Below are 56,550 nucleotides of genomic sequence, written 5' to 3' on the forward strand. Positions count from 1 at the left end.
CAGGAATAACAGATCTCAGTGTATAATTAATTCAGGATTTATTTATTAACCTGTATAGCTATATCAGGATAAGACATCCCTGCCATTCCTTCGACAGTTGTTCGACCAGTGTTCGGCTGCGCTTCGGCAATCCTTCGACACTCGTTCGACAATCCTTCGGGAGACGTTCGGCCGGGCTCCGGCAATCCTTCGGCCGGGCTTCGGGAAGAAACCGAACCCCAGCCGAACCCGGGCCGGACGGCGGCCGGAGCAACGCAAAGCCAGCTGCGGACCAGTCTCGGGCCAGCCCCGAGACGGTCACAACCTGTCACCGGGCGGATGCCGGATAACCGTCAGATCCTTCCGCGCCGCCTGCTCTCCCGGCGCTCTTCCTCCAGGTCGCTGCGGTAGAAGAAGTCCGGCCCTTCCCACTTGCGCGGGATCAGCCGGCCTTCGGCCACCTTGCGGTAGTAGGTACGCTCGCTGATGCCAAGGTAGCGCAGCACATCAGGCATAAACAGCTTGGGTTCCTCCCGGGGGAAGGTACGGCGGATGAAGGCCATCATTTCCGGGAGGTGCTCGGCCAGGTTTTCCAGAAAGCCGCTTTCGATCATGAAGCGGGCTACCTGGGCGATGGGAGTAAGCTGAAAATCAATGTTGCTTAAGTTGTTATCTAGTTTTTCGAAAAGGTCTTTCATGAGGCTTGGTGTTTAAGCACCATCTTCATGACAGGGACCCCATTAGGCAGTTGGCGGTACGCTTTGCCCACCTGACCGCGATATGCTGCTGGTAGATGGTTTGGTCAACAGTTGTTGTTATTGCAAACATAGCTATTCTTTGGCTATCTGCCATCATACGGCTGTGGTTCACGCACGTTGTAGATGATCAATTCCGTGTAGAACCACCCACGTTCCTCTCGTACAGTCAAGCGGTGCCTGCCGGGGTAGGCATAGCCGAGCCGTTCTTCCAGGTTGGATAGCCCCGTGCCGCTACCTTGCCGCCCCTTTGTTATGCGTATGCGGTTTTCGGTGGTGATGACCAAGTTGTCATCCATTGCGCGTATCCCTATTACCGCCGGAGCATCCAACCGGTCCACTTCGGCATAGCGCATGATGTTTTCGGCGAGCGGCATCAGCATCATCGGGGCCACGCTGATGCCCGCTACGTTGCCTTCGGTTTCCAGCCGCCAGTTGAGCGCATCGCCGTACCGGATGCGCTGTATTTCGATCAGGTGCTGTACGCAGGCGATTTCATCTTCCAGCTGTATCGGCGCTGCCGGATCATTGTCCCCGATGTAAAATTGGATTACTTTGATCGTATGGTCCAGTGCCAGCTGTGCTTTGTGCCGCGATTCGCGGGTGATCACGCTCAGCACCACCAAATGCGTATCCAGCAGGTGAGGATCCAGCTGGGCGCGCCGCCACGCCTGCCGTGCCTGCTGGATTTTCCGCTCGGTGTCCTTGCGGTTGGCGAAGGGCAGGTAAATCCACTCCACGAGGAAGGCTACCAGACCGGTCAGCAGGCTGAATAGGTTGGGGATGGCATACGGAAACAGGTTGCGTATGGATCCACCGAATATCGATAGGATATCCATGGGCCGCAAACCTTCCAAGTCTATCTGCAGATTGCCGAATGCAGTGCTGACCGCCAAGGACGCCGCAGCCATCACCAGTACATTGGTGGCAAGGATAAGCAACACCCAGCCCCAGCGGAGGCGGCCGCTGATCACTGCGAGCGGCCACACCCACAGGAAATTCAGATAGAAGATCGCGATGTTAATCCCCGATGACACCCAGGCGTCATTGCGATGGCTGGGATGGGCGTCGCGCACCACCCCAAACCAATATAGTGAAAAGCCCAATAAGGCGATCAGGCATACACCGATGTGGTATTTCCAGCCAAACCGATACCGCTGTGATCCATGCAATGCCATATCATCCCAGCCCATACCGATTCATGAATGCCCTGAAAGCCGCCTGGTAGGTGCGCGTGACGGCCTCATACCCGCCCCACTTGAAATAGATCACCAGGTTCTTGTCTATATGGTCTATCGCGTGGGCCGATATGATGCAGTTCTGGCTGATGCGGACGAACCACCCTGCAGCCTTCAGCTTGCGCGCTATAGCCACGGATGTACCGTATACGAGCATCTTTTTTTCTTGGTCCGCAATGGTCACCTCGCCGTATTTGTCGTTTACCGAAATCATCAGGATATCCAGCACCGGCACAAACACCCTGTTGCCGGACAAGCGGTCGTACAAAAACACGAAATTCTTAGAATGGCCCGTTTCGGCTATTACCTTATCCGCCTCATCCAGCTGAGCGAGCAGCAGCGATACCGTGGCGGCATCGATCGGCTTTCGGAGATAATGCACCATGGACTTCGTTCCGTAGACCTCCGCCCCATGGCTTTTCTTTTGGGTGAGGAAGACAAACAGGCGGCAGTAACCAGCCAGCAATTTATTGGCCTCATAACCATCTTTGCCGGGCATCATGATGTCACAGAAGATGACGTCTACCTCGCCCTGTTTTTCAAGGTAGTCAAGTGCCTCATCGACACTTGAGCACGTGGCAGCGATCGTCAGCTGGGGGAGTCCTTTTAACCGGTGTTTGACATCCTGGTGTACCAATGCGTCATCATCTATCAGCAGGGCTGTTCTTTTCATGGCAGATTAGTTAGTTGTAAACCGAGAACGGTAAAAATAAGAAATGTCGAAAAAACACGGAAATATACCGGATACGGCGCTAATCCTACCACTTCGGGAAAACAGCAACCATCTGTGGTCCTAACTGCTCAATTTTATGCCAAACAAAACACTAACAACATGAAAAAGAAACCATTGACATTGATTTCGTTTGGCACCGCCGCTTGTATGGCGATTGGGTTCCACATCATTTCGGCCCTGCCCAATCCCACGCAGGCCTTTGCCGGCGCGCCAACCGCAACGCTAACTCCGCACGTGGCATTGGGATCGGCCATTTTCAAGTATGACCTCTATTTTGGTGACGATGGCGATCAGCCGGATAAGCCCACCGTGAGAGACGAGCAGTTGTTGGCTTACTACGGCAGCTAGGCGATGTACCGGGGCCTGTATTACTTCTTTGCCGTCTGGCATCTCGGATGCATGCTGGTGTACAACACCAGCAGTACCCTGCAGGGCTATCATCTGCTGACAGAAGGGGCAGGCCCCGGTTATCTCCCTGGCGCCCGGCACGCCTTGGCAGCGCTCACCTCGTGGCCTGCGGCCCGCAGCTTTGCATGCTATGCGGGCACCGCTGCCGGTTATGGTTTTTTCGCGCCGCAGGTAGGCAGTTCATTCCAGCTGGAAGTTGCCGCCATGGATGCTTGCGGCGCCGCGCACTCAACCGCACAGGTGCCCATACTGAAACAAGCCCATTCCCATTTGCGCTACCACAGCCTGCTCAATCGCCTGCAGCACCTGCTCGGCGACAGCACTGGCCACCGGGATACAGCCACCCTACGGTACCGACAGGCGCAGGCGATCACCCATTGCCTTGCCCAGCACATTGCCCGGCAACGGTGGGGAGGCACCCGCCGCATCCGATGTGAGGTGCTGGTGTATCACCATCCCGTATTGGGGTCGCATGGCGCGATGCAACAGGGCTATCGCATACCCATCTACCAGAAGACCATCAACCAACCGCCCAACCGATGATCCACCGTTTTTTCTTTGCCACCTCGCTCCGGCCGAGCTGGCTGCCCGTGTTCCGCTGCGGTACGGGCCTGCTTCTGCTGCTGACCGGCTTGCAACTATGGCCCGATTTCGATACCCTCTATGGGCCGGGGAGCGTCATCGACCACCGCTTGCTCCGGCTCGGCGAAGAGGCCCCTGCGGGGCTGCCCGCTGCTTGGGCTATCGGCCACGGGCACCTGGTGGCCTATGTGGTCGCCTGCGCATTTCTGGCGGCAGGCATCTTCGCGCGGGCAGCGGCCATCCTGCTTTGCGTGCTGCACCAGGGCTTGTACATGGCCCATCCCGCATTCAGCTATGGGTTTGACCATGTGGCCGCCAGTGCCCTTTTCTATTGCGCGTGGTTTCCGCGGGGCCAAGGTCAACACCGGTGGGCCACCCCCTGCCTCCGCATCCTGCAGCTGCACCTGTGTGTCATCTATTTTTTCGGCGGCCTGGACAAGGTGCTTGGCCCCACCTGGCGCAATGGGGAGGCCCTGTGGAAAGCGCTCCATCTGCCTGACCTCATGGGCGCCCTGCGGCCCGATATTGCCTTTCTCGGCAGGTATCCCCTGCTTGTGGCAGCACTGGGCTGGTCCGTCATCCTGCTGGAGCTGGCCTATCCTGTGGGCATCTGGCTGCGGCATACCCGGCGATGGTGGCTCTGGGGCATCCTGGCTATGCATGCAGGCATCGCCCTGTTCATGGGGCTCTATCATTTCAGCGCCATCATGATGCTCCTCAACCTATGCGCTTTCTATTTCCCTTACCAAAAAGCGGGAGCAACAAGCGAGCAGATCGCTACTCCATATCCTCACCGCGCTGCACGGCCCTTCCGGCGGGCGGACCCCTCGCAGGGAGCGCGCCGTGCAGCCCCCAAACCTAACGCCCAGCATACATGATCCAATCATTTATCCGCTGCGGCGGGCTTATCCGGCCTCCACCGCAACGCGGTATTTATCGCCATCAGCCATAGACCACCATGCAAAAACCCATCTATTTCCATCCCGAGCAGTACCACCGCGCCGCCAACGAACCGGGGCGACTACCCGCGGGCGTACGGTACCGCATGGCCCATGCGGCTATGCAGCGCTGGGTAGGCCGGCATTTCTGGCTGGCCGAGCAGTACCACGATGCACGCCATGCATTTGCCGGGGTGGTAGAGGCCCGGTGCGCGCGGCCCATCCGTATTGCCGTCCATTGCCCCCATGGGGATGTCATCTGGGCTTACCTGCTGGATGGGCAGGTAGAAGCGCGCAGCCAGCACCCTCAGCATGGGCAGCCGCCCATTCGCCTATCCGGCGGGCAGTACCTGCCCGTGTATGCGGCTGCCGGGCAGTATACCCTTAGGCTGGCCCCGGGCCGGCATTTCCTGTTTTACTTCGTGGTGCAGCTTTCCTGGCTGCGGCGCTACCAGCAGGATGGGCTGGCCGCCTTAGGCCCCTTGCTACAGGGTGTGCAGTGGGGTTACCTGCCCGGGCAAGCCCTGCCTGTGCGCTACCGCCACCGCCGCTTGTTGCTGCACCTGCGCCACCTGGAGCAACAGGGCCATACCATCGGGCAGGATGTAGCACTGTATCCCCCATTGGCCCAGCTCGTGCTCCATTATGTGAGCGAGCTGGTACCTAGCGATGGCCCGGCAGAAACATCACCTGGGGCCAAGGTGGGCGAGATCACGGCATACCTGCACCAAGAGGTGCCCCAGGGCAACATCCCCACCCTTGCAGACCTCAGCCACGGATTTGGCCTGTCAGAGCGGGGGCTGTACAGCCTGTTTATGCAGGTGCTGCATACGACACCCGGCCGGTACATCCAGCGGGTACGGATGGAAGAGGCCCACCGGCTGCTCACCCGGGAGCGGCTGACACCCACCGCGGTGGCCTACCAGCTGGGGTATGACCACCTGCGCACCTTTGAGCGCGCCTTCAAGAAGTATTTCGGCAAAACACCGCGCGAGGCGAGGGGTAGCTAGCTGGGTAACCCGCAAGGGGCTACCGGAAATGTCGCATTACCCGTGCAGCATGTGTCGCATCGGGGTGGGTGGCGTGAGCTAGTTTTGTTTGTTGCGCCGGCAATGCAGCCGGGCATCACGAAAGGAGGCAAACCATGGATCCCTGAAAACATAATGATGCATGTCCTAGCCAAGGGCCGATGACATGTCGCATCAATCGGTGAATGAATCAATGGTATCACTAACCAATGGATAAAAAATGCAACGCATCATCAGCAACATACCCATGCCGCGCTTCCGGCTCGGTAATGCCGCCAAGGAAATGCTAGTCTACGGATTGTCTTTACTCTTTGTTATTCTCTTTCTCTATACGGTCTATCACAAGGTCGTTGCATTCGAAGCCTTTAAAAACGGCATCAGGCAAATACCCTATGTGGGTACATCTTCCGTAGAGCTGGCATGGGGCGTATTGGGCGCGGAGGCGGTGGTAGCCCTGTTGCTGATCTGGCCGGATACCAACCGGCTGGGGCTTTGGGGAGCCTTGGCGCTGATGGTGGCTTTCACAGGCTACATCGGCGCTATGTTGCTCTTTGCCGAACGGCTTCCCTGCCATTGCGGCGGTGCCATCGAAAAACTCACCTGGGGGCAGCACCTCTTATTCAATTGCGGTTTCATCGCCTTGGCCGCGGGGTTGCTGCTGTATCATTACAAGGTAAATCTCAAATACAAAATTCTTAATATTATGGCAACTATTAGTTCCAAAATAAAGAAAGCCATCTTCGGGATGATGATGGCTGCATTAACAATAGGGTTCAGTGCATTTACTGCTAAGGAAAGTCAGCACTTGCAACGCCGTTATTGGGTCAACAACGGCACGCAATACGAACAAAGTCTTGGTGCTGTGGATCCCACTGCTGATTGCGAGTTTGATGAAACCGAACCCGCATGTGTGTTGATTTCGGATAATGACTCCGAGATGATACCCACTCCACTCGATTATGAGGATGTGTCGTTGTATAGTTCACTTGAAGAGCATGAAGACGCGTCATCGGGTATATACGATCCCAATCCGTAATTGATGTTAATCATTAGACGCCTATTCAAGGTGATTGAGCGGCCGTTCGCTCAATCACCTTTTCCTTAATTGTTAAGCATTTCCCAAAGTTGTTTGCTTGACTCTTTGTTTCTGGGAAGAGGGCCGTCAATTGAAATGATTTTTCCGGTTTCGTCAAAAATAACCAGTCTTGGGAAGGAGGTTATATTGTACGCCTTGATGAAGTCATTAGCCATATCCCCGGTGCTTAGATTCAGATATTTTTTTGATGTATATTTTTCGTCTTCAATCGATTTTATCCATGAGCGTTTCGATCTTTCGATATTGACACTCACCAATACAATGTCATCACGTTCCTCAAAATGTTCCATAAACTCTTTCAGCTTCGGCGCGACCATTTGGCAGGGAATGCAACCCGTAAACCAGAAATCCAACATGACAGTTTTTCCAAGAAAGTCAGCCGGCGTATACAATCGGCCGGCGGTGTCATGAAACTCAAATGGGAAAATCTGGGTTCCTGCCATGTTTGTGTTTTTATACGCTTGCAATTTTTTAGCATAGATATCGGGAGCCGCCGATGATAAAAGGCTATCAATCAAAGCAGATTTTTCCTGTATATTTCCGGAATCGTCAAAGGCTGTATAAATCAGTTTGGATTCCAAAAGCCCCCCGTGCTTTTGGCTTATCCTCGCGAGCAGCTCATTGAACTGAAATTTGTACTTTACCGAGTCAATCTGCTTAAAGGATAGGTCAATGATTTCCTTTTTTAGCACATATGCCGTATGGTAGGGAGAGAAAAGAGCGCGTACGGTATCTATTTTTGGTATTTCACGATGTAGCAAGGTGTTATAAAAGAATCTTTTTAAGGCAATTTTACCTTTTGGTTTCATCGCGTGAAACGAGATCCAACAAGTGTTTAAAAAATCCAATTCCTGTTTCGCAGACCAGTCGAGGTACAGCTGATCGTATGCATACGGGCTGAGGGAATTTCGGCATTTTTCCAATACCGCCATAATTTCGCGAATATATCCCTCCATTAGTTTGCCATAGATGGCGAAATAGCCGTCATAAGCACCCTTGTCGTATAGATCGCTTGCGCTTTTGGTTGAAAACGAGTGGAAACTCCACAGCCTGTATTGGCAGTCAAACAACTCTTTCCCTGTGCCCCTCGTCACTACTGTATCTTTCGTTATGGTTATATCCAGGCAATCGCCTTTGGCTACTAAGAACAACTTCCCCCGGTTGATTTTATAATCAGTTTGCCGGTTTTGATTAGGATGGAAAATTCCGAACGAAACGTAGAAGAAGGGTTCGGTTGTTGGTATTTCGGCATGGAAAATTCCATTGGACAGCTTGCAGGGGATTTGCTGGGAACTTGCATAAGGGTTGGTACCTTTCACGTAATTGTTATACAGCAAGATTTCCATGGTTGCTCCTTCAGGCAACCCTTTGATTGTCCCTTCGACAATGGTAGAATTAAAATTATTTTTGCACAAGGCAGAAGACGAGGTTACGACAAGGATGAGCGCGTAAACTATACTGTATTTCATAACTATATTGTATTTCATCTTTGCTGTTATCTTTCATTTTGTTGAATACCGCTTCTTGATATTTCATCGTCGGGAATTGGAAAAACAAACCGAGGATCATTGGGAGGAAGTGTATACCGTTCAGACATGACGACCCTGTTTAAGGATATGTTGGCACCCTCCCCATTCAACCTTTTGATATCCCACCATCTGAACCCCCTCCACACCAATTCTTTTCGGCGTTCATTGAGGATGAGCGATAATGCTTCTTGGCTGTCAGCGGCCGTTTCGGGCTCGAAATATTCCGGTGCATACCGCTTGGATAGCAACGTGTTTAATATGTCGAGCGCGTTTTTAGTATCGTTTGCCCGCGCCCTGCACTCGGCCTTGTTGAGGTATAGTTCCTCTACTGAAAATCCAGCGAAGGGATACAAATTTCGCGTATACCCCCTTTTGAAATATTTATTTCCGTTTGGCTGCGAAGCAAAGAAAAGTTTCGGCCTCAAATCTCCAGCTTTATATAGATCGAGTAATTCATTGCTCACTTTGACGCGATTGCCGTTTCCCATTACCAAGGTGGAATAGGACGGCGAATATTGCGCATAAAAGACGATCTGTTTGCTGTTGTTCGAGAAAGGGGTGGTAGACGATGTATCCAATGCATTATAGTCCAGTAGATGGTCGGGTAGCAGGGCCAGGGCACTATCGGCGTATGACTCGGATAATGCATAATTGCCCATATATAGGAATACCCGGGAGAGCAAACCAAAGCATGCCTCTTTTGAAGGTCTATTCCGCTCGCGCGGAGGGACTCCGGACGGCAGTAATTCGGCAGCTGCGCGGAGATCTTTTACGATAAGGTCATAGCAGTCTGCAAGTGAGTTTCTATCCGCTATATAATTAATGTCGGACGATAGCCTCAAAGGTACGCCCAGGTCATGGCTTGCTGAAGCCTCGCTATAAGTTTTGGAAAATGTCAGTACCAACTGGAGATATGCATTTGAGCGTATGAATAACGCCCATCCTCTTAGATAATCAACTTGGTTATCCGTGAACTTTACCGAGGCGGTATGCAGGCGATCAAGCACAGCATTCGCGTAAAATATGCTTGCATAGGGATTGTCCCAATCGGCACGCTCTGTTTGCCCTTCGAACAGGTCCCGCGCCCAGATATAAGCATTCCTCTCCGTTGCCGAACTTAGTGAAGTCCATGCGTTGTCGTCAAGGAGCTCGTATTCGTCGCCCGATATTATAGGCAGAGAAGGTGCTAAATTCAGGATCGTATTATCCAGCATGGATACAAAATCCTCATATTTCGAAGGTGTCAGAATATCGCTGGAGGGTTTTACGTCCAGGTAGCTGGCTGTGCATCGTACCAAAAGAGCAAAGGAGATTAAAAGAAAGATATGTGTCGTTGTCTTCATTGTTGTTTTTTTAGAAAGTGATGTTCATACCCAAAGCATATTGTTCAGTTGCCGGTGTTCCTACAACCGCATCGGGGTCTATCCACGAATCGGATGATTTCCAGAGGATACCCAAATTGGAAGCATATACAAAAACATCAACGGTTGGCATGATGGCTTGGAAAAACTTGGGCCGGACGCTGTAGCTGAATCTTACATCCTGCAACCTGATGTGGTCACCCTTTTGGATATGGATGTCAGAAAGACCGTATAAGACATCGTGGCTCGCGTTGGCGGGATAAACGAGGCTTGGTACCGTGGTGCGTAGCTCATCGCCCGGTGCTTTCCATCTGTCGCTATATCCTACTTGATTCCGATACGTACCATTGAATAGCGTCGTGTTGTTCAGGTAATAGGGAGAGCGGTAGAAGTAACCATATTTATATTGAATGTTGAAAGACAGGGTCAGGTTTTTGAACATGAATGTATTCCGTATGCTACCGAAAACGGTTGGGCTGGCGGGGCCGATATACGTGATGTTTGACGTATTTGCGGAATTTCTAATATTTACGTAATCGGTAGACGGGTCGCCGTCCAACATGCCGATCAGCCGTCCACTTTCGTTGAGGCCGACGAAAGGGAACGCAAACAGCGAGAAATACGGGTACCCCACCATGGGGTTTTGATAGTTAGCGTTGACGATCTCGTAATTTGAACCAGATTTAGCTTGGTACTCCGTAATCCTGTCTTGTACGAAATTGAAAAGAACAGCTGTCTGCCATTTAAATGTCCTATCGATATTCCGTGAGTATAACGCGACGTCAATGCCTTTTGTAAGCAGCGACGCGGAGTTGCCACGGAATACATTTTGCCCGGTTTGGGGTGCGATGGGGCTATCGCCGATCAAATCAAGGCCATTCTTGATATAGTATTCAATGCTACCTGAAAGCAAATTGCCTTTAAGCCCAAAATCAATACCGATGTTGGTGTTCTTTACCCGCTCCCATCGCAATGACGGATTTGGGGGGTTAGTGATACGGGCTATCGGAGACCCGAACGTATTTGTACTGCCGGAATTGGCGGCCGTAAGATATGCGGTTGTCGATTTATCTATATTGCCATTATAGCCATAAGTTGCCCTTAGTTTTAGCAACTGTAGCCAATCCACGTCGAAAAAATCTTCGTCAGTTATGGACCACAAAATGCCGACCGACCATAGCGGCACGCCTCTTTGGTTAGCTTCCACGCCAAAGAGATTGGATTCATCCCTGCGGAAACTGCTGCTTATGGTGTAGCGGGATTTGTAACGGTAGGTTGCTGCCAGGTAATAGGATACGTTTACATCCCTGACTGCACCGTTGCCCACGCCCACTGGAATCCTTGATGATCGGTTGCCATAGATTATGGGATATGGTTCCAAAAAATTTAAGGAGGAGTTGACGTTGGTAAGTAGATCTTCATCAAAGCCATATAACGCTACGCTGGCACTATTGGTGCTGTTGTCCCTGAATTCAGCACCTCCAAGCACATCGATATCGTGGATACTCCCAAAGCGTTTGTTGTAGGTGAACTGTATTCTCCCGTTGCTGGCAGAGGTTTGCGATTCGTTATTGTTGGCAATCCCACCTTCGGCGAGCGGCCTGTATAGGGCACCGGACTCGTCAATTTGGGTAAACTGATTGACGAGGTTGCGGGCATAGTAAGAATTTGGTCCATCATATGTCGAGTTATGCCCGTTTGTCCTTTGATACATATAGTGTATGGATAAGCCGAGGCCTTGCCATGGCGTAAAGTTTAGGGACGTGTTGAAGCGGTAGTCATTTACCTGTCTTGTTTGGTTGCTGGCGTTCTCGGACAGGGGTCTATAATGCCAATCCAGCAATCCCAGCTCTTCCATTTGTTTCACATAGCTCAATCGCAGCGTGCCGTCCGACACCGCGAGGTGATTCCCGTTTTCATCGATGAGCTTTTCATAGGGATATCTGGGCAACAGGTAAGAACGGGTGTTGGATTGGTAGTTTGCGTTGGAAAAGTCAATTCCCGTATAAAAAGTGAGCTTGTCGGCTATGATGTCATAGGTGTTCTTTGAGCTAAAGGTAATCCGGCCGTATCCGTTTCCCACGGTATTTCCCCTATTGCGGTCTATGCCAGATGAAAGGAAATACTTATACCCATTGTTTCCCCCCTGGAAATTGACCTGGTGTTGGTGGTTGATCGTATTGCGGTACATAAAACGTTTCAGATCGTTTCTGATATCGCTATTTTCTAATCGATCAATTAACTCGGTTACTTCTGTTTGGTTTATCAATCCATCTTTTTGATGTTGCAATGCTTCCACAATCGGGGATATTTCGGTGTAGTCGGTATTCAGTGCAGCGCCATATCGCCCGTTTTCGAAGAGGTATTTCTCTATCTCTATATATTCTCCACTGGAAAGCTGCGGGGCGTAGAACAGATCGGGCACGCTGCCGATTGTTAGGTTGCTGTTCAAAGCCACCTGCTTTCTTTGATTGAAAGCCCCCTTTTTTGTAGTGATTACGATTACACCATTACCCGCTCGTGTACCCCAAATAGACGCGGCTGATGCGTCTTTCAACACCGTGATATTGTCTATATCATTTGGGTTTATATTGTTGATGTCTCCCTCATATGGAAAGTTGTCCACTACTATCAATGGAGAGAGATTTCCATTAATCGTACTTCTACCCCTTATGCTAAGTTGGCTCCTATTACCCATTAAATGGCCGTCTTTGTTGAATAGCAAGCTATTCGTTATTCCGTCCAATCTATCCAATATATTGGTGCTTACTCTTCTATTGAGCAACTCATTGTCAATATGTACGAAACTCCCTGTGGCGCGTTCCTTCGGTATGGTTTGGTATCCGGTGGATACCTCCACTTCTTCGAGCATGTTTTCATTGGGGATGAGGGCGAATCGAAAAGGACCAACATTATCCGCGCTTATCTTTGTGCTGATTGTTTGGTAGCCCAAGTGGGCTACTTGCAGTATAGTACCATGTGGGGTGGCGCGCAGCGAAAAATATCCATCTTCGTTAGTCTGGGTTTTGGCAGATGTGCCCTTGATTCCCACGGTGGCCCCCTCGATAGGATTGCCCGCTGTATCAGACACAATACCCGACAGCACAGGCCCCGAGGGCTCGGGGCGCTGTGCGCGGGCTTCTGCACACATGAAAGAACTGTATATAGGCCAAAGCATGGCCATTAAGCGTAATTTTTGCTTCATTAGTTAGTAGTTTTGGTCAAACTCTTAGCGGCAGTGACGAGATCGCTGTTGCTAAGTTTATTTGATTTTAGTGTTCGGTAAAATGATGGGTTTATTGGCCTACTGCCAATTGAGTGAGTGGGAAAGATTAGATTGGGTTTTTCGGCTTAACCGGATAAAGCCTTTCCTGTGCACTAAGTGTATAATAACAGAATGATTTGCTTTTGCAAGCAACTCGGTTTGGTTGTATATACTGAGACGTTCTTTTCATCGACTCTTATTTAGGTATAAGAGCCCCTTTTCTTCAGTATTGCCAAAATGCCATAAGGCCGGGGGTTACTGAAAGCCCGAACTCCCGGTGGTAAACGGGGGCCGACCTACGGTCGACCAGGACGCGATCAGTAAGTACCCCGGCCTAATGACTAATGTCTTAGTACCGGGGTGTTCACCTACTCCTCGCGTCCATTCAATTACCACATTGTTCGGACGAGGCTCTTAGCGAACACCCTCATTTCTTCTAATGAAGATGTTCAAAAATATGTGTTATTCTATCTCCATTTGCTACAATATGCAAAACACTTAGTAATAACTAAGGACAAATATATGCAAAAAATACTCAATTGCAAGAGAAATCAATCATTTTTTTAATGAACCAAAAGTCCAAGTTAGAACTAGAAATTGTGGCCAATATTGTTGCTGAACGAATTCTTAGGAAAAAGCCACAATCATATATTGCCATGCTTTTGGATGTTACAGATGGATATATTGGACAGGTTGAAAGCCATAAAAGCCCAAGCATGCTGTCTCATGATCAAATTAATGAAATAGCGAAGGACTTCGAATGTTCCCCGAGAATATTTTACCCAGACAAGCCTATTGATCAAGAATTGCCAAAGAGGAAAAAGATAACTTCAGAAAAGCGAGAAAAGCAGAAGCTGATAATCAAAAGGGTATATAAATTGTTTGCATCCAATTTCTTTAAACAAGAAAAGTCTGTTGAAGATATAATATCCAAGCTTAAGTCATATGCTGAGTTTAGCAAACTTGATCTAACCAATAAAGATGTGACCGATTGCCTTAGATCCTTTAAAAGGGAGAATTTCATAGACAGCAGAAAAGAAGGTAATAAGAATTATTATTCTATACCACTTGCACGCTAAATTGGACACGACCAACGAAATGTTAACTGATGGCGGTTGTAAAAGCGCTTATGCAGAAAAGCACAGTACGTTTCTCGCTATAAAGACTTCTAATAGATCCAAAGCATTTGGATGTTATCGGCAAACTGTCTATCTTTATCAAAATCAATGTGACTTGGACCTGAAGTAAGCGAAGATTTTGGTGGATGAAGGTCGTGTTGTCTATCTGGTTTGAGGGCCAATATGTTGCCTCATGATGATCGCCAAAGTCAAGAGGATATTAGTGAGATTTTGGAGTAACTGTTGGGTATATTGGCCAAATTGAAAGCAATAAATCAAAAAGTATGTACTCTTATGAACAGCTGAACCGTATTGCAAAAGAATTTGGCTGTAGTCTTAAGGATTTCATGCCTGAAAAACCAATGTAGACATCAACAAAATAGTTAAATAAAAGACCTTAAACCAGCTATGTAAATCGCAGTAAATTCCAAATGTCAGACCTAATATTACAAATATGGAGCTACTATTCTTAAACCTTGGAACCCCTGAACTGGTTTTTCTATTCCTAGCGATACCTGTATTTCTCGCCTGTGTCTTCGGGCTGATCCACTGTATTGCAAATGATAATATCCCTGGAGCTAACCGAGTGCTTTGGTGCCTTGTAATATTGGCGTTGCCGCTGATAGGAACGATTGCGTATTGGGTGGTGGGAAGAAAACCGACAGGGCGTGTGGCCGGGTGAATAGTGTAAACATAAAGTGATTTTATGGGACAAAAGAAAGTCTATTTAGTGCATAACTATGAAGACGGGGCGCCGCCCAGAGCTGTATTTGATAGTAAAGAGGAGTATATCGATCTCGCATTGAAAAACGGCTACGACTTTAATCGTTCGGAATTGTATTGTTATGCCCTGGCGAAAGACGAGGGGGAAGCGCTCATGGCGGCCCTAAAGACGAGAGATAAACTGATCGCTAAAGGTGAGTGGGCGTATTATGATGAAAAACCGACATTTGAGTGATTGGCGGGGCACCAATTTGCGAACTTAAATGATAAAGCAACGTTGCGAATAAGATAATAGGTGTGAAATGAGATCGTAAACGACAGAAAACAACCTAACTATAAGCCTAAATGGGAAATCCGAGATGGCATAGAGACGAATTGATACTTATTGAAAAGGTTAATTAAAAAAACTATAAACCCTTAAAATTATGAACTCATTCTTCATTTTCATCCCCATTCTACTCTACGTCGGCATTATTGTCGCGTTCGTTTACGCCATCTATCGCATGGTTGACGGATGGGTCGAAAAAAGTGTGTCCGTACGCCGCGAACAGAACGCGTTGTTGGCTAAGCTCATCAATAATTTAGAGAAGAAGGACGGTGATTGATTCTTGTAATTTCCTATAAATACAGTTGACGTAACGATATGAAACCCGTTTATTTTGCCTTATTGGTATTTCTGTTGGCCATTGAACGATTAGCTAAATTACAAATTGTGAAATTAACTGAATAGTATGAATAAACAGTTACGAAGGCAAAAGGATTTAGGTGATATTAAGGATATAAATAGACACATGCCATGAAATTGCTTGTAACATTCGGCCGGAAAACAGCCATCCAATAATTTGGATGCTTGCACTCACCCGGAACCTCATGAATCCCTTGTCAATGTACCGCAGTATATAAAAATATGAAGAAGGTGTACCGGGATGGGAGCCGATTGAATTAATGACGTTAACTAATAAAGTACTGAAATGGATTCAACAACAGAGAAATCTAAAGTAACCGAATTGATAAACAAGGGAGTCGATAAAAACGGTAAAGGAAGGTTTAACTTTAAGCGGTTGGCTAAAGAGTTGGGTCTTGACGATGAAACACTCGACACAGTTTTAAATGAGCTTGAGAAAGAACGAGTAATAAATCAATATGTATTAGACAGGCATGACAATTTTACAATAGAACTAATAAAGTAGTTTTTAAAAAATGACACGTTCTTTTGGGATTGTTGAATCAAAAATGCCGAATCGGAGTTTTTCTTAAATAAGCTTTTTGAAACTTCAAACGGGCAGCCATTTTTTGAAAAGAAGCGAAATCCTTTATTACGGTGTAGACCATATACTTATTAAATGCTTAGACAGGGATTGGTGTGGGGAGGTTAATGGAAAATAATTAAACGATTACTCCTTTTTAACTCATATAACTAAAGAAATAGAGAATAATTATAGTTGCAACCAAATCGCGTTGATTCATATACTAAAATCCTTTAGTTCCCACCCCACCTTCTCAACCACTCATATTCATCGAGCCCAACGCGAGATAAAGTTGCCGCATACTTATTCGCTATACGCTGGGCATGTGAATCTTTTAAATCCAGAACCCAATGATAACATTCGCTTTTTGCTTTGTTTGCTCTATAATAAATAGGATAAAATACATAGCGCTTAGACTGTCCGCTTTTCTTTGCATACACCACCCCATCTCTATTCGCTTTAAATCGGATTGTTTTTAAGTCATAGCTAGCTATTGTGATTTTTAGCTTGGTGAAAGTCCGGCTGTCATCAAAGTCATTTATTACAACATTAAAATTACCATCGCCCACTACGGGTACTAAGGGGATAAACAAAAAACGTCGATTATCACTGTCTATACGTACACTGTCACATTTTTGCTGAATGCACAACCAGTATTCATTTGAAATTTTTCCTTTTACTATAGATCCTAGCGTAAGCTTAGGTCTATAAGTTGGGCTTGAATAATTGCTTTTGTGATGGGTGAGTATCGAAAATTGTTCATCAATGTTGGATGTGGTGGTATCATGGGGTTTAAAATACTTTACGATCTCGGATTTATGTAATTCCCGATGATAAATACCCTCCAACTTTTTCAACGGAAACTCTTCGCTTGGATAACTAGTAGGCCACGCATCTTCCATTGACTTTAAAAAGCCATCACGCAACCAAGAATGTCTTACGGCATTCTTGATGACTATACTCTTTTTCCCAAAAGTTAGTGTTTCGTCATTAATTGCATTTGATTTTAGCCATTTACCAATTGTATTGAAATCACAATATTTCTCTAATTCGGAATAATCTATTATGGAATCAAAGCTATCAACTATGGAGTCTTTAAGAAGTTCAGCTGCGTCCTCAGGAACAGGTAACATTGCTCGATGAGCTAAAAAAGCAGCATCAAGGTCCTTATTATATATCTTTAAAATTTTATCAACATTTGACCGGAGACATGAAATAGCTTTTAGGGCTACATTGGAAACTAAGCCAGACGTCATTTTTGTGAATTCTGTCAATAAATAATCGGGAACATCCTCATATTTAAGAACCCAACTGTTCAGTTCAGGAGTGTGGGTGAAAGTTCCCTCCAAAGAGGGCTTTCCGGCAATTCTAATCCTGCAACTTGAATTACCTAAAGTATTCTCAGAAATTCTCAGAATTCCCTTATTTTCAAATTTATTAAATACTTCGTCAACAATATTCTGCAAACCTGTTTCACCGGTATAGATTAATACTAACTTTAGTTCATTTCTATCTTCGGCAATAAGTTTTTCTATGAGCTGTAGTGTGTATGTGCCTCTGGGATCTATTTCCGCCACATCTTCCTCATCATTATCAGCATTGGTATTCTGATCAAGATTTAGTTTCCAGTCTAGAATTGTTATGTCCGATTTTAAAGCGACATGGATAACATCCTCAAATTCTTCTACTGTTTTAGGGCTATTTAGCGCACACAATTTCTTGGCTTTTGCAAATGCTTTAACCAGTGCTTGGGAGTCTAGGGCATGCGTGCTACCCTCATGATTTCCATATATTTCATCGTCAACGAATAAAGCGCTTTGGATAAAGTCGTTAGCGATTTCCTTGGATTTATTAAAAAATGGAGTGCTCATTTACTATGGTTTATTGATTGATTCTATTTTAAACGTGACATTGCTCCCTTCCCTAGACGTGTCGAGAAATATCCGATAATCTTCTGCTGAAAGAACTTCGCGACTAATGTGAAGTCCCATTCCTCGCCCTTGGACCTTTTTCGTATATCCAAGTTCAAAGATTCTTTCGGAGTCATTTGCAGCGATTTCAGGGCCATTATTTGAAATGTACAAACCCGTATCATCCGCATGAAGCCTGATGATTTTCTCCTCAACGTTCGCTTGGTTAAGCCAATGTATCGCATTGTCTATAATATTGACGAAAACAGGGTAAAATGTTGATCTGTACCCGTGTATTTTTCTTTTTTGAAAGCCTTTTGTATGTATAAGTCGTATATTATGCCTTTTTAATCTAGCGCCAAACAAATCGACCAAAAATATTTTAATTTCATTAGTAGGAATGTTTTCCTTACTTCTATATAATCGCCTATTTAATGGCGTAAATAACGTTAAATACCCATCTAAATGCTCAAAATTGACTCTGATGTTGTTGTAAACCCCGTCCAATTTTTCATTAACATCAGCCCACGCTTTCAAATCCTTTAGGCTATTTCTGATTGAGTTAACGGTGCTATTAAATTCATGATGTATAACACTTACGGCAAGACCTAACTGGCTTAACTCAATATCAGCATGAACCCTCTCCCTCAATTCTTCTAGTTCTTCTGAAATCGCATCATTAATCTGGTCACTCGTGATGATTTCTTCTGGATTGTCTTTATCCCAATAAATGCCATGAAGCTGCTTGATTATACTCTCCAACACGAATGAAGCTTTGTCTCTTTCTTTGATAATCTCATCTTCGATTCGCTGTCTTTCTTTAACAAGATCAAAATCTAGGGAATTATTAATTTCTAATCTTGTGAATCCTTCTTTGATTTCACGGATTTTATTCTCAAGATCAATCATGAGCTCCCTAGCCAGCTCAGATACATTTTTTGTCACTTCAGCTAAAGCATCTTTTGCTTCCCTTTGTTTCTGCCGGGTTGCTTTTTCAGCTTGTTGCGAGATAAAGTCAACTGCTTGTTCTAGCCTTTTACGTTTACTGATTTCAATTTGGAGGCGATTGGAATAGTCTTCAACAATAGTATCAATTTTGTCATAGGCACCTTTCAGAATATTATTCTGTAATTTGTCGAATTCTGTAAGGTACGCCTCATAATCTTTCCGGGAATCTTTTGAAATAGTAAACCCTTTCGGCTGATTAATTTTAATCTTCTGGATGAAATCTCCTAATAACTCCCTTGAGCCCAATTCATGGTCTATCAATGCCTGACTCGCTTCTTCTGGATCCTCTATTTGAGCAATGGATTCAAATCTTTTCTCAATATCAATTAATAAGCTACCCAAATTCGACTCATAGGTGTTATTATTTATGCTGTCAAAAAAGTGGTTTAATGAACTATGAAATTTTTCTTTCCTAGCCGACGCTTGCTTGTCCCTTCTTTCAAGCGCTCGGTAATATGCCTGTCTTTCTTCCCTCTTCTTTACCCATATTTCCGATTTAGGACCGGCAGCACTGCCCTCTCTAAAGAAGTCTCCAGCCAATTGTATAAAGAAATTTTTCAGGATATCCCGAAATTGGCGGTACGCTTTATTTTCAATAAAGCCCTCCCGGCCTGCCTTCTCCGTTAAATTGTTGTTAAATTCTTTAGAAATGTCGATTACTCCAAACATCCTTCTAAAGGAAAAAAAATAGTAAGATGCACTTTTCGTGCGGTTCTTTTCTATGTCTAGCCAGTCATAATCAGAGTTGCCATAAGGCAATATCCGGATATTATCTTTGTAAAGATACAAGCCTCCGTGTCTATCGCTTTTTGCCAATAGGCGCGTATGTTCTTCTCTTTCAATTATGGATTGAGTTAGCTTTCCTTGCAGGTAAGCTACGTTAATCTTGAATGAACCACACTCTGTTTTTTTAAAATGGTTGCCTGACCAAGGAATTTTATGTTCAAATTCTTTTGTCTGATACACACCTACTCTTCCCGAAAACTGGCCGTATTCGTCAAAAGTGCCACTAAAGTGATGGTCAGCTAAGGAAAAGTCTTCTGGAGTGAAAAAATTATCCTTGTTAAAGATATCGATGTAGGTGCCCCCTAAACTACTATGATCTCTGAATGCAGGGGTGATGTTCGGAGCGGGGTGGTCGGGAGTCATTGTATTGGTGAAACCCAACAACATCTTTTCGATTTTAGTTGAAGTTGATTTATCTTTTTCTCCATCAATATCTGAGTTAAGGGACTCGTCTGTTGGGGATATATAAAAATGAGTGCCAGAAAACCCTTCACTTAATGTAAAATTCCCCAATAATTTTTCATTTAAGTCATGAGGGGAAACCGAAAAATCCTTTATTGTAGCAAGTAGCTTTTCAATGTCGACCAATGAAACCTTTCCAATAGTTACTAATTCATCAAGGGAGTTCATTAACGTTTCCTTCATCTCGTCAACCTCATGATTAGAAGGAAGGTTGTCAAATTCCTTGATGGGGATAACGATATCCTCCAAATCGAGTCCGGGTAGTTCGAAGATATTCCAATTAATCAAGGCGGCAACTATTTTGTTTTCTGAATCCCTTTGATTCTTTGCTCTTGTTAACAGTAATAGCTGACTGCCAATTGATGCAATAGCTAATCTCCCTATGCCCTTTTCCCCCATTATTGGTCGTAAGGCTTTTGATGAATCAATGGAGGGCATAGGAGTTTTTCCTCCTTGAAATTTGCTGTCGGTACCTAATGTTAACCAACGGGACTCGAAATCGCTTCTAGTCATTCCGAGACCGTTGTCTCTCAAAATCAACAACTTTTCTTTTCGCAAATAATCGACATCAACGTTGTCTGCATAGGCATCGTGAGCATTTTTGAACAACTCATTAATAGCCGTGGGAATCCCAGCAATTTGTTGACGCCCCAGTAAATCTAAAGCTCTTGCGCTTGTTTTAAATTTAGCCATTTGCCAATACTATTGCTTGAGCCACTCTTTTTGCCATTTCAGGAGGCACAGCGTTGCCGATTTGCTTTGCAACGCTTACTAGTCCCCCAATGAATTTATAGTCCTTTGGAAACGTTTGTAATGTTGCGCCCTCCTTCAGGGAAAGCCCTCTATCTTCCTCTGGATGACCAAATCTTCCACACGAAGTGGCGATAAATCTGGTGGTAATCGTCGTCGATGGCTTATCCCACCAAAGGCGGCCATAAACGCTTCGATAATAGTGGTCTTTTCCCTCGTATGCGGGTATTTGGAGGCGTGGATTGTCTTTCCATGCCATACGATCTCCGCCATCTTTTGGAGTAAGTTTAATACGAAGTTTATTTAGAGGGCTAAGAGCAGAAGTACTATTCATAATATCGTTCGGATCGGTGTGGCCATCTCGTAATATCGGAAATCCATTATGAGGTCCGATAAATGCCCTCACTGTCATATCATCCCGGATTTCCGGTTCAGGAAAGCATGTTGCTTCTTCCACTCGGGACGCGATAAGGACAAACCGATTTCTTTTTTGGGGTACACCATAATGATTGGTCTGTATGATTCTGTACTCGTATTTATAGCCGTGAAAGATCAAGAAATCCAAAAAGTCCAGTAGTACGTGATTGTTTTTGTTTTTTAAAATGCCTGGAACGTTTTCCACTACCACATACGCGGGCATAAAGTACTTGATGAACCGCTGGAAATCGTAAATCAAATTGTTTGAATACGAGGACTTATGCCTGAGGTTATTTATTCTGCTCCAGTACTGGCAAGGGCTGCAACCGATAAAGATTAACTTGTCATCGAATTTAGTAATCCCGATGTCTTCCTGAAGTTCCTCAGGTTGATACTTTATAATGTTTTTATTAATGAATTTTGCTTCCTGGTGATTGGTAAGATATGTGTCCCTGAATTGTTTTTCAATATCAATACCGGCAAGAATCTTAACGCCCGCCTGGGAAAATCCGCACGACATACCCCCTGCACCACAAAAGAAATCCACTGCCTTTAGCATCGACTTCGTTGCCATCGTAATTAGATTAATTTGAAAAGGTTGACGTATTAAAAAAGTCCTTAATGGAAACTCCCAATGCTTTAATGATTTTTTCAAGGTTCACGATAGATATATTCCGCTTACCGTTTTCCACTTCGTTGACATAAGTTTTGTCAACAGTGGATTCAAAAGCAAGCTTCTCCTGAGTTAACCCTGCTTCCTTGCGTAACTCTTTGATTCTATATCCAATGCGCACACGAATATCCATTCGGCAAGATACGGGGTTAGTTATGCATGGTCAATCGGATATAAGTGAACTTTTTGTATGTTTGCAGCACATTATTATTCATCGAAAACCTTTTATAATCATTATGACTAAACTTCTTGACCAATCATTCAATCAATACGTTGCAATCGAGTTACTTGTTTTCGACCTCGATAACCAACGCTTCGCATCGTGGGGAAGCAAGCATCTCGATGTGCCCTTTGATCCGTTTACCGCGCTATGTGAGGTATATGGTGTGAAGGGATTGATAGCAGCCATCCTCTCCGGCGGATATTTTGAAGCAGAACCCATGTTGGTCACTCCCGTTGGCTCGCGCTATGTTGTGTTCGATGGAAATCGTCGGCTGGCTGCGGTGCACATTATTTTAAACAGTGAGCAGTATGCGCGGTATTATCCGAATTGGTTGCCTAAGCCTACATCCGAATTGTTGGATAGTCTTACGGAGATTCCCGTGATCATAGTGCCTGACCGCCAATCGGCGTGGCCACTTTTAGCCCACCGGCACGGTATGGGCGCCGTGGGGTGGGATGGGTATGCAAAGGCTTCCTTTTTCCACCGATTGACGGATGACTACTTGGTGTCGGATTATCAGGTAGCAAATTACTTGGGAATAGGGAGGCGGGAGCTTCGTGGGTTCATGACACCCTATCGCCTCATCCTCACAGCAGAGGAAGCGGGTGTGTGGGATCGGAAGCTGATTGAAGGAAACAGAATTTATTATTCATATGTGGCAAGAGCACTGCACGACAATCGCATCCAGCGCTTTGTGGGTGTGGAAAGCTTGAGCGGTTATAATCCGGCGGACCTGAAACTGGATAATATAGCTCGCCTCCTTAATTGGTTGTTGGGCAACACGGAAAAGGGAATACGTCCGATATTATCAGATTTGGACGTAGATATCCCGAAGCTCGGCAGGGTGGTGGAATGCGAAGAGGCTGTAAGGTGTCTGGACGAGCGCGGTTGGTTGGATAAGGCTTATCAGATAGCGATTGACAGGAAATTTCCGATCAACGATCAGCTGCATGCGATACATAATAAACTTTGGGATATGTTGGCATCGGTGCCGGAGCATGAAGTACCTTATGAAGCGGAAGGGTTGGCAAAACGGGTGAAACGCGTGGCGGATGATTTATACGAACGGGTGATTAAGAAAGATAGAAAACGACGGAATTGATTTTGCTTCAATAATCCACAGGATAAGGCACCCGCCCCTCTCCGGCCGTCTCGAGATAGAGTTGTATCTGATTGACACACTGCTGCAGATTCTTCCGCACATCCTTCCCCCAGAACCTGAACACTGTATATCCCGGGGCAATAAGTGCGGCGTTGCTTTCCTTGTCGCGCTGGATGTTGCGCTCGATTTTCGGTATCCAAAAGTCGCGATTGCTCTTGATGATGCCCTTGGCCTTTTCCCACTGATGGCCATGCCAAAACTCCCCATCCACAAAAATGGCCAGTCGATACTTGCGGATGACGATATCCGGCCTGCCGGGCAGGTTTTTAGCATGCGTACGGTAGCGGATGCCCTTTGCCCAAAGTGCCTTGCGCAGCAGCAGCTCGGGTTTGGTATCCTTAGCCCGGATACGGCTCATGTTATACGAGCGCTGCGGCGTGGTGAGGAGGTGCGGCATGAAAGCAAAGGTAGGGGTTTTTCTTGGCTTGGCCGTGGCAACGGCCAAGCCAAGAAAAATTCGCTTATTGGATGAAAAAAATAGAATTGATTGTGATCCTAGCATGCAGTGATGCATTAACATATGCCCCTCAAACTTGTGATAAATGTGTGGATTTCTGCAACAGTAGTTGACAAATAATCAGTTTCGATGCTGTTTTCTATGTCTAGCTTCATTGCTTCCCAGATAGGTTGGACTTTGTTTGGGATATATCTGGTCAATTCAATATGTTCCATGGCTCTTAAAATAAATCGTTGGACCTTTTTCAGTTGTGAAGCATAACTAATCCCAGCATGACTGTAGCCGTTTTCAATATGATATAGTAAATGAAATTCGGAGCTGCAAATTCCTCTACGCTTGTCACGTTGAAAATAACGATAGGCTGTTTTCATGAAACGCTCATACGCCATGGCGTCTTGATAATTTTGGACACTTGTAGTTGTTTCCATTGCTAAATTATTTTATTGAGCAAGAGTATGCTGAGAATCCCTAAACAGAAAGGACAAATAGGGAAGTATTTGATAATGAGTTGATTGTTTTTGTGAGGATACCATCAATTGTTATTTGATTATATGAAGGTTAGACAAATTTTATCGAGTGGACGTCGAAAGCAACGTCTTGCAAAAGCTAGCTTAAATGATCGTCATTTGATTATCTTCGCTCCAATATGTTATATATTTGCTCCTTTATTCTCGACGCCTAAAATAAACTTTATGATATTGGCGAATATAAAAGTGTACCGCATGACGCACATAGGGAACATTCCCCATTTGCTTCAACATGGAATTACACATTATAAGTCGCCCAATGCCAACTCACATTATATTTCTATCGGAGATGTTACGCTAATTAACAATAGGGATACTAAACAAGTTTATATAAACAACGGGGATTATTCGATGGCCAATCCATCATCGATTGTGCTGGGCGATTTTATTCCATTTTATTTGGGATCAGGATGCCCATGTTGTACGTTATGCAAATTGGTGGTAACTTTGTTGTGAAGGCAACGCCTGCCGAAGAAATTGTATATTTGGCATGTCCGATAGATAAAGTTATTGATTCGGGTTTTGATTTCTATTTTACGGATGGGCACGCAACCGATAATTTCACAACGTTTTATGATCGTGAAAAAATCAATGAGTTGCCTACTATTATTGATTGGTCAGCTGTACAAGCTTCTTATTGGAGTGGTCAGGAGAATCTGAGTCTGAAACGCAAAAAGCAGGCTGAATTTTTGGTAGGAGGTGATTTGCCTCCTGACTTTATCACAGCAATAGGATGCTATAACGAAAATGCCAAAAAGAAACTTATCAATTTTGGTGTTGATGAGGAGATAATAAAAGTAGTGCCCAAAGCGTATTATTAATAGGACTATGATTAAATACCTAACAGGTAATATTTTAGAAAGCGGCGCCCAAGCATTGGTAAATACTGTAAACACCGTTGGTGTGATGGGCAAAGGCATTGCCTTGCAATTCAAAAAAGCGTTTCCTAGTAATTTTAAGGCATACGCAGAAGCTTGCAAAAAAGAAGAAGTTGAGATAGGCAAGCTTTTGGTAACGCGTGATAGTAACCTTGACGCTGGCGAGAAGCTAATCATTAACTTTCCAACGAAAAAAGATTGGCGAAAACCTTCGGAATACTCGTTTATTGAAGATGGATTGGATGATTTAGTGCGGATAATAAACGAATACAACATTAAAAATATTGCTATACCTCCTCTTGGTGCGGGCAACGGCGGGCTTGAATGGGAGAAAGTAAAAAGGATGATCAGTGATAAACTCGGTTATCTGGATATAGATATATTAGTTTACGAACCTACAACCCACATAAAGGAGCATTTAAAAAAGGAACGTGCTAAATTGACAGATGCAAGGGCATTGCTGCTCTATGTTCTTTACGACCTGGTGAAAAATGGGGAATACGTGTCCGAATTTTCTTGTGAGAAGGTTTGCTATTTTTTACAGCGATTTGGGGCGAAGAAGTATTTTAAACTTGATTTTCAGCCCAATTTCTACGGCCCTTATTCGGGAAAAGTACGCCGTGTATTGTATGCACTGAACGGTAGCTACATCATGGGATATAGCGGCATGGATAAAAAGCCATTTGAGCCCTTGACATTGGTGGCTGATGGTTATGAAACGGTCAAATTGTATGTAGAAGGCAGGCCCGAACTTTTGGAAATCGCCCAGAGGACAATGCGTTTCCTTGAGGGATTTTACTCGGATTTCGCATTGGAACTCCTATCGTCAATTGATTATATCGTAAAAAAGGAAAGAACATTCGAAAAACAAGTCGTTCAGGCGTATTTGGAAAGTTGGAGCGAACGTAAAAGAAGTATGTTTTCTAACGAACGGTATTTTGATGTCTCATTAAATCACCTTCGAAACGCAGCATTTGCGTAATGAGTAGTGACTACATTTTAAAGATATGTTGTCTATGCCAACTCAATTTATCGAGTTGAGGAAGATATTGCGTCGCGTGAGGCCCTTGGATTTTTCTTCCATGTAATTTTCGCAGACTATAGTCATGATCATCATTCTCCGTAAAATGTAGTGACACGATAATTTGATAATCTTCATTTATGCTCAGCAATCCGCGGTCAAACGCGCGGTGCATATTCGGGCACAGTGCTATGCCATTGCCAATCCGGTCATCATGGCTCACGCTGAATGGCACGATATGGCAGGCATCCACAAAGCTATGACCATGAAGTGATACCAGGCGCATGCCGGTAAATGCACAGGTGCTTTGATAGAGCTGGATGATGTGCCGCTTGAACAGCCCATTGCGTACAAATACTTCTTCCTCGGTGTCGACGGTGACCGTTTTGTATTTGGCCTCCGGCTCTTGTAGGATGTAGGCCTCCACATCGTGGAGATAGCCCTCGCCGCTGCGCTTGGCGGCAAGGAAGTAGGTTTTGCGCTCAGGAAAGTAAGTATCTAATATCGCGGTTTGCAGGCGGGTACGGCTCACAGGATCTTGGAGGAGCACAAAGAAGTCTGTGCGTAGTTCGCCATAATCCAGCACCTCGGCCAGTGTGTTTACACTTTTGATATGGGCATTGATTTGGCAGTCGGGCTTTGGCTGTAAGTGCCAAAAAGGTTCGCCATTGGCCTTGTCACTTTGCAGGTAATAAAATGGTTGTGTGAAGTCGGCTTGGTGTGGAGTGGAGACAAGCAGTTGCCAATTTTCCAGAAATCGCCCTACCAGATCGGCATTGGCCTCGAAGCGATTGTCCATGACGATGCGCTTATCCACGAGTTCGATTAATGTAAGCACGAGCACGGGCTTGTGAGGAGCTATGCCGTATCGCGTACCGCCTCGTTTGAGGTGGGTGAGTGTGTGGAGGTATGTTGAAAGCGCTGTATTCATAATACGGGAAATCCAATACTTTTCAAGTAGTCGTAAGTATCATCATAAAACACTTCGCTACGGGTATGATCTTCTGTATCACCCTCGGGCACCACAATAACCATACCCTGCCTTGCGCGGGTAAGCAACACGCGGTAAGCATTTTTGAGGTACTGCTTGCGCTCAGCTTTGAGGATGCGCTCCCATCGGCTCCTTTTTTGTTGCTGCCATGCGCCGCGCTGAGAAGCTCTACACTGAATGTGGTCTGTTGGGTGAGCATGCCCAGCAGTGCTTCATCTGACGTGTGCAAAAAACGAGCGGCTGTATCGGAATAGTATGCGCGGGTCATAGGTGATGTTTACAGTGGCTAAAGATATGGAATTGTCTTCTAGTTATCGCCTAGCATGAAGGTATATTGGCATGAGCTGGTAAGACAACGATGGCGTTGTTGGCCTGATGTAGCCAGTTGGTCAAACGTGGTGCGGTTTCCACATAGCGGACAGGTAGCGGGTTGTTCGTTATAAGCGTAGGTTTCTTCGATAGCGCTTTCATTGGTTTGTTGGTGCTCTTGCATGGCTGATAATGGTTTGATGAGTGATAGATGTTTATTGTGGCTCCGCTTTTACAGCAACGATACCAATATCTCCATCATTAAAGATGCTATATCCTCGCTGATACCACGGTATGTCCAACCATCCACGATGCACATCAAGCTCGATCTGCCCGCCCACCTGCATCTTTTCAAATAACGGAAACGTAGGAGATATATCCCCATACGGATGCTCGGTATCCTGCCAAATAATAATCGTAGCCAACGGTTGGACAATCGTATTGTTTGAGCCGACTAGCTGAGTTACCGTCGCGACTCTCCGTTCGGGTTCGGCTGTATCCAGCAAGGTATTGACCGATACCAATAGACAATAACAGTAGATAGGGAGTGATACGAAAAATACAACAGATGCCGAATTAAGCAGAGTGACACGGAAGTCAAAAATACCAAAGCGCTTCGCCACCAATGACAGAAGGGCTGCCGGAATAAATGCAAAAGGGAAAAGCATATAATCCGGATGTAGTGCAAAATTATGATGAATAGCGGCGACTAACCCGACAATGGTCAGAATGTAAACAGGCACAATACCCGTACCCACAGGAAACAAATGCTCGAATTTCCGAAGTTTTTGCCACTGCCAGTGAGCAATGAGCAGTAGTGGGACAAGGCAAAAAGTGACGGGTAAGGTATAACGATATGGATAGGCTAATGCCGAATTAAACAACATCAAGGGACAGGCTATAAATTTAAGTACAATGGAAAATATTTTTGTGGACTGGTAATTCCTCAATTGGTTCGCTGCATAGCCTCGATCAATTGCCGTTACTATAAGGTGCTGATCCGATATGAAATTAGGAATGTGCACTTTCACATAAGGATATCCAATGACGTACACGAACGTGCCTAAGCTATCAAAACGCACAAAACCTACTGTTGCATAATTAATCGTCTGCTTTTGGAACGGCCCAGAGCGAACGGTAAAATAGTCGTCATAAAGTTTTAACCGCCAACTGTATATCCAAATCAGGTATACAATAAGCGCTGTAGCTATAAGAGAGAGACTAACGACGATAGTCCAAGCCATCAACAATAGTTTTCCAGAGTTTTCCGGGTCTATCACAATTCGCCAAAAGGGCATACATAAGATGGTGAGACCAGTAATTAAAGCACCCGCGATAATAGTAACAACGATGCGGTACCAAATCATGTAGGTAAAGGTGGTCTTCATAAAACACAGTTTTTTAGTCCCGTTAAAATAAATAAAAAAAAGCCGCCTCCAGCAAATGAAGCGGCCAATGTCTTAAATAAACCACCAACTACGATCCATTCGGGTTTTCACTGGTTCGACACAAAGATACAGAGTTTGTTTACTAAAGCCAAAGAAGCATGCAAAAATAGCAATCAAGACGTATTAGACCATTTCGTGCAAGTCCACGAAATGGTTAAAATAGGACTGGGCGCAGAAAGAAAAATCGAAGATATTAAGCTATCCCGCTATGCTTGCTACCTCATTGTTCAAAATGCAGACCCCGGAAAAAAAATAGTTGCGTTGGGCCAGACCTATTTTGCGGTACAGACGCGGATACAGGAAATCCAGCAGATGGAAGCCTACAATAGGCTTGTAACGGAAGAAGAGAAGCGACTATTCCTGCGCAACGAGTTGAGCAGACACAACACACAGCTTGCGGCAGCCGCCAAAAATGCCGGTGTGGTAGAGCCGGTGGATTATGCAATATTTCAGAACCATGGTTACAAAGGGTTGTACGGTGGGTTAGACGCTAAGGCAATACACACACGAAAAGGGCTTAAGAAAAGCCAACAGATTCTGGATCACATGGGCAGCACCGAGCTGGCGGCTAATCTTTTCCGCGCTACACAGACCGAGGAGAAATTGCGCCGGGAAAATATCAAAGGGAAGACGGCAGCCAACCAGACGCATTATGAAGTGGGTAAGACCGTGCGCAAGACGATAAAGGAACTAGGCGGTACGATGCCCGAAGACCTCCCAACGGCAGATAGTATCAAAAAACTGGAAAAAGGAAAAGAAATTAAAAAGGTTAAAGGGAAAAAGCCTTGATGTAAGCGGAATAGTCGCTGATGGTCATGATGCCCACGCGATCTCAAATGTAGACTACCTATTCTTCACGATGTTAAAATTGCTACCTTCGAATCATTAGCCAGATAGATAAACCATGCACTTTTTACACATTAATTTCGAAAACCAAGAAACGATACTGGAGGGTATGGAAAGGATTGCTGGTACCCTAAGTCAGAAAGTGGTTATTTTCTCCCCCCACGAAAACGTTAGCAAAACAAAATAGAATGGACAAGCAATTCGTTGACGAGATCAAAAGCCTTTGGAGCCCCTACACAGACTCATGCGGGAACAAATTCCGTTTCTGGAAAGCGAAGTGGACGCCATCATTGCTAGGAAAGAAACAGACAGCAACACGATAGCACGGTGTTTGGACAACCTTCTTTCCTTCACGGACCATGGTATGGCCATCGATACTTTCATGAAACTGATTGGATATTACGAAACCATTAACCCGGAGAGTGCCTGCTTTTACTTGAAGGAATTTAACCAAAACGAAGAGGGGTACAATGAATAGGGCGGCTACTGGATGAATTGCCATACAAATCCGTCATATATGGCACACATTCGAGGTCTTAGGTTTTTTGGGAATTTTACATATCTGGATTTTAAATCCATCGAATTCGACGGGTTTAGAAAGCAAGCAGGATTAAACAGTTTCGTTCTTACACCCCAACGACGAACGTGTAAAACGTCTTAATCGTAACGTTCAAGGATTTGGTCGTACCTCTCCTTGGCTTGACATTTAGCGTATAGTCAAACTTTTTCTTCATGATATACGGTTTAAGATCCACTGCCCCGCCTGTTACAGGGATAGACAGCGACGTTTCGTATACATCCGGATTGTCGGCGATCTCCGCTATAACCTTCTCTCCAACGCCATCGGCTCCGACCGCCACCCGGATAGTTTCCAGGTTTTGGAGGTTGTTGTCCTCGTCTGCATCCGCCAGTTCGACGGTAATGCCGGTCAGATTAATCTGCCTGACATTATTGGCGCTGACCAAAGGGGCATTTTGCTGGATTATCGCATCCAGATCCATCGCTACCTCGGTGGTCAGTTCAAGGCCGTCTCCAACAACCGGTATGGCCGGTATAGTGACGGTAATGGCTTCTGCTTCATAGTCAAAATCTGCTTGCAGATTTTCTTTGATTTTATTGCAAGAAGTTAGAAAGCCTGTGGCGAAAATCAAAGTGAATACTAAAACTGATTGAATCGTTTTCATGTGCTAATGATTAGAAATCTTTGTCAAAAACTGTTGGTCCATCTTCCATTTCTTCTTCTTGTCGGCATCCCGATGCGCTTGGCCGTGCCAATGTTCTGCCACGTTAGTCCACTGCGCTGTACGAGTAGCTATACACTCCCATTTCGTAGCGTGGAGTGATTTCATCAGAACGCTTGTTGTGTTTTAACCAAAACGGATGCCAAAAGACGTCGACCTTACGAATACACCACGTGGGGAGAGCGTATTACGAAGCCGAACTTGAGCAGGCATTGCATTGGTAAATCTATAAGCTGAATTGGCGATTGAAGGGCGCTGAGGGCTACAGGGTCAGCTGATTCTGTTTCTTCAACACAATTGCAGTATACGCTACTTTATATCCATTGAAAATACACTTGGCTCTGTATTCCTGGACGACGCTTGGTTTGGGGTAATCGTTCTAGCTGGATGGTGCTTCATTGATAGGCCAGTACGAGCCGCTCGCCATCGACCGAAAGGATCTGCCATGTTTGCTTGGTTTCGCTAGGCATCCACATGTAGTGCGTGGTAATCTGTAGGGTAGCGCCGGATTGGTCCCACCGGCCCTCGTAATTGGCATATACCACTGGTGGCGTAGCACACCACCCTGCAATCTGACGCATCACCACTTGGCCATCTGCTTGGAATATCAGGCCATAGCGGTCGTCCTTCAGTCGGGAGGCCCGTGTGTAAATGTCCGTGTTTTCCTCATTGCCGGTTTGAACCCACGTGCCGAGCAGCGGATTGTTCGGGTCGATTGCCAGCTCTTTTTTACTGCATGCGGCGAATACCATTAACCCGATGACCAGCATCAGGTAACGCCTTATGGGATGAGTAGACATAGCTTTATTGGTTTTGTCTATAGTTGAACGCAAACAAATCGCTTTTTGCTACAGTGCTGCGCTATGTTACTCGTCATTGCGCCGTTCGACACGGGTAAACCCGGGGGTCGTCACAGTATTTGAGCGGTCGACACAGTGAAAATTTGGGGCATATCCGCTTGTAGTTGCGAACCGTATGGAAATCAATTCGGTTTTTCATCCTATTGGTAGATACAAGTATAAACCCGTAAATATCATGGCTGAATTGAACACCGGACGGAGATTGCAACCCAGGGTTGACCTCACGGCAATGGTAGACCTGGCATTTTTGCTAATCACCTTCTTTATGCTTACCACTACCCTCGACAAGGAGCAGGCGCTTGATGTGGCGATGCCAGACATCACAGATTCCACTGACTTCGCTCCGCTGGCGGACGACCGCACTGTAACCGTTTTGCTGGGGGAGGGTGGCAGGGTGGATTGGTATTGGGGCATGCTGGCGGAACCGCTGGCAGGCCCGCACTCGACGGTAATGGGCAAAGATGGTATCCGGGAGATACTATTGCAGAAGAAAGACGAGGTGCCAAAACTGACCGACGACGGTAAAGGCCTCATCGTGGTGATACGGCCAAGTGCACGCGCGGCTTACGCCAGCTTGGTGGATATATTGGACGAAATGAAAATCTGTGGCATCAACCAGTACATGATCGGCGAGATCAGCCCGGAAGAGGAGGTCATGCTTTGAACTTTTTATTCCGGCGACTTCTTTATCTCGGATTGGCTGAGAAACAGAAAACTAAAGCTTATCCCCGTTTTGCAAACGATGTTCGGGGTTTTGCATACAAGGTCTTTGCACATCTTAACGAATTTTGAATCGTTAAAAAACATCAGAATTATGGAAATTAAAAAAATAGCATTAGGAAACCAGGGTTTGGTTGTACCGAATATTGGTTTAGGGTGTATGGGCATGACGGGTTTTGAAGATGGCCACATGTATGGTCCTGCAGATGAACAGGAAGCCATCGCTACCATCCACCGCTCGCTGGAAATGGGTGGGAATTTTTTGGATACGGCAGATTTGTATGGCCCCTTTAAAAATGAACAGCTTATTGCCAAAGCCATTGCCAATAAGCGTGACCAGTATATTATTGCAACCAAATTTGGCTGGGAGATTGATGATCACAATAAAGTGACCTGGGCCATTAACGGTAAAAAGGAATATGTAAAAAAAGCGGTGGAGCGCTCACTGAAAAACCTCAAAACGGATTTCATCGATTTATACTATATGCACCGGCTAGATAAGAATACACCTATTGAGGAAACCGTAGGCGCCATGAGTGAATTGGTTAAGGAGGGGAAAATCGGTTATATTGGTCTATCGGAGGTATCATCAGAAACAGTTAAACGAGCTCATGCCATTCACCCGGTAACTGCTGTGCAAAGTGAATACTCCTTATTTGAGCGTACTGTTGAAGAGCGCGGTGTTTTAAACACGTTAAAGGATTTGGGCGTAGGCTTTGTGGCTTATTCACCGCTCGGTCGCGGGTTTTTATCTGGCCAAATCAAAAGTATAGACGATCTTCCTGAAAATGATTTTCGCAGAGCGATTCCGCGGTTTCAGGAAGCGCATTTTCACAAGAATATCGAATTAGTAAAAGCGATTGAGGCATTAGCAGCAAAAAAGAATGTGACATCTTCTCAACTTGCCCTGGCATGGATCATCAATAAAGGCTTTGTGCCGATACCCGGAACAAAACGCCGTCAATATCTGGAGCAAAATCTGGGGGCCACGCTTATCGCACTGGATGAATCGGATTTGTCGCAATTAGAAAGCATTGTGCCACTTGGTACCGATACCGGTAAGCCTTATGATGAATTTAGTATGGGCTTGATCGATTAATTAAAAGGCATCGGCTGCATTTTTTGACAATGCAGCCGTATTTCTTCTTCCTTTAATTCATAAATTACACGCATGAACGCCATTAAATCAATTTCTCAGTTCCACCATCTTTTGTCGCTTCCCGAGCCCCTGCATCCTTTGGTTAGTGTCATCAATCTGGATCATTGCATTTTTCTAGAAGATGAAATCTGGAAGGGATTTGTGAACCGCTTTTATTGTGTGGCATTAAAACGGGAAGCCACCGGCAAAATCAGATACGGACAGCAGCATTATGATTACGATAAAGGTGTGTTAAGTTTTACTGCACCTAACCAAGTTCAGCACCTCGATTTGCAAGCCACGGAATGTGGTTCGGGTTATTTACTGATTTTTCATCCCGATTTTTTATTGAAACACAGCCTGGCCACCAGCATCCATCAATATGGTTTTTTCTCTTATTCCGTAAATGAAGCTTTACATTTATCGGCAGAAGAAGAGGAAAATCTTGTGACCATCCTGGATAAAATCTACAAAGAGTGTGTGCACATCGACAGGCATACGCAAGAAATTATTCTTTCACAAATTGAACTGCTGTTGAACTACTCAAACCGTTTTTACGAACGCCAGTTTATTACGCGTAAAAATAACAATCATCAATTATTAGCAAAATTTCATCACCTGGTTGATGATTATTTTAGCGGGAGGCAAACAGAAACCCGCGGCTTGTTGACGGTGCAGCACATCGCAGACTTGATGAATCTTTCTCCCAACTACCTGAGTGATTTACTTCGTGTACATACGGGCCAGAATACACAACAACATATTCACGAGAAATTAATAGATCTGGCTAAAGAAAGATTGTCAACAACCAATTTATCGGTCAGTGAAATTGCTTATGCGCTGGGTTTTGAACATGCGCAATCTTTCAGTACGCTTTTTAAGAAAAAAACGAGTATGTCGCCAATAGAGTTTCGGCAAGCTTTTAATTAAGTGCGAAATGCCCGGCATTGGTTTAGGAGCGTATTAAGGCCTTCGTATTTTTTAACTTGGCCGACTTTTACGTCTTCTTGCGCCCTACGCACACCCGTTATGACATGCTCTGGAAAAGTGACAGACTCTTCGAGTTCATATTTGACCCCTAAAGCATCCAAAACAGCTTTAACCGCTTTTTCGGATTTTTTGTTTTCGATATGGAAATCGCCTGCCAAACACAGTAACAAACTGGAATGGTTAGCATCAAAATAACATGGCAAGACGAACTTCTATCACATTATTGTTTTTAGCTGTCGGGGTGGCTGCCTCCGGCCAAGATATCGACAAAAACAAACTGGACGCCTACTTCGACGCTATTGAAAAGAACAACAAGTTTATGGGTAGTGTAGCGGTATCGAAAAACGGCGAAGTGATCTACACCAGATCGGTGGGATACCTGGAAGTGGGCAAACCAAAAGCGGCTGATGGAAACACAAAATACCGGATAGGATCGATCAGCAAAACGTTTACGGCTACGTTGGTAATGAAAGCGGCAGCGGAAAACAAACTGAACCTGGACCAAACGATAGACATTTATTTCCCAACGGTAGAAAATGCCGGGAAAATAACCGTAAGCCAGTTGCTGAACCACCGGAGCGGTATAGCGAACTTTACCAACAACCCCGATTACTTGGAGTGGCATACAACCCCGAAATCGGAAAAGGAACTGGTTGCGATCATCGCTGCATCTGGTAGTGACTTCCAGCCTGATGCTAAGGCAAATTATAGTAACTCCAACTACGTATTGCTGACCTACATACTGGAAAAAGCGTTTGGAAAGCCATATGCATCACTGCTAGACGAGTACATTGCCAAGCCGGTCGGTTTAACAAATACCTTTGTTGGTCGCACGATTGATCCAGGAAACAACGAAGCGCGGTCTTACAAAGCCGTAAACGGCTGGGTAGTGGAACCGGAGACCGACACTTCGATACCGCTTGGTGCAGGAGCGATCATCGCTACACCTACGGACATCATCAAGTTTGGAGAAGCCCTGCTTGGCGGCAAAATCATATCCGAAGAAAGCGTGGCGCTGATGAAAACGATTAGAGACGGGTATGGGATGGGGTTGTTCCAAATTCCGTTTCATGAAAAGAAAGCCTTTGGGCATTCGGGGAGCATCGATGGGTTTCGGTCTACTTGGGGGTATTTTCCGGATGACGGGGTTTCATTTGCCCTTACGTCTAACGGTGCTGCAATAAGCAACAACGATGTGGCAATAGCCGTATTGAGCGCCGTTTTCAACAAACCGTACGACATCCCCGTATTCGGCAAGTACCAGCTGAAGGAAGACGAGGCGCAGCAGTATCTAGGCGTATATGCTTCCAAGCAATTGCCAGTAAAGATAACCATCACAAATGACGGGAATACGCTACTAGCGCAAGTAACGGGACAGCCTTCGTTTCCCCTAGAGGCCACCGGAAAGGATAAATTTAAGTTTGAGCAGGCCGGCGTGGTCATCGAGTTTAGTCTGGCGGAGGGTTCGCTTGTACTTAAACAAAACGGGGGCGAATTTACATTTACCAGGGAGTAAATTGCAGGATTTCCCTTCTTCAAACCTGCTGATCGCCTTTTTTATGCTCACCACTAACATCAACAAAGAGCAGGCGCTATAGCGCGGTCTTCCAGCCGATCACATTGGTCTTTGCTACGCCATGCAACGTCAAACTTGACTGTCGTAGCAGGTCGTAGAGGCGAATTGCTATAGTTACAGATATTTGCTACTTTTGTTAGCATGAATCTAAATGTTATGGAAACAGTTGTCGCCGATGTCATCGCCATTATTGAGGAAGGCCGCCGAAAGGTCTATCATGCGGTAAACACCGCAATGGTCGAGGCCTATTGGTTGACGGGCAAAAGAATCGTAGAGGAAGAACAGAATGGACAAGAACGAGCAGCCTATGGCAAGGAAGTTATAAAAATGCTATCTAAGCAACTTACGGCGAGCTTTGGTCGAGGGTTTTCGGAAACCAACATCCGAAGTTTTCGTTTGTTTTACTTGACCTTTCCAAATCAGAATCAAATTCAGCAGACAGTGTCTGCTAAATTGAATTGGTCTCATTTTCAGCTGATCATGAGGGTCTCGGATTCCAACGCCAGGTCTTATTACCTTAAAGAAGCCGTCGAGCAGAACTGGGTAGTTCTGAACGCAGCGACTACATTTTGCAGAACAGGATGAGGAATCGGAGTACCATCGAATTCGATGGAATTAAAAATCAAGTTCGACAGAACAGCGCATACTTACGGGATTGCAACAGCCTTAAAAAAGACGAAAATGCAGCGACGAGAAATGATAAAACATGCGGGGGCGCTGGCCTTGGGGCTGACAGGTTTGCCTCTGCTGCAAGGTAGGGAATTACTGGCCGCCACGCCTACCAATGCGCTTCCGCGATGGAAGGGATTCAATGTGCTGGACTTCTTTAACCCTGACCCTAAGCATCGGCGGCAGCACACCACGCAGGAACACTTCCGTTGGATGGCGGATTGGGGTTTTGACTTTGTGCGCGTGCCGATGGCTTATCCATATTACGTGAAGTTCGACCGGTCGAGACCCATTATGCCAAATGAAGTATACCAAATAGATGAACAGCAGGTGCAGCAGGTGGTGGATTTGGTGGAGAATGCCAACCGCTGTGGCTTGCATGTCTGTGTAAACCTGCACCGGGCACCCGGGTTTTGTGTAAATGCCGGATTTGAGGAGCCTTACAATCTGTGGAAGGACCCCGAGGCCATGGAGGCGTTTGTATTCCATTGGGCATACTGGAGTAAGCTCTTCCGTGCGAAAACACGCGATCAAATCAGTTTTGATTTGCTGAATGAGCCCTGTTTGCGTGAAGACATGAACGATCAGTTTTCACGGCGCAGTGCCGTGCCGAAAGAACTGTACCGCAGCCTGATTGTAAAAGGCTACGAAACGATACGCGCATCCGATCCCAGCCACCTGGTCATTGCCGATGGCAATAACATCGGCGCCGAGGTCATCGATAATATCCCGGATTTGGATGTGGGCCAAAGCTGCAGGGGATACGCGCCAGGATTGGTATCTCACTACAAGGCGCCTTGGGTATTCCAGCATCCCGACGACTTGCCCGAAGTGACGTGGCCGGGCGTGGAAAACGGGCAGGTGCTCGACAAAGCATGGCTACGGGAGCAATTTGCGCCTTGGATAGCATTGGTGGAACAGGGAAGGGGGGTACATTGTGGGGAATGCGGTGCTTGGAAAGAGACTCCTCATCAGGTTGCCTTGGCCTGGATGGACGACCTGTTTTCCGTATTGACGGAATACGGTATCGGATTTTCGCTTTGGGAATTTGACGGAACTTTCGGCATCCTAAATTCGGAACGGAAAGACGTGGCGTATGAAGACTGGTATGGGCAAAAGCTCGACCGGAAAATGCTTGATCTATTAACGAAGTTTGTGTAGTTGTCAAAGTAAGAGGAAGTCTGCAACAGTAGCTGGCGAAATGGCCGTCGTCGCTGCGATATTGTAATTGCCGGTAAGCGTTTGTGGAAAGGTGACTTTGGTTTTCTCATTCCACTTGAACTCAAACGCAAAAAGTTGGCCTTCCCGCTCTTCGATAAGGTCTACTTCTTGCTGCTGTGTAGTCCGCCAGAAATAAGCATCTACATCCTGATTGGCATAGCGCAACGCCTTCAGTCGTTCGGATACGCAAAAGTTTTCCCAAAGTGAGCCGGTGTCTGTCCTTGAGGATAAGGGTTTGAAATTATTGATGACAGCATTGCGTATGCCGCAATCATAAAAGTAAATCTTTTTACCTTTTTTAATTTCATTGCGCACATTTCGGCTAAATGCGGAAAGACGGAATACGACAAAGGCTTTTTCGAGAAGATCAATATATTTTTCGACAGTTTTGCTGTCGCTCCCGGTTAGCTGGGCAAGTTCATGATAGCTGACTTCGCTGCCAATCTGAAGCGCTAAGGCTTTAATCAGCTTCTCTAAGACATGGGGCTTCTTAATCTGCTCCAAGGTGAGCAAGTCTTTGTAGAGATAGCTGCTGGCCAGTAGCTTAAGCAGTTCCTTTTCGTCACCGGATGTGGTGGCTATCTCGGGGTAATATCCGTAAATAAGCCGGTGATCAAGCAACCGATGTTCGGTGATCAATCCGTGATGGGCCACCATCTCACCAAAACTAAGTGGATACAGCATGTATTCGTATTTCCTGCCAGTAAGTGGTTCGTTGATCTGGCTTGAGAGTTCAAATGCAGAAGAGCCGGTGGCAATGACCTGGACGTCTTTGAGCTGGTCGGTGAAAAGCTTCAATGTGAGCTCGACGTTATTGATCCGTTGTGCTTCGTCGATGAATACGATACTGTGTTTGCCGATCTGAGTACGTAGGCGCGTTGAAGTCGTATTCGCGAAATTTTCACGGATATCGGCGTCATCCCCATTTAAATAGAGATACTCCCTCCCTTCTAATACGTCTTCGACCAAAGTGGATTTGCCGGCTTGCCGGGGCCCAAATATAATGATAGCCTTCCCTTTGAATAGACGGGCTTGAACGGTGTCTGCCAATTTTCGCTTAACAATGGTTTTCATAACTAAGCAAAATTATAATATTTTTGGATTTGAATCCGATATTATTATAATATTTTTGGATTTGAATCCTGAATCGTTATGAGTTTGGCGAATGCCTCGTTCGTAAACTGCTGAGGTGCGTAGGTGTAAACCCTTCGGGAGCAAACATAATATTGAGGTAACATGGGCATGTTATTTTTGCGCAAAGATAGACGAAGCCCTCATGTACAGAAAGACAATTACCTCACTCGTTTGCATAGCCGCTTTTTCCGGCGCATGTTTTGGCCAGTTCAGGGTATCTCCCTACCTGCTTCCTGCTGACAGCGCAGGCGCGATCCGGCTTACCTGGTTTACCGATCAGGAGGTGCCGGGCAAACTGGCCGTGTGGGAACCGCATGCGGCAGATACCCAATATTACGCACCGGCACCGGTTCTTGTTCCGGCGCTGAACTACTCGGCGCTGGAAGAATCCGAACGGGACAGCTTCCCTGATATGTTCGGCAATGCCAACTGGAAGCACGCTGTCGTGTTAAAAGGCTTGAAGCCAGGGACGACTTATGCGTACCGGGTGATCCAGGGTACGGAGCGCTATACCAACGAGTTTGCCATGGCACCGGTGAAGGGCCAGCGGGAACGCATCCGGTTCGTGGCGTTTGCCGACAGTGAGACGGACCCGGAAGGGCGGCATACCAAGCGCCCGTGGTCAATAGGGAAACAGATGCCGGAGAGTTCCGGCAGGCCACAGGGCCTGGATAGCTACCTGCTCACCGAGACGGCCGGTTTCAAAGCGAACCTGAGGCAGATCAAGATGGAAAAGCCGGACTTTATCGTCCTGCCGGGAGATATTGTCCAGGGAGGGGGCTACCAGCGTGCCTGGGATGAGTTTTTCTTTCACGCGGCCGGCAAATTCGATGATGTCCTTGGCCAGACGCTGCTGCTGCCGGCTATAGGCAACTGGGAGAATTTCGGCGCACGCAACGGCGGCTATGACCCACAGGCGGTGTTTCAATCCCGGGCCAAGTATAAAGCCTATTTCTCCCTGCCCGGCAATGGATATCCGGCTTATCAGGACTGCTATTACCGGGTTGACTATGGGCCGGTGACCGTGATTACCCTGGATTCATCCAACGGGCTTCCCGACAGCACAGACCATGACACCAATATCAACATCAGCGTATCGACCTATCAGGGCGATGACCTGCCCGACATTGGTAGCGGGTCCGAACAGTGGAAATGGGCAGAGGTGCAGCTGAGGGACGCCCATGATGCCGGTCAGGTGATTTTCGTGCAGTTTCACCATATCCCGTACTCCAGCGGCGGGCACATCTTGCCGCTGACCGCGGATAAGAGCTCTGGGCAGGCAGGCGTGCCGATGCGTGCGTATACCCCGATGTTCAGAAAATATGGCGTGGTGGCGATCATCTGCGGGCACAATGAGTCGCTTGAACACTCCCTGGTAGAGGGTATCCACTATTGGGATGTCGGTATCGCGGGCGACGGGCTTGGATATTCGCTTGACGACGTAGATCCGCGCCGTTTCAATGCGTACCGGCAGTGGGTGGCACACGTTGATGCGCCGGAAAACTGGCGTGGGCGCCAGCTCCTTTCAGGAGGCAAGCATTACGGGCATCTGGTGGTCGACCTCGTGCCGAAAGGGGAGCATGGCTATGAGGTGACCATGACCCCGCAGTATATTTTTCCGGTAACGGATGAGTCGGGGCAGGTCGTATCCACGGAAACGCGGGTTTATGACCATGTAGTCACCGCCACGTTTCCGGTACCTCCAATCCGCCCGTAGTTTTTTAGAATATTCTCTTAAAACAAACATAGACTTAATATACCGGTCATATTGCCTGTTTAGGTTTGCCAGCGAAATACAAGACGAACTAATTTTTTTATAATGAAAGTAGGTGTACCAATATGTTTATTGGCGGGGACGATTTTGTCGTTTCCATTTCTTGGAGAGGCCGCTGCGGCTTTTGCAGCAAGCAACAAAGTGCAGGCCGCAAACAGCCAGCAACAGACAACGCTCTCAGGCAGGGTCGTGGACGGCGATGGTCAGCCGGTTCAGAATGCGACGGTTGCCATCCAGGGTACAGGTAAAGCAGTCTCTACGGATGAAAACGGACGGTTCGTGCTGGAATCTGATCGAACAGATGTGACGCTGGTGGTATCGTATGTCGGCTTTGAGACCAAGACCTATCAGGTGAGCGGCAGCACGCGTGACGTGGTCATCCAGCTGGACAGCAAGAACGATCTGGAAGAGGTGGTGGTGGTGGGTTATGGCACTCAAAAGAAAATCAACCTAACCGGAGCGGTATCCCAGATTAGCTCAGAGGTGCTTGAAAACAGGCCTCAGCCTAACCTGACTCGCATGCTCCAAGGGACGCTACCAAACCTCAACCTGAGGATGGCAGACGGCGGGCCCACGCGCGGCGCCGCGTTTAACGTCAGGGGGATAACCTCAATCGGGGCAGGCGGCAATGCCCTGGTGCTGATTGATGGGGTGGAGGGCGACCCGAACCTGGTCAATCCGAATGACGTGGAAAGCGTGACCGTCTTGAAGGATGCTTCTTCTGCAGCCATTTATGGGTCAAGAGCGGCATTTGGGGTGGTGCTGATCACGACCAAAAGCCCGGCTGAAGGCAAGTCTACGCTGGACGTAAGGGTGAGCCAATCGGTCAATCAGCGTACGGTAGTGCCTAATCTGGTGACAGATGGCTACACCTGGGCCAAAAATTTCGATGATGCGTTTTACGCGTGGTATGATTATAAGACACATCCCATCACCATCAACGCTAACTTTCCCTTCTCGCTGGAATGGCTGGAGCGGCTGAAGAACCATGACCCTGCTCAGGGTGATGCGGTCTATAACGAATCGCTGGGGCGATACGAATACTTTGGGAGTACCGACTGGTTTGCCACCCTGCACAGGGATCGGATGCCTGCTACGGAGGCTTCCATCACTGCATCCGGAGGGAATGAAAAGGCAAAATATTTTGTATCCGGCCTTTACTATCACCAGGATGGGATATTCAGGCACTCTCCAGACGATTTTAACAAATGGAACGTACGCGCCAAGGGAGAGGTAGACCTGAACGATTGGCTTTCATTCGATAATAATGTCGACATCAGTACGTATCAATACAGTTATCCGCTGCTGGCAAATGGCGATGCCGGTATCTGGAGATATTGGGCGGTATCGGGCTTCCCCGTTGCCACGATGTACAATCCCGACGGCACGTTTACCCGGCAGGCGGTCGAATCGGGTGCTTCGTTTGTAGATGGCAGCAGCCGTTCGGATCAGGACCGATTCTTCGTCAGGACCACACCTAGCCTGACCGCCAAGCCCTTTGGCGATTTGGTGACGTTCAAGGCGAACTTTACCTACGCCAAGACGTTTAATAACGATAAGCGCTTCAACAACTATCTGTATGCTAGTGACGTACCCGGGCAGACTACCCGGTTTGGCAATAGTTTGTACCGGACCTTATCTGACAATACGACCTATTGGGGATCCAACATCACCGCCGACGTGAAAAGGACCTTTGACGACGCGCATGACTTGGGGGTTTTAGTAGGATACAATATCGAATCGAACCGCTGGGAAAATTTCGATGCACAACGGGACGGTATTTTGGTGCCTGAGAAGCCCGATTTCAACCTGATGGACGGACTGAACTACAACATCGCAGGGGGAGGCAATGAGTGGAAATACCTGGGGCTTTTCTATCGATTGACCTATGCCTATAAAAACCGGTACCTGGTGGAGTTCAATGGCCGTTATGACGGGTCTTCGAAGTTTCCTGACAATCAGCGGTATGGGTTCTTTCCGTCGGCTTCTGCCGGTTGGAACATCTCCGAGGAGCCGTTTATGGCGAGCAGCCGCGCCTGGCTGGACAACCTGAAACTGAGGGCTTCTTACGGATCGCTCGGCAACGGAAATGTGGCGCCTTACCGGTATATGGAAACCATGTCTGTATCCAAAAGCAGCGTCATCCTAAACGGGGTTCAAACGCCTTATACATCGATCCCGGGCGTGATTCCGGACGGATTGACCTGGGAAAAGGCCACCACGCTGGACTTCGGTATGGATGCTACGCTCTTTTCGGGCAGGTTTAACCTGACGTTTGACTGGTACAGCCGCATCACCACGGATATGTTTACGGTGGGGCAACCCCTGCCCAACGTATTTGGGGCTGCCGTGCCTTTCGGCAACTATGCCGACCTGAAAACAAACGGCTGGGAACTGACACTGGGCTGGAAAGACCAATTTGACGCCGGCGGAAGTCCTTTCCACTACAGCCTGTCTGGTTCGCTTTGGGACAATCAGTCCGACGTACTGAAATTCAACAACCCGAGTAAGTTGCTTTCCACGTATTATGAGGGTATGAAGGTGGGCGATATCTGGGGGTATGAAACACTTGGATTCTTCGCTTCGGATGAAGAGGCGGCGAACTGGGCTGATCAGAGCTTTCTGCTGAACTCGAATACGAACGAATACCTTGCGGGCGACCTGAAGTTTGCCGACCGGAATGGTGATGGTGTGATCAACCAGGGCAAAAATACGGTGGACGATCCGGGCGATCGGATGATCATCGGCAACAATTCGCCGAGGTATCAGTATGGTTTCAACCTGTCTGCCAACTGGAAAGGCGTGGGGCTTTCGGCCTTTGTGCAAGGCATTGCTAAACGTGACTGGTACTTTGCGCCGGAGGCCGACCTGTTCTACGGTCCGTATAACCGGCCCTACGGCTTTCAGCCGACGATCATGATGGATGACTACTGGACAGCGGAAAACCCGGATGCTTACTGGCCAAGATACAGGGGCTATACGGCCTTGGGCACGAACAGGTCTCTGGGAGCGCCCCAGACGCGCTATCTTCAGGATGCCAGCTACCTGAGGCTGAAAAACGTTTCTATCGACTATGCCCTGCCGCAGTCATGGCTGGCCAAAGGCGGGGTCAAGAAGGCCATGGTCTACATCAGCGGACAAAATATCCTGACATTCTCCGGGCTGTACAAGCACACCGATAACTTTGATCCTGAAATCATCGAGAACCCGGCCGGAGACATGACCAATAGCCATGGTCAGGGAGACGCCTATCCCATGCTGAAATCGTACACAGTGGGACTTAACCTTACATTCTAATCGTTAGCAATATTGATCATGAAAAAGTCAATCATCTATATAGCCGCCAGCCTGGGTCTGCTGGTTTCCCAATCCTGCAGTGATTTTCTGGAAACAGAGCCCTTTGACAAACTGGTGCCAAGTTCCTTTTTCGCGACGGAAGAAGACCTGCAACTCTATACCAACTCATTCTATCAACAAATGCTCCCCTCTGCCGATGTGGCAACGCAAGGAGATGGTATGGCCGATTATTCATCCATCACCCAGAGCTCGAACTTTATCTCCGGAAACTATTCGTCGGTAAACGAGGGCGCCTGGAACTGGACCGACCTGCGGAATATCAATTATTTCCTGGCCAATTATAATAACGAAGCCATTCCTGAGGAGGCCAGAAACCACTACGCAGGCATCGCCCGGTTTTTCAGGGCGTGGTTCTATATTGATAAGGTGCAGCGCTACGGAAATGTGCCTTGGTATGATGCGCCGCTGGCTACCGATGACGAGGCCTTGTACAAAACACAGGATCCACGAGAGGTAGTGATGCAGCACGTACTGGAAGACCTGAACTTTGCAGCGGAAAACATCCGCGATGCCAAAGACAATACGTCCTCGACGATCACCCGTCAGGTAGCCTTGGCGTATAAATCAAGGATAGCGCTTTACGAGGGAACATACCGGAAATACCATGCCGAGCTGGGCCTGGCCGCGACAGCAGATCAGTGGCTTACCGAAGCGGCTAATGCAGCCAAAATGGTGATGGATGCGGGTACCTATTCGCTTTACAACACCGGAAACCCGACAACCGACTACAGGACACTGTTCATATCTGAAAATGCCGTCAGTCAGGAAGTCCTGTTTGCATTGGTTTTCAACAACGCGCTGAAAAGGTGGCACGCACTGACCTGGAAGTTCAATTCAGCTACATACGGTGCCCGCTGGGGGCTGAACAAGCAGTTCATCAATACGTATTTGATGACTGATGGCAGCAGGTTTACGGATAAAGCCGGGTACGACGAGCTGTTGTTTGTGGATGAAATGGCGAACCGTGACAATCGCCTGGCCCAGACGGTCAGGTCCCTGGGTTACAAAAGAAGCGATGGAAGCGCAGCGCCGCCGAATTTCGGTTACACTTTTACCGGCTATCACCTCCTTAAATGGAGCATGGATGACAAAAGACTGGACGGGATTGGCGAAGCGTATAATACGATTCCGTTGATGCGCTTTGCTGAAGTGCTCTTGAATTACGCCGAAGCGAAAGCCGAACTAGGGCAGTTTGACGAAGCGGTGTGGGCCCAGACCATCGGACTGCTCAGGGAGCGGGCCGGGGTAAATGTGGCCGTCCCGCAAACGGCAGATCCCTATCTCCGAGAGGTGTACTTTCCGGAAATATCGGACAGGTATCTGCTGGAGATCAGAAGAGAGCGCGGCATCGAGCTGTGCTATGAAAACCTCAGGTATCAGGACCTGATGCGGTGGAAAAAAGGGAAATTGGTTGAAATGCCATGGAAGGGGATCTATGTGCCGGCCATGGACCGCCCCATGGACCTGGATGGGAACGGTACGCCCGATGTATCTTTTGTCTCGAAAACACCGGATGCCGCGCAGCCCGGGGTAACGTACTTTGTGATCGATAACAATATCTCCAAACTCACTGGCGGAACTTCCGGCCACGTGATCTGGGGAGCGAATGAAAAGCGTAGTTTCGAAGATAAGAAATATCTTTATCCGATATCCAATTCAGATATCGTACTCAATCCGGCCCTGGTCCAAAATCCGGGTTGGGAGTGACGCGATATTGACAGGATAACGGCTATCACTGCTTGTTGATGCTCCGGGAAAGGAGCATCAACAGTTAATTTTACTTGAAATGCGAAACAAAAACTTCTTTTTTCCCGTTTTTAGCCTGTTGCTTGTGCTGTTCAGCTTGCCTTCGCAAGGTCAAAACCTCAAAGTGATGAGCTATAATATCCATCACGGAGCAGATGCAGCAGAACAAATGACGCTGCGCGAGATGGGAGCGTTTATCAAAAAATCGGGGGCAGATCTGGTGGGGTTGCAGGAAGTGGACAGTCTTTGCGGGCGATCCGGAAACATAGACCAGATGAAAGTGCTCGCGGAGATCACGGGCATGCACTATGCATTTTACAGGCATTTTGCCTATGATGGGGGGGCCTATGGCTTAGGGATTTTGTCTAGATATCCCATCAAGGAGCAAAGCAACAAACGCATCACTTCCATGAAAAACGGAAGGAAAGAATCGTTGGCTTTCCTGTCTGTCAAACTGAATACGGGCAGAAGAGAACTGGTGTTTTCCACGGTGCATATGGCCCTGGATCAGCCGACAAGATTGATCCAGGCGGAGGAAATCATGCACCATTTAGCGGGAAGCGAATCCGTGATATTGACCGGCGATTTCAATGCCCTGCCTGACACAAAAGAGATTCAATTGATTTCGGAGCGGTTAACGTTTATGGATCAGGGGCTGGCGCATACCTTTCCGGCAGCTAAGCCCGTCAAAAAAATAGATTATATTTTCGTATCTCCGTCACTTCTTAAAGGGAAGAGCAGCACCGGCGTTCGGAAACAGATCCAATACTCCGATCATTTGCCGCTGGAAGCAAAACTCAAATTATAGTCGTCGGGGACTTTGCAGCGTAATTATCATTTAGGAAAAATAACTTATCTTTGTTAAAAAGGGATAACTATGTATACGGCGATAAAAGGCGTCTATGAAAATGGTAAAATAACATTTACAGAGGAGCCGCCTGTAAAATCTAAAGCGGAAGTGGTGATTACATTTCTTACTGGACAGGATAGTGCTGAAAAAAGTCAGCAGCGTAAATTAAAAATCGGTTTGCTAGAGGGTAAAATAAAACTTCCGGATGATTTCAACGAGCCCTTGGACGACCTAGAAGATTACATGTAGCATGTATTACCTGCTCGATACCCACGTGTGCATCTGGGCCTTGGCGGATCAAGGTAAATTGTCTGAGCGAGTGAGGGAAATCTTTGAAAGCGATAAAAATGGCTTTTTTGTGAGTAAAATGAGCTTCTTTGAAATTGCTATTAAACTGAAAATCGGAAAATTGACCGAATTCGGTGTTTCGTTAGACGAATTCATTGACGCTGCTTACCGCTCTGGATTTAACACGTTATCAATCAAGGACGAACATTTTAAGGCTTACATGCAGATCGATTTTGCGGAAAATCATCGAGACCCTTTTGATAGATATTTACTTGGCGCCGCCCAATGTGAAAGTCTTTCGTTTATTACCAAAGACGAAAAGTTTGACGCCTACAAGAACACCTATCCCATTATTTGGTAAGAACACGTTAACTTGAACCTCAGTTTCGTGAGCGTGCGTGACCATCCTGGGCTTTGACTATGTTGGCGCAGATGACCCTGAAAGATATCAAAAAGCTGAAGCGATCAAATACCTAGATTGAGTAGCGGTAAAGCGTATCCATTAAAATGTGCGACAGACGTTGTGCTCGGTCGTACCGCCTCCACCCCATTTGCAATGTCAGTTAAAACGTTCCCGAAATTCGATCGGGCTCTGATTTATTTTATTGCGGAAAAATTTACTGAACGATTGCGGGTGCTCAAAGCCCAGGGAATAGGCGATTTCCGAAACGGACAGGCCGGTGGTGGAAAGCTTTTCCTTGGCTTTCTCGATCAATTTGTTGTGGATATGCTGCTGGGTGTTTTGCCCGGTAAGGGACCGCAGCATGTCGCTGAGGTAGCTTGGGGAAAAATTCAGCCGGTCAGCAAGCGACTGGACAGTAGGGATACCCCGGTTCAATGACGTTTGCCCATCGAAGTATTCGTCCAGTATCGCTTCCAGGTTTTGTAATACCGTATCGTTGACGGGCTTCCGCGTGATGAATTGCCGCTTGTAGAAACGATGGGCGTAGTTCAATAATAACTCAACCTGCGAGATAATGACATCGTGGCTGATGTCATCGATGCGACTGTTTAGCTCGTCTTCCATATTCCTGAAAACGGAGAGAACGACCTCTTTTTCCTTGTCAGATAAATGCAGCGCCTCGTTGATGGAATAGGAAAAATAATGGTATCGCTTAATTGTTTTCGCCAAGGGATAATTCAGCAAAAAATCAGGGTGTATTAACAGGGTGATTTGCTGATTGACACACTGATTTTCGAGGTGGCCGTCGCCCACTTGGTCATTATTGCCGACAATCTGATGGGGCGCAGCGAAAAACATCCCGCCCTCACTGAAATCAAAATACGTTTGGCCGTACCGCAGCGTGCCGCCCAAATGGGGTCTGAAAGAGATTTTATAAAAGCTCAATACATGGCGATGGTGTGGCGGCTGCTCGGTAAGCGGCTTGTCCACGCCGTTGACCAGTGCAATCAGGGGATGCTGGGGAGCAGGAAAGCCGAGGATTTTCATGGCCTCCGATAGTGACTCAAACTGCTTTGGGCCGTGTTCGCTTTTGTTCATAGCTACAAATTTAGTAAAATGCCAGCCGGTATCCGATACCGGATACCGGCTGTAGTGGGTGATTTATCCTTGTGCAGCGTTCGAAACGGCTTCCCAGGCTTCCCAGGTCTTTAGCCGGCTGGAATAGACCTCACGGACCTCGGGCAGGTTATACCTCCCCAGAAATAAGCGCAAAGGGGGATTGGGGGCGTCAACCGCGGCAAAAATCGCCTCCGGTGTTGCTTCGGGGTCACCTTTTTCCAGCCGCTGGATGTTTCCGAATACTTCAGCTTTTAATGCTTCATAAATAGGCTGGCTATCCGCAAATTTCAATGATTCCTGGCTGCCGAACGTATTGGCATACGCGCCCGGCTCGATGATGGTGACATCAATGCCAAAGGGTTTGACCTCCATAGCTAAACTCTCATAAATGGCTTCAAATGCCCATTTGGATGAACAGTAGTAGCCGATAATGGGATGCGTAACGTGCCCCAGTGAACTGGATATGCCCAGCAGATGCCCCCAGCCCTGCTTCCGCAGCAATGGCAATGCGGCCTGGATCACAGAAACGGGACCAAGCACATTGGTATCGTAAAGCTGCCGGATATCATCGGCGCTCGCTTCTTCAATGGTTGCCACGAGGGAATAGCCTGCATTGTTTAAGACGATATCCAATCGGTCGAAATGGGCATGGGCGGCATTCACGGCCGTTTTTACCTGGTCGGGGTCGGTAACGTCTAAGGCCAGTGTTAAAACGTTGGCACCGTATTTTTCTTTCAGATCGGCAATGCTCTCCAAGTTGCGGGCGGTGGCGGCGACCTTGTCACCGCGTTGAAGAGCCGCCTCTGTCCACACCCGCCCGAAACCTCGGGAAGCTCCCGTAATGAACCATACTTTTTCTGCCTGTTGTTGTACCATAGTCAAAATCTGTTAAATGAACGATGGTACAAAGTTCGGCAGGCGCCAATCCGGGTGAGTAGCCAAATCGGGTGGGGTTGTAGCCGAAATGGGAAAGAACGGTATGCTATATGGTAGCCGCCCTTTTTTTCCACTGGGCAATGACCGACTGCCGCACTGACATCAGGGATTGACGAAGGTCTCTTTAGCGCGGGATGAAAGCAGGAAGTAGGGCGTCCAGATGGCGGCAAACACGAATGCTTTAATGACGCCTATGACATCGCTGACATCGGATGCTCCAAGTGCGGGAATGGCGTACGGCAATAAGGAGTCAACGAAAACAAAGGCAAAATTGAACAAATAGAACCCCGCTGCCAGCGATGGCAAGATGGCCTTGCGCCTGAGCATGAAGATGGCGCATATCACGCTAAGTCCGATCGTGATCAGATTGCAGGTCAACTCAAGTGCGACCAGTAGCTTGAAGGGGATATTCATTGCGGTGCCTTGATGGACATTCCATACGGCGGCGTTGAAGTGGCCGGACGTGCTTAGAAATACCGAAACATACAGTGGCGTGATGAGGAATGTGATGAGTGGTAGGATAAGCCAGCCGCCGATTCGCTCGTAGATATGATGCGTTTCGGGATCGACCTGTGGCTGGAAAGGTTTTCGATAGGCCAAATAACCAAGGAAGGCTAATAGGCCAAATACGATCAACGACCAAAGCATGGCGAACCAGGCGGGACCTCGGCTGCTGACTCCGGCGGCGATGTTGATCGTCACGGTGTTTGATAGGTGGTCATTGGTAATGGTTTTGACGTCGGCGGCAAATTCCGCACGCTTTGATGCCGAAATGACCGGTGTGTGGTACTTGAATTGGTATTCGAGGATCAGGGTGTCTGCCTTTGCGAAAATGGATGCCCCGAAGATGTATCCATCCCGATCGAGAAAAAAATTGTTGCGGGGCATGCGCCAACCATATGGAGAGACCACGGCAATGCGGTATTCGACATCGCTGGGGTAGTCAATAGCAATGGGCGAAGTCTTGGAGGCGGGGACAGACGGCAGCCGGTCGTATATCATTTGAGCAAAGAGGCTGACGGTGTGTTGCCCGCCCTCGCTTTTGGTGAGGAAGGCGGGTATGCGGTAGCGCTCCGACAGGGTGATGCGGTTGAGTGCTCGATCATCATCGATGTGTAGCGAATCGATGGCCTCGATTTCGGGGTATAGTTTGGAGTAATAATCGAGGTAGCTTTTTTCGGTATCCCAAATGCTGCTATAGGCGAGCTGCGACCGGAGTTGGTCGGCTTCGTGGCCGCTGTAAATGGTCTCTACCACCAAGGTGGCAAGGGCCTCTTCGTCAGCGGAAAGGGTGTATCGCTCTTCGCACTTAATGCCGCCGGATTGATTGGATTCAACGGGCATGAGCTCACTGTGCAGTGTTTCCAGCACCAGGGCCCAGCCGTATCGGGGCATCGACCGATTGTCCAGGTCGCTGCCTTGGTGGCTGATCGTCGGATCTGTCCAATAAGGTTTTCCGTCGATTTCGAAGGAAACAATGGCATGGTTGAACACCGATGGCGAGGGCAGTTGCTCCTTGATCTTATCGATGAGTGTGGTGTTGACCAACGCGAGATGGGCCTCGATTCCCGCATGGCGGAGCATACTTACCAACAGGAGGGATTTGTCTTTACAATCGCCGTACCGCTGCGCGAATACTTGTTCAGGACGATGTGCCCTGTGCGAATATTCGCCGATTTCTACACCGGTATACCGGATTTCGTCTTGCACAAACCGGATGGCAGCATTTGCGAACTTCTTGAGGTCTTTGCCCGATTGCTGCAACAGGTCGTTGGTTTTGACCTCCAGCGAGCTTCCGAGCGCATTCGGTATCGGGTTGATGCGTTGCGCCCACTCGCCTACCGCATCCCAGCCGTTATACTCGGACAGCTGGACATGTCGATAGGTATCGATCCATGAGGGGGCATAGGATTCGTAGAGTACCGCCTCGATCATATCCTGTTGCCACTGGTACCGCAGCAGCTGGCCTATTGGCTGGATATTCGGCGCAGGGGCGCCATTGAATGTCTTCACCTCTAACGTCCGCGATTTTGACACCAATATGGAGGTATGGAGCTGTGAAATGGGCACCGACCCTTGCAAATAGACATCGTCGAAAAAGCGACCTTCAAAGACCGGATTTCTTCCGATGATACTATAACTGTACTCGATCTGGTCGCCGACGCGTATATCATCTAACACCAAATAGGCAGAATAATCACCATTGTAAAGGAATGAGGCGGCATCTTGCTCTACTGCGACGACCTTAAACTTATCGATATTCAACGCATTCGTCCGCTGGCCATCGCGGATAACCCATAGCTCATGAAACTGGAGTTTTTGATAGGCGGGTGAAAAACTGACCGAAATATCGACGCCATACTGTACGCCGGATTCGTTCACGATTTCGCGGATAATATGCGTATAGGAAACTTGCTGTTCGGCATGCTGCTGATAATCCAACAGCTTGAAATAGTAGCCATCGCTGATTTTCTTGGCCTCGGGCCGGTGACCGTTGGGTACAACCGCTTCTACCCAAGATGGTGTGGGAGACCGAGACACCGCCGGCTGGCCGAAGACGGACCCGGTAAATAGAAAAGTGAAACAAAAGCAAACTGCAACAAGGGCGTAGCAGCCCATTTTCCCGGATGGAGGCATATCGAACGTTTAGGTCAACATTTAAAGCACTATAGCGGTTGAATATACACATTTTCTTTATATCCAAATATTCTGAACCTGAAATTTGATAGCGGCTATTCTCCTGCGAACTTTCGCAATTTCCGGCAGTTTTACTTGACCTTTCCCGAATTGCGGTAAGGACGCATCGGGGAATCGAGGAGTGAGTGCGAAAGCGCACCCACTCTTCGGGAAAAATCGTCAAGTCATCGGGAAATACGGATAAATGCGCTTCTAGCCTAGGACCTATCTTTGTTTCATCGTTTTTTGATGAATTAAATGATTGATTATGAAGGCTACAAAATTAACTTGGCTGTCACTGGCGGCGCTGCCGTTTTTTATCGCTGCGTGCGATAAAAACGATGACATGGACGCACCGGAGGGAACGATGGCGACCCTCATGGTAGAAAATGTATTGGATGCAAGGCCGCTGGTCGAATCTGGAATGTTTATGAATGGTGGATCTGCTCCGGTGGTGCTGCCCGGGGAGTCGATATCCTTCCAGTTTTCTGCGGCAAAAGGACAGGCGGTTTCTTTTGCGACGATGTACGGCTGGTCGAATGACCTGTTTTTTGCTCCGGCTAACCCGGGTATCCAGTTGTATGAAGAAGATGGCACGCCGGTAGAAGGCGATGTCTCCGGCCAGGTGAAGCTGTGGGACAATGGCACCCGGATCAATGGGGCGCCCGGAGCGGATTTGATGCATCCGGGCACGGCGGAGACCGCACCGCAGAACATCACGGAAGTGTCGGGCATGGATGCGCAGGGCAACAGCTATGCGCCGGCATCGACGCTGATGAACGCATCGCTGACCTATGAGGGTAACTCGACCTTCACGCTCACGATCGCCAATACATCGGGTGCTACGGCGAACCCCACGCCGTTCAGCCCGGGTGTGTGGGCCATTTCTTACATCGCCGGTGGCGAGCTCCTGAACCCGAATCCGCTGTACGAAGCAGGCAAACCCTCGGCAAACGGGCTCACTGACTTGGCCGAAATGGGCGACAACGGTGTACTGGGTGAATATATCGCCGGGCAGACGGGCATTTTCACCCCGCTTTCGCCGGTACTGGCGGTAGTATATAACAGCATAGACAACCCGCTCTACATGACCGGGGAAAAAGACCGGGGCAATGGATTGAAGGAACTGGCGCAAATGGGAGATGCTTCGGGATTGGCCGAATACCTGATGACGCTGGAAGGCGTAAAGGAGGTGCATATCTTGCCTGCTGCCAGCACGACGGTGTTATTGCCGAGCATCGGCGGGCAGCCGGGCGGTAAGGTCTCGCAGGAACTGACGGTGGCCAAAGGCGACCGATTGGCCATCGCCACGATGTACGGGCTGTCTAATGACTGGTTTTTTGCGACGAAGGACAACGGCGTGGATGCGACCATGAAAGGGGATATCTCCACGTCCATCGGTCTGTACGACAATGGTACGGCGGTGGATCAGTTTCCGGGTGCGGGTGTGACGCAGGCTAACCTCGCCGGGACGCCGTTGGCGGAAAGCAAGGCTATTGCAGCGGTGCCGAACCCCAATGCCTTTACGACGTTGCCTGCCATATCGGACATCATCAAGGTGACACTGCAATAACCGGGGTACCATGAAGCATATCGTATTATCTTGCGTGGGCCTGTACCTATTGGCCATGACAAGCATCGCCCAAGGCCAGCAGCAGGATGCCATCCCGCAGCGACCGGAAGACATCAGCCCCTTGCTCAACGGCGAGGCCATTCCGATGCTGACGATAAAGGATCCTTCGGGGATGGATTTCGACCTGAACAAAGCCGTATCTGAAAAGCCGACGGTGCTGGTCTTTTACAGAGGGGGCTGGTGCCCCTTCTGTAACCTGCAACTTTCTAGTCTGCAGGACATCCTCCCGGAATTGGAGAAAACCGGCTATCAGTTGATTGCCATCAGCACCGACGCGCCGGAAGGATTGATGGAGGCCACGGCCAAGGGAGAGCTGGGTTATCAACTGCTCTCCGATGCGGACCTGAATGCATCGAAGCGCTTCGGCATCGCTTACAAGGCACCGCAGAACTATTGGGACATGCTCCCCAAGACAACGGGCGGAATGGACGTGGACCTGCTGCTACCGGTGCCTTCGGTATTCATCTTGGATAAGAAAGGAGTCATCCGGTTTGAGTATATTAACCCTGATTTCAAACAGCGCCTGGATGCCGGTCTCCTGCTGGTGGTGGCGCAGCAGATTTATAAGGGATTATAGCGGGTATCTTCCGGCATCTTTGGTAACTTAGGCGGGAAATGACACGGGAATACAGCGAAAAGGTAACGCTTGGGCGTTTTGTGATGCATGCGCACAATAGGCAGTTTTCAGGCAGAGGCCTGTGCCATCCAGACCCCCAGGCCATCAATACGTTTGTCTACAACAAGGGACAGGCGCAGCGGGTGACGATCGATGAAACCACGTATACGATGCCGGGGGCATGTATCCTTCCGCTGGTTTCGAATCAGCATTTTACGTTTGAACGCCCCGAAGAACTGGTAGCATGGCAGTTTAACCGTGAGTTTTACTGCATTGTGAACCACGATGCCGAGGTGGGGTGTGTGGGGTTCTTGTTTTATGGTATCCACCACCCGATGTTTATTGAGCTCAGTGCCGCGGAGCTGGAGGAAATGGATATCTTGGAGAAAACCTTTTCGGATGAGCTCCAGGTGCGGGACAATTTTCAGGGCGAGATGTTGCGTACGCTGCTTAAACGGGTGATCATCAAGGCCACCCGGAAAGCAAAAAAGCAATGCGAGAGCTATCAGCTGTTTCCCGATGAAAAAATGGATTTCGTACGGAAATTCTCACTTTTGGTGGAAGCCAACTTCAAACAGCATCATGAAGTCCGGTTCTATGCCGAGGCGCTCAACAAATCGCCGAAGACGCTGAGCAACGTGTTTGCGCTCCTGAAGCAGCCGGCCCCATCAGTGGTGATCCGCAACCGGATCATCCTGGAGGCGAAGCGCTACCTCCACTACACCGACAAATCTGCCAAGGAAATCGCCTACGAGCTGGGGTTTGAAAGCCCTGCGCATTTCAGCCGGTTTTTCAAGCAGCACGCGGGCACGAACACTTCCGCGTTTAGGGGGTGAAAGCGATTTACGCCTCGTCGTCATCGAGATTTCCAGACGCTGTGCCAGCTAAGTCTCCCCCTTCGCTATCTACTTCATTCGGATCATCGGTCTCGCGTATACTGGCATCATCTGAGTCATTATGCTGCGGCCGTTTATCGAATGCTAAGTGGTTCGCACGCTCGTTTTCGGCGATTCCTTTTTCTTTTTTTTTCGGATCGACCGGGTCATGTCGTTGACCATTGTCCCTCATAACGTTATCCTCCTTTTAATACCAACATCGGTCGAGGGGAAATGTTTAGGCCGTTAGGCATTCCTAATTCTCCTGGTCTTTGCCCGCTTTCTTTGCCTGCTGTTCTTTAATCATGTTGTCCAATTGTTCTTTTACCTTTGGACTCCGTTGGTAGGCTTGTGCGATTTGCTGATAGGTGTCTACGTCCAGTCCTTCTTCTTCAACGGTTTTTATCATTTGTCCTTCAATAGCTTGCTGCATCTCCGTAATTTTTGCTGCAGCCTTTTGAAAAGACTCAACATCCTTAGGGTCATTTTTTTGAGCAGTGCTGTCCGGCTGCTGTTGGGACTGGGCTATTTGATTGAATTTCTCTACGGAAATCCCTTGTTCCTCAACAATTTTCACCATCGTATCCTGTGCCGCCATTTGAATTTCACCAATTTTGGTATTGGCATTGATAAATGATGTCAGTTCCTTTTTCTCAAAGTCTTCCTTCAGCGGTAGCTGATTGGGAGCAGGCTCCTGTCCGAAAGCGACATCAACGCTCAAAAAAGCCACCAATAGCACGATCGCTCCGAACATCGCTTTCCATCTTCTTTTTCTAATCATCATCATTTTTCCTGTTTTTTACGTTATCGTATATATATTGAACGTTGGTAGTCGATATTATTGCCTTGACAGCCGATAA

The 56,550-nt window shown here is 47.5% G+C and carries 54 protein-coding genes and 1 pseudogene; 30 read left to right on the forward strand and 25 right to left on the reverse strand.

Annotated features, from left to right (window positions below):
• Positions 1-332: 332 nt before the first annotated feature.
• From ACMGDE_RS18990 to ACMGDE_RS19000, 3 genes are all read right to left on the reverse strand, one after another.
• Positions 333-677 (reverse strand): helix-turn-helix transcriptional regulator, encoded by a 345-nt coding sequence (locus ACMGDE_RS18990; RefSeq protein ID WP_436834414.1) that lies wholly within the window; start codon positions 675-677, stop codon positions 333-335.
• Between the two features lie 143 nt (positions 678-820).
• Positions 821-1,927, reverse strand: coding sequence for a sensor histidine kinase (locus ACMGDE_RS18995; protein ID WP_436834415.1), 1,107 nt, complete (start codon positions 1,925-1,927; stop codon positions 821-823).
• Positions 1,914-2,645: a LytR/AlgR family response regulator transcription factor gene (locus ACMGDE_RS19000; RefSeq protein ID WP_436834416.1), complete on the reverse strand. Its 732-nt coding sequence runs from the start codon at positions 2,643-2,645 to the stop codon at positions 1,914-1,916. The genes ACMGDE_RS18995 and ACMGDE_RS19000 overlap by 14 nt, the downstream gene beginning before the upstream one ends.
• 159 nt (positions 2,646-2,804) lie before the next feature.
• On the opposite strand from ACMGDE_RS19000, the gene ACMGDE_RS19005 reads away from it, so the two are divergent.
• The 5 genes from ACMGDE_RS19005 to ACMGDE_RS19025 all read left to right on the forward strand — a co-directional run bounded on the left by ACMGDE_RS19005 (position 2,805) and on the right by ACMGDE_RS19025 (position 6,697).
• The gene (locus ACMGDE_RS19005) at positions 2,805-3,053 is read left to right on the forward strand and encodes a hypothetical protein (RefSeq protein WP_436834417.1); all 249 of its coding nucleotides are present in this window, start codon (positions 2,805-2,807) and stop codon (positions 3,051-3,053) included.
• Between the two features lie 3 nt (positions 3,054-3,056).
• Positions 3,057-3,656, forward strand: coding sequence for a hypothetical protein (locus ACMGDE_RS19010; protein ID WP_436834418.1), 600 nt, complete (start codon positions 3,057-3,059; stop codon positions 3,654-3,656).
• Complete coding sequence (locus ACMGDE_RS19015) at positions 3,653-4,573, forward strand: HTTM domain-containing protein (protein WP_436834419.1); 921 nt, start codon at positions 3,653-3,655, stop codon at positions 4,571-4,573. The genes ACMGDE_RS19010 and ACMGDE_RS19015 overlap by 4 nt, the downstream gene beginning before the upstream one ends.
• Positions 4,574-4,653: 80 nt before the next feature.
• A complete protein-coding gene (locus ACMGDE_RS19020; RefSeq protein ID WP_436834420.1) occupies positions 4,654-5,643 on the forward strand; it encodes a helix-turn-helix transcriptional regulator in 990 nt (329 codons plus the stop codon).
• A 238-nt stretch (positions 5,644-5,881) separates the two neighbouring features.
• Positions 5,882-6,697 carry a MauE/DoxX family redox-associated membrane protein gene (locus tag ACMGDE_RS19025; RefSeq protein ID WP_436834421.1) on the forward strand — a complete coding sequence of 272 codons (816 nt, stop codon included), beginning with the start codon at positions 5,882-5,884 and terminating at the stop codon, positions 6,695-6,697.
• Between the two features lie 65 nt (positions 6,698-6,762).
• Here ACMGDE_RS19025 and ACMGDE_RS19030 read toward each other — a convergent pair whose 3' ends face one another.
• From ACMGDE_RS19030 to ACMGDE_RS19040, 3 genes are read right to left on the reverse strand one after another with little or no spacing between them, the layout of a single operon-like run.
• Positions 6,763-8,244, reverse strand: coding sequence for a TlpA family protein disulfide reductase (locus tag ACMGDE_RS19030; protein ID WP_436834422.1), 1,482 nt, complete (start codon positions 8,242-8,244; stop codon positions 6,763-6,765).
• Positions 8,245-8,252: 8 nt separating this feature from the next.
• The gene (locus ACMGDE_RS19035; protein WP_436834423.1) at positions 8,253-9,629 is read right to left on the reverse strand and encodes a RagB/SusD family nutrient uptake outer membrane protein; all 1,377 of its coding nucleotides are present in this window, start codon (positions 9,627-9,629) and stop codon (positions 8,253-8,255) included.
• A gap of 10 nt (positions 9,630-9,639) precedes the next feature.
• Positions 9,640-12,852 (reverse strand): SusC/RagA family TonB-linked outer membrane protein, encoded by a 3,213-nt coding sequence (locus tag ACMGDE_RS19040; RefSeq protein ID WP_436834424.1) that lies wholly within the window; start codon positions 12,850-12,852, stop codon positions 9,640-9,642.
• Between the two features lie 626 nt (positions 12,853-13,478).
• Between ACMGDE_RS19040 and ACMGDE_RS19045 the strand changes: the two genes are divergently transcribed.
• The 5 genes from ACMGDE_RS19045 (at position 13,479) to ACMGDE_RS19065 (ending at position 15,943) form a co-directional block, all read left to right on the forward strand.
• Entirely contained in the window at positions 13,479-13,991 is a 513-nt protein-coding gene (locus ACMGDE_RS19045; protein WP_436834425.1) for a hypothetical protein, read from the forward strand.
• A gap of 493 nt (positions 13,992-14,484) precedes the next feature.
• Positions 14,485-14,712 carry a PLDc N-terminal domain-containing protein gene (locus ACMGDE_RS19050; RefSeq protein WP_436834426.1) on the forward strand — a complete coding sequence of 76 codons (228 nt, stop codon included), beginning with the start codon at positions 14,485-14,487 and terminating at the stop codon, positions 14,710-14,712.
• A gap of 24 nt (positions 14,713-14,736) precedes the next feature.
• On the forward strand, positions 14,737-14,988 hold the full coding sequence (locus tag ACMGDE_RS19055) for a hypothetical protein (protein WP_436834427.1): 252 nt from the start codon (positions 14,737-14,739) through the stop codon (positions 14,986-14,988).
• 190 nt (positions 14,989-15,178) lie between these two features.
• Positions 15,179-15,358 (forward strand): hypothetical protein, encoded by a 180-nt coding sequence (locus tag ACMGDE_RS19060; protein ID WP_436834428.1) that lies wholly within the window; start codon positions 15,179-15,181, stop codon positions 15,356-15,358.
• 366 nt (positions 15,359-15,724) lie between these two features.
• Complete coding sequence (locus tag ACMGDE_RS19065; RefSeq protein ID WP_436834429.1) at positions 15,725-15,943, forward strand: hypothetical protein; 219 nt, start codon at positions 15,725-15,727, stop codon at positions 15,941-15,943.
• A gap of 290 nt (positions 15,944-16,233) precedes the next feature.
• Here ACMGDE_RS19065 and ACMGDE_RS19070 read toward each other — a convergent pair whose 3' ends face one another.
• From ACMGDE_RS19070 to ACMGDE_RS19085, 4 genes are read right to left on the reverse strand one after another with little or no spacing between them, the layout of a single operon-like run.
• Entirely contained in the window at positions 16,234-17,871 is a 1,638-nt protein-coding gene (locus ACMGDE_RS19070) for a response regulator receiver domain (RefSeq protein ID WP_436834430.1), read from the reverse strand.
• A gap of 3 nt (positions 17,872-17,874) precedes the next feature.
• The gene (locus ACMGDE_RS19075) at positions 17,875-20,859 is read right to left on the reverse strand and encodes an ATP-binding protein (protein ID WP_436834431.1); all 2,985 of its coding nucleotides are present in this window, start codon (positions 20,857-20,859) and stop codon (positions 17,875-17,877) included.
• Entirely contained in the window at positions 20,852-21,907 is a 1,056-nt protein-coding gene (locus ACMGDE_RS19080; RefSeq protein WP_436834432.1) for a DNA cytosine methyltransferase, read from the reverse strand. The genes ACMGDE_RS19075 and ACMGDE_RS19080 overlap by 8 nt, the downstream gene beginning before the upstream one ends.
• 10 nt (positions 21,908-21,917) lie before the next feature.
• Positions 21,918-22,139 (reverse strand): helix-turn-helix domain-containing protein, encoded by a 222-nt coding sequence (locus ACMGDE_RS19085; protein WP_436834433.1) that lies wholly within the window; start codon positions 22,137-22,139, stop codon positions 21,918-21,920.
• 103 nt (positions 22,140-22,242) lie between these two features.
• On the opposite strand from ACMGDE_RS19085, the gene ACMGDE_RS19090 reads away from it, so the two are divergent.
• Complete coding sequence (locus ACMGDE_RS19090) at positions 22,243-23,331, forward strand: hypothetical protein (protein WP_436834434.1); 1,089 nt, start codon at positions 22,243-22,245, stop codon at positions 23,329-23,331.
• Positions 23,332-23,338: 7 nt separating this feature from the next.
• Here ACMGDE_RS19090 and ACMGDE_RS19095 read toward each other — a convergent pair whose 3' ends face one another.
• Entirely contained in the window at positions 23,339-23,893 is a 555-nt protein-coding gene (locus tag ACMGDE_RS19095) for a very short patch repair endonuclease (protein WP_436834435.1), read from the reverse strand.
• An 11-nt stretch (positions 23,894-23,904) separates the two neighbouring features.
• Positions 23,905-24,276, reverse strand: coding sequence for a hypothetical protein (locus ACMGDE_RS19100; RefSeq protein WP_436834436.1), 372 nt, complete (start codon positions 24,274-24,276; stop codon positions 23,905-23,907).
• Between the two features lie 294 nt (positions 24,277-24,570).
• On the opposite strand from ACMGDE_RS19100, the pseudogene ACMGDE_RS19105 reads away from it, so the two are divergent.
• Both ACMGDE_RS19105 and darG read left to right on the forward strand, forming a co-directional pair.
• Positions 24,571-25,196 (forward strand): annotated as a pseudogene (locus ACMGDE_RS19105) (DUF4433 domain-containing protein).
• Between the two features lie 7 nt (positions 25,197-25,203).
• A complete protein-coding gene (gene darG / locus ACMGDE_RS19110; protein WP_436834437.1) occupies positions 25,204-26,235 on the forward strand; it encodes a type II toxin-antitoxin system antitoxin DNA ADP-ribosyl glycohydrolase DarG in 1,032 nt (343 codons plus the stop codon).
• Positions 26,236-26,245: 10 nt separating this feature from the next.
• Here the strand turns inward: darG and ACMGDE_RS19115 are convergent, their stop codons facing one another.
• From ACMGDE_RS19115 to ACMGDE_RS19130, 4 genes are all read right to left on the reverse strand, one after another.
• The gene (locus ACMGDE_RS19115) at positions 26,246-27,205 is read right to left on the reverse strand and encodes an HNH endonuclease (protein WP_436834438.1); all 960 of its coding nucleotides are present in this window, start codon (positions 27,203-27,205) and stop codon (positions 26,246-26,248) included.
• A complete protein-coding gene (locus tag ACMGDE_RS19120) occupies positions 27,202-27,444 on the reverse strand; it encodes a DNA/RNA helicase domain-containing protein (protein WP_436834475.1) in 243 nt (80 codons plus the stop codon). The genes ACMGDE_RS19115 and ACMGDE_RS19120 overlap by 4 nt, the downstream gene beginning before the upstream one ends.
• Before the next feature lie 128 nt (positions 27,445-27,572).
• Positions 27,573-27,758, reverse strand: a complete 186-nt coding sequence (locus ACMGDE_RS19125; protein WP_436834439.1) for a hypothetical protein — start codon at positions 27,756-27,758, stop codon at positions 27,573-27,575.
• Between the two features lie 31 nt (positions 27,759-27,789).
• Positions 27,790-28,962: a hypothetical protein gene (locus ACMGDE_RS19130; protein WP_436834440.1), complete on the reverse strand. Its 1,173-nt coding sequence runs from the start codon at positions 28,960-28,962 to the stop codon at positions 27,790-27,792.
• A gap of 135 nt (positions 28,963-29,097) precedes the next feature.
• Between ACMGDE_RS19130 and dinD the strand changes: the two genes are divergently transcribed.
• Together dinD and ACMGDE_RS19140 are read left to right on the forward strand one after the other, a co-directional pair.
• Positions 29,098-29,811, forward strand: a complete 714-nt coding sequence (dinD, locus tag ACMGDE_RS19135) for a DNA damage-inducible protein D (protein WP_436834441.1) — start codon at positions 29,098-29,100, stop codon at positions 29,809-29,811.
• A gap of 301 nt (positions 29,812-30,112) precedes the next feature.
• The gene (locus ACMGDE_RS19140; protein ID WP_436834442.1) at positions 30,113-30,346 is read left to right on the forward strand and encodes a hypothetical protein; all 234 of its coding nucleotides are present in this window, start codon (positions 30,113-30,115) and stop codon (positions 30,344-30,346) included.
• 148 nt (positions 30,347-30,494) lie between these two features.
• On the opposite strand, the gene ACMGDE_RS19145 is transcribed toward ACMGDE_RS19140, so the two are convergent.
• Entirely contained in the window at positions 30,495-31,052 is a 558-nt protein-coding gene (locus ACMGDE_RS19145) for a hypothetical protein (protein ID WP_436834443.1), read from the reverse strand.
• 452 nt (positions 31,053-31,504) lie between these two features.
• Entirely contained in the window at positions 31,505-31,909 is a 405-nt protein-coding gene (locus ACMGDE_RS19150) for a hypothetical protein (RefSeq protein WP_436834444.1), read from the reverse strand.
• Positions 31,910-32,144: 235 nt separating this feature from the next.
• Here ACMGDE_RS19150 and ACMGDE_RS19155 point away from each other — a divergent pair, with 235 nt between their 5' ends.
• From ACMGDE_RS19155 to ACMGDE_RS19165, 3 genes are all read left to right on the forward strand, one after another.
• Positions 32,145-32,633 carry an ExbD/TolR family protein gene (locus ACMGDE_RS19155; protein ID WP_436834445.1) on the forward strand — a complete coding sequence of 163 codons (489 nt, stop codon included), beginning with the start codon at positions 32,145-32,147 and terminating at the stop codon, positions 32,631-32,633.
• Positions 32,634-32,783: 150 nt separating this feature from the next.
• Positions 32,784-33,788, forward strand: coding sequence for an aldo/keto reductase (locus ACMGDE_RS19160; protein WP_436834446.1), 1,005 nt, complete (start codon positions 32,784-32,786; stop codon positions 33,786-33,788).
• Positions 33,789-33,860: 72 nt separating this feature from the next.
• Entirely contained in the window at positions 33,861-34,757 is an 897-nt protein-coding gene (locus ACMGDE_RS19165) for a helix-turn-helix domain-containing protein (RefSeq protein ID WP_436834447.1), read from the forward strand.
• Here the strand turns inward: ACMGDE_RS19165 and ACMGDE_RS19170 are convergent.
• Positions 34,754-34,975: a hypothetical protein gene (locus ACMGDE_RS19170; RefSeq protein WP_436834448.1), complete on the reverse strand. Its 222-nt coding sequence runs from the start codon at positions 34,973-34,975 to the stop codon at positions 34,754-34,756. The two genes, ACMGDE_RS19165 and ACMGDE_RS19170, sit on opposite strands and share 4 nt — an antisense overlap.
• Positions 34,976-35,013: 38 nt before the next feature.
• Here ACMGDE_RS19170 and ACMGDE_RS19175 point away from each other — a divergent pair, with 38 nt between their 5' ends.
• The 3 genes from ACMGDE_RS19175 to ACMGDE_RS19185 all read left to right on the forward strand — a co-directional run bounded on the left by ACMGDE_RS19175 (position 35,014) and on the right by ACMGDE_RS19185 (position 38,223).
• Positions 35,014-36,333, forward strand: a complete 1,320-nt coding sequence (locus ACMGDE_RS19175) for a serine hydrolase domain-containing protein (protein ID WP_436834449.1) — start codon at positions 35,014-35,016, stop codon at positions 36,331-36,333.
• A 216-nt stretch (positions 36,334-36,549) separates the two neighbouring features.
• Entirely contained in the window at positions 36,550-36,978 is a 429-nt protein-coding gene (locus tag ACMGDE_RS19180) for a DUF1016 N-terminal domain-containing protein (RefSeq protein WP_436834450.1), read from the forward strand.
• A 96-nt stretch (positions 36,979-37,074) separates the two neighbouring features.
• On the forward strand, positions 37,075-38,223 hold the full coding sequence (locus tag ACMGDE_RS19185) for a glycoside hydrolase family 5 protein (protein ID WP_436834451.1): 1,149 nt from the start codon (positions 37,075-37,077) through the stop codon (positions 38,221-38,223).
• A 3-nt stretch (positions 38,224-38,226) separates the two neighbouring features.
• Here the strand turns inward: ACMGDE_RS19185 and ACMGDE_RS19190 are convergent, their stop codons facing one another.
• Entirely contained in the window at positions 38,227-39,357 is a 1,131-nt protein-coding gene (locus ACMGDE_RS19190; RefSeq protein ID WP_436834452.1) for an ATP-binding protein, read from the reverse strand.
• Positions 39,358-39,559: 202 nt separating this feature from the next.
• Here ACMGDE_RS19190 and ACMGDE_RS19195 point away from each other — a divergent pair, with 202 nt between their 5' ends.
• The 6 genes from ACMGDE_RS19195 (at position 39,560) to ACMGDE_RS19220 (ending at position 47,793) form a co-directional block, all read left to right on the forward strand.
• The gene (locus ACMGDE_RS19195) at positions 39,560-41,134 is read left to right on the forward strand and encodes a purple acid phosphatase family protein (protein WP_436834453.1); all 1,575 of its coding nucleotides are present in this window, start codon (positions 39,560-39,562) and stop codon (positions 41,132-41,134) included.
• Between the two features lie 102 nt (positions 41,135-41,236).
• Entirely contained in the window at positions 41,237-44,488 is a 3,252-nt protein-coding gene (locus ACMGDE_RS19200) for a SusC/RagA family TonB-linked outer membrane protein (protein WP_436834454.1), read from the forward strand.
• A gap of 18 nt (positions 44,489-44,506) precedes the next feature.
• On the forward strand, positions 44,507-46,255 hold the full coding sequence (locus ACMGDE_RS19205) for a RagB/SusD family nutrient uptake outer membrane protein (protein ID WP_436834455.1): 1,749 nt from the start codon (positions 44,507-44,509) through the stop codon (positions 46,253-46,255).
• A 166-nt stretch (positions 46,256-46,421) separates the two neighbouring features.
• Positions 46,422-47,102: an endonuclease/exonuclease/phosphatase family protein gene (locus ACMGDE_RS19210; protein WP_436834456.1), complete on the forward strand. Its 681-nt coding sequence runs from the start codon at positions 46,422-46,424 to the stop codon at positions 47,100-47,102.
• A gap of 69 nt (positions 47,103-47,171) precedes the next feature.
• Positions 47,172-47,393: a DUF2281 domain-containing protein gene (locus tag ACMGDE_RS19215; RefSeq protein ID WP_436834457.1), complete on the forward strand. Its 222-nt coding sequence runs from the start codon at positions 47,172-47,174 to the stop codon at positions 47,391-47,393.
• 1 nt (position 47,394) lies between these two features.
• Complete coding sequence (locus ACMGDE_RS19220) at positions 47,395-47,793, forward strand: type II toxin-antitoxin system VapC family toxin (RefSeq protein ID WP_436834458.1); 399 nt, start codon at positions 47,395-47,397, stop codon at positions 47,791-47,793.
• Positions 47,794-47,991: 198 nt separating this feature from the next.
• Here ACMGDE_RS19220 and ACMGDE_RS19225 read toward each other — a convergent pair whose 3' ends face one another.
• The 3 genes from ACMGDE_RS19225 to ACMGDE_RS19235 form a co-directional block, all read right to left on the reverse strand.
• Complete coding sequence (locus tag ACMGDE_RS19225) at positions 47,992-48,933, reverse strand: helix-turn-helix domain-containing protein (protein WP_436834459.1); 942 nt, start codon at positions 48,931-48,933, stop codon at positions 47,992-47,994.
• Between the two features lie 63 nt (positions 48,934-48,996).
• Positions 48,997-49,830 carry an SDR family NAD(P)-dependent oxidoreductase gene (locus tag ACMGDE_RS19230; protein WP_436834460.1) on the reverse strand — a complete coding sequence of 278 codons (834 nt, stop codon included), beginning with the start codon at positions 49,828-49,830 and terminating at the stop codon, positions 48,997-48,999.
• A 162-nt stretch (positions 49,831-49,992) separates the two neighbouring features.
• Positions 49,993-52,527, reverse strand: a complete 2,535-nt coding sequence (locus ACMGDE_RS19235; RefSeq protein ID WP_436834461.1) for a DUF3857 domain-containing protein — start codon at positions 52,525-52,527, stop codon at positions 49,993-49,995.
• Between the two features lie 307 nt (positions 52,528-52,834).
• On the opposite strand from ACMGDE_RS19235, the gene ACMGDE_RS19240 reads away from it, so the two are divergent.
• The 3 genes from ACMGDE_RS19240 to ACMGDE_RS19250 are packed head-to-tail and all read left to right on the forward strand — an operon-like array spanning position 52,835 to position 55,651.
• Positions 52,835-54,139 carry a spondin domain-containing protein gene (locus tag ACMGDE_RS19240; protein WP_436834462.1) on the forward strand — a complete coding sequence of 435 codons (1,305 nt, stop codon included), beginning with the start codon at positions 52,835-52,837 and terminating at the stop codon, positions 54,137-54,139.
• A gap of 10 nt (positions 54,140-54,149) precedes the next feature.
• Positions 54,150-54,776 carry a peroxiredoxin-like family protein gene (locus tag ACMGDE_RS19245; RefSeq protein WP_436834463.1) on the forward strand — a complete coding sequence of 209 codons (627 nt, stop codon included), beginning with the start codon at positions 54,150-54,152 and terminating at the stop codon, positions 54,774-54,776.
• A 38-nt stretch (positions 54,777-54,814) separates the two neighbouring features.
• A complete protein-coding gene (locus ACMGDE_RS19250) occupies positions 54,815-55,651 on the forward strand; it encodes a helix-turn-helix domain-containing protein (RefSeq protein ID WP_436834464.1) in 837 nt (278 codons plus the stop codon).
• A gap of 7 nt (positions 55,652-55,658) precedes the next feature.
• Here ACMGDE_RS19250 and ACMGDE_RS19255 read toward each other — a convergent pair whose 3' ends face one another.
• Together ACMGDE_RS19255 and ACMGDE_RS19260 are read right to left on the reverse strand one after the other, a co-directional pair.
• Positions 55,659-55,883 carry a hypothetical protein gene (locus ACMGDE_RS19255; RefSeq protein ID WP_436834465.1) on the reverse strand — a complete coding sequence of 75 codons (225 nt, stop codon included), beginning with the start codon at positions 55,881-55,883 and terminating at the stop codon, positions 55,659-55,661.
• A gap of 63 nt (positions 55,884-55,946) precedes the next feature.
• The gene (locus ACMGDE_RS19260) at positions 55,947-56,474 is read right to left on the reverse strand and encodes a DUF4168 domain-containing protein (RefSeq protein WP_436834466.1); all 528 of its coding nucleotides are present in this window, start codon (positions 56,472-56,474) and stop codon (positions 55,947-55,949) included.
• Between the last annotated feature and the right edge of the window lie 76 nt (positions 56,475-56,550).

The organism is Parapedobacter brassicae, from assembly GCF_051400755.1.
In the GTDB taxonomy this organism is placed as follows: Bacteria; Bacteroidota; Bacteroidia; order Sphingobacteriales; family Sphingobacteriaceae; genus Parapedobacter.

Excerpts from the sequence above, each read along its gene's own strand:
- ACMGDE_RS18990 (WP_436834414.1), bottom strand. The coding sequence starts at position 677 with ATGAAAGACCTTTTCGAAAAACTAGATAACAACTTAAGCAACATTGAT.
- ACMGDE_RS18995 (WP_436834415.1), bottom strand. The coding sequence starts at position 1,927 with ATGGGCTGGGATGATATGGCATTGCATGGATCACAGCGGTATCGGTTT.
- ACMGDE_RS19000 (WP_436834416.1), bottom strand. The coding sequence starts at position 2,645 with ATGAAAAGAACAGCCCTGCTGATAGATGATGACGCATTGGTACACCAG.
- ACMGDE_RS19005 (WP_436834417.1), top strand. The coding sequence starts at position 2,805 with ATGAAAAAGAAACCATTGACATTGATTTCGTTTGGCACCGCCGCTTGT.
- ACMGDE_RS19010 (WP_436834418.1), top strand. The coding sequence starts at position 3,057 with ATGTACCGGGGCCTGTATTACTTCTTTGCCGTCTGGCATCTCGGATGC.
- ACMGDE_RS19015 (WP_436834419.1), top strand. The coding sequence starts at position 3,653 with ATGATCCACCGTTTTTTCTTTGCCACCTCGCTCCGGCCGAGCTGGCTG.
- ACMGDE_RS19020 (WP_436834420.1), top strand. The coding sequence starts at position 4,654 with ATGCAAAAACCCATCTATTTCCATCCCGAGCAGTACCACCGCGCCGCC.
- ACMGDE_RS19025 (WP_436834421.1), top strand. The coding sequence starts at position 5,882 with ATGCAACGCATCATCAGCAACATACCCATGCCGCGCTTCCGGCTCGGT.
- ACMGDE_RS19030 (WP_436834422.1), bottom strand. The coding sequence starts at position 8,244 with ATGAAATACAATATAGTTATGAAATACAGTATAGTTTACGCGCTCATC.
- ACMGDE_RS19035 (WP_436834423.1), bottom strand. The coding sequence starts at position 9,629 with ATGAAGACAACGACACATATCTTTCTTTTAATCTCCTTTGCTCTTTTG.
- ACMGDE_RS19040 (WP_436834424.1), bottom strand. The coding sequence starts at position 12,852 with ATGAAGCAAAAATTACGCTTAATGGCCATGCTTTGGCCTATATACAGT.
- ACMGDE_RS19045 (WP_436834425.1), top strand. The coding sequence starts at position 13,479 with ATGAACCAAAAGTCCAAGTTAGAACTAGAAATTGTGGCCAATATTGTT.
- ACMGDE_RS19050 (WP_436834426.1), top strand. The coding sequence starts at position 14,485 with ATGGAGCTACTATTCTTAAACCTTGGAACCCCTGAACTGGTTTTTCTA.
- ACMGDE_RS19055 (WP_436834427.1), top strand. The coding sequence starts at position 14,737 with ATGGGACAAAAGAAAGTCTATTTAGTGCATAACTATGAAGACGGGGCG.
- ACMGDE_RS19060 (WP_436834428.1), top strand. The coding sequence starts at position 15,179 with ATGAACTCATTCTTCATTTTCATCCCCATTCTACTCTACGTCGGCATT.
- ACMGDE_RS19065 (WP_436834429.1), top strand. The coding sequence starts at position 15,725 with ATGGATTCAACAACAGAGAAATCTAAAGTAACCGAATTGATAAACAAG.
- ACMGDE_RS19070 (WP_436834430.1), bottom strand. The coding sequence starts at position 17,871 with ATGAGCACTCCATTTTTTAATAAATCCAAGGAAATCGCTAACGACTTT.
- ACMGDE_RS19075 (WP_436834431.1), bottom strand. The coding sequence starts at position 20,859 with ATGGCTAAATTTAAAACAAGCGCAAGAGCTTTAGATTTACTGGGGCGT.
- ACMGDE_RS19080 (WP_436834432.1), bottom strand. The coding sequence starts at position 21,907 with ATGGCAACGAAGTCGATGCTAAAGGCAGTGGATTTCTTTTGTGGTGCA.
- ACMGDE_RS19085 (WP_436834433.1), bottom strand. The coding sequence starts at position 22,139 with ATGGATATTCGTGTGCGCATTGGATATAGAATCAAAGAGTTACGCAAG.
- ACMGDE_RS19090 (WP_436834434.1), top strand. The coding sequence starts at position 22,243 with ATGACTAAACTTCTTGACCAATCATTCAATCAATACGTTGCAATCGAG.
- ACMGDE_RS19095 (WP_436834435.1), bottom strand. The coding sequence starts at position 23,893 with ATGCTAGGATCACAATCAATTCTATTTTTTTCATCCAATAAGCGAATT.
- ACMGDE_RS19100 (WP_436834436.1), bottom strand. The coding sequence starts at position 24,276 with ATGGAAACAACTACAAGTGTCCAAAATTATCAAGACGCCATGGCGTAT.
- darG (WP_436834437.1), top strand. The coding sequence starts at position 25,204 with ATGATTAAATACCTAACAGGTAATATTTTAGAAAGCGGCGCCCAAGCA.
- ACMGDE_RS19115 (WP_436834438.1), bottom strand. The coding sequence starts at position 27,205 with ATGAATACAGCGCTTTCAACATACCTCCACACACTCACCCACCTCAAA.
- ACMGDE_RS19125 (WP_436834439.1), bottom strand. The coding sequence starts at position 27,758 with ATGCAAGAGCACCAACAAACCAATGAAAGCGCTATCGAAGAAACCTAC.
- ACMGDE_RS19130 (WP_436834440.1), bottom strand. The coding sequence starts at position 28,962 with ATGAAGACCACCTTTACCTACATGATTTGGTACCGCATCGTTGTTACT.
- ACMGDE_RS19140 (WP_436834442.1), top strand. The coding sequence starts at position 30,113 with ATGCGGGAACAAATTCCGTTTCTGGAAAGCGAAGTGGACGCCATCATT.
- ACMGDE_RS19145 (WP_436834443.1), bottom strand. The coding sequence starts at position 31,052 with ATGAAAACGATTCAATCAGTTTTAGTATTCACTTTGATTTTCGCCACA.
- ACMGDE_RS19150 (WP_436834444.1), bottom strand. The coding sequence starts at position 31,909 with ATGTCTACTCATCCCATAAGGCGTTACCTGATGCTGGTCATCGGGTTA.
- ACMGDE_RS19155 (WP_436834445.1), top strand. The coding sequence starts at position 32,145 with ATGGCTGAATTGAACACCGGACGGAGATTGCAACCCAGGGTTGACCTC.
- ACMGDE_RS19160 (WP_436834446.1), top strand. The coding sequence starts at position 32,784 with ATGGAAATTAAAAAAATAGCATTAGGAAACCAGGGTTTGGTTGTACCG.
- ACMGDE_RS19165 (WP_436834447.1), top strand. The coding sequence starts at position 33,861 with ATGAACGCCATTAAATCAATTTCTCAGTTCCACCATCTTTTGTCGCTT.
- ACMGDE_RS19175 (WP_436834449.1), top strand. The coding sequence starts at position 35,014 with ATGGCAAGACGAACTTCTATCACATTATTGTTTTTAGCTGTCGGGGTG.
- ACMGDE_RS19180 (WP_436834450.1), top strand. The coding sequence starts at position 36,550 with ATGGAAACAGTTGTCGCCGATGTCATCGCCATTATTGAGGAAGGCCGC.
- ACMGDE_RS19185 (WP_436834451.1), top strand. The coding sequence starts at position 37,075 with ATGCAGCGACGAGAAATGATAAAACATGCGGGGGCGCTGGCCTTGGGG.
- ACMGDE_RS19190 (WP_436834452.1), bottom strand. The coding sequence starts at position 39,357 with ATGAAAACCATTGTTAAGCGAAAATTGGCAGACACCGTTCAAGCCCGT.
- ACMGDE_RS19195 (WP_436834453.1), top strand. The coding sequence starts at position 39,560 with ATGTACAGAAAGACAATTACCTCACTCGTTTGCATAGCCGCTTTTTCC.
- ACMGDE_RS19200 (WP_436834454.1), top strand. The coding sequence starts at position 41,237 with ATGAAAGTAGGTGTACCAATATGTTTATTGGCGGGGACGATTTTGTCG.
- ACMGDE_RS19205 (WP_436834455.1), top strand. The coding sequence starts at position 44,507 with ATGAAAAAGTCAATCATCTATATAGCCGCCAGCCTGGGTCTGCTGGTT.
- ACMGDE_RS19210 (WP_436834456.1), top strand. The coding sequence starts at position 46,422 with ATGAGCTATAATATCCATCACGGAGCAGATGCAGCAGAACAAATGACG.
- ACMGDE_RS19215 (WP_436834457.1), top strand. The coding sequence starts at position 47,172 with ATGTATACGGCGATAAAAGGCGTCTATGAAAATGGTAAAATAACATTT.
- ACMGDE_RS19220 (WP_436834458.1), top strand. The coding sequence starts at position 47,395 with ATGTATTACCTGCTCGATACCCACGTGTGCATCTGGGCCTTGGCGGAT.
- ACMGDE_RS19225 (WP_436834459.1), bottom strand. The coding sequence starts at position 48,933 with ATGAACAAAAGCGAACACGGCCCAAAGCAGTTTGAGTCACTATCGGAG.
- ACMGDE_RS19230 (WP_436834460.1), bottom strand. The coding sequence starts at position 49,830 with ATGGTACAACAACAGGCAGAAAAAGTATGGTTCATTACGGGAGCTTCC.
- ACMGDE_RS19235 (WP_436834461.1), bottom strand. The coding sequence starts at position 52,527 with ATGCCTCCATCCGGGAAAATGGGCTGCTACGCCCTTGTTGCAGTTTGC.
- ACMGDE_RS19240 (WP_436834462.1), top strand. The coding sequence starts at position 52,835 with ATGAAGGCTACAAAATTAACTTGGCTGTCACTGGCGGCGCTGCCGTTT.
- ACMGDE_RS19245 (WP_436834463.1), top strand. The coding sequence starts at position 54,150 with ATGAAGCATATCGTATTATCTTGCGTGGGCCTGTACCTATTGGCCATG.
- ACMGDE_RS19250 (WP_436834464.1), top strand. The coding sequence starts at position 54,815 with ATGACACGGGAATACAGCGAAAAGGTAACGCTTGGGCGTTTTGTGATG.
- ACMGDE_RS19255 (WP_436834465.1), bottom strand. The coding sequence starts at position 55,883 with ATGAGGGACAATGGTCAACGACATGACCCGGTCGATCCGAAAAAAAAA.
- ACMGDE_RS19260 (WP_436834466.1), bottom strand. The coding sequence starts at position 56,474 with ATGATGATTAGAAAAAGAAGATGGAAAGCGATGTTCGGAGCGATCGTG.